Source organism: Candidatus Alcyoniella australis (genome assembly GCA_030765605.1).
Taxonomy (GTDB): Bacteria; Lernaellota; Lernaellaia; order JAVCCG01; family Alcyoniellaceae; genus Alcyoniella; species Alcyoniella australis.
Genome location: JAVCCG010000093.1, coordinates 1 through 57,671, shown reverse-complemented (window position 1 = coordinate 57,671; position 57,671 = coordinate 1). Strand labels below are relative to the sequence as shown.

The window sequence follows — 57,671 nt, the reverse complement described above, 5'->3', positions numbered from 1 at the left end:
CGGCACACTGCGAGCCGAGTACGTCTACAACCTGGCGCAGTACGGCGAGGGGAACATCGAGGTCCGCATGGATTACGTGCCGATCTCAGCCCTGTTCCACGTGGGGATCCACTTCTAGTAGCCGCGAATCACTACGGCTTAAATACAGCGTGCCTTGCTGCGACGGCACCTTTGAGGTGCCCCCTGCCGCGTCTACTGCGCCGGGGGCGGGTCGAGCTCGCGGAAGCTCAGGACCCAGCCCAACTTGTCCAGCAGGGCCGCGGGATCGATTCGCTCGTACCCCAGTTCGCGCGCCAGCTCCTCGCCGCTCATGCGGTTGCCTGACGACCACAGCGATTGCAGATAGGCCCCGGCCTCGGGGCTGCGATACCACTTGTCGCCGAAGCGCTCGCGCAGCCGCTGGCCCAGCATCGCCTCAAGCCACCAGGCGCGCAGATAGTCCGCGGAGTAGAAGTAGTCGTCCAGGTCGATCATGTAGCGCTCGCCGTCGCCCGCGTCGAGCTCGATGCCGTAGGCGCGGCCTAACAGCTCGCGGTAGCGCAGCTGCGGATTGTCAACGCCGCGGTGCAGCTCGACCTCGTAGATCACCTTGGCCGCATAGCGCCGGGCCATCATCAGCTTTTCGAACGCCGCGAATTGCAGGTAGTGCGCCAGGTCGGCGCCGGTAATCCCCAGCTCATCGCGCACGAAGTACGGGTATTCGAACAGCGAGTCGAACAAGAAGGCGTAGGTCTCGGTCACGGTGTAGGGGCCCAGCTGCTGAAATTCGAAACGCTTTGCAGTGGTCCAGGCGTAGTGCTGGGTGTGCCCCATCTCGTGGAACAGCGTCTTGTAATCCGAGTCGCCGCCCGCGGGCTTGATGGTCAGCCGTACATCTTGGGGTACGCGCATCGGGTAGCACGCGGCGCGCGGATTCTTCTTTTCGCGCGCCTCGTCGTCCACCGTGACGTTGGACATCGCAAGCAGGTCGATGCCCATCCCCAGCAGGGTGCGCCGCATCAGCGGCATCATCTGCTCGACCGGGAAGTAGTGCTCGTACTTGGCGTTCTGCAGCAGCCGACCGATGTCGCAACGCCGCAGATGCTCGGCCGGAAATCCCATCTGCTTGGGACTCACGCGACGCAGCAGGTCGATGTAGAGATAGTCGGTCTCGGTGAGGAAACTCTCGCAACGCACGGCGAGCAGCTCGAGGTCCGCATCGCGCAGATCGCCCGAGAGTTCGACGTAGCCCGCGTATCCCAGGCGTTGCGCCAGCTCGCGCGCCACGCGCTCCTTTTCGAGCAGCAGCGGCTCGAGCTGCGCGTAGACCGGCAGCACCGCGTTGGAGATCCGGCCGCGCCGGTCGTAGTCAACCTCGTTGCGCAGCAGTCGCGAATACTCAAAGTAGGCGAACTGTTCGCCGTCGACCGTGATTACGGCCTCGATCTGACCGTTGGTCACGTGATCGTCGATCTGCACCGTGCGCTTGGAGATGATCTCGGAGAGCAGGTAGACGCGGAAGTACTCCAGGGCCCGCGCCGTCTCGGGGTCGGTCTCGGTGGCAATGGCGCGGCGCGCCAGCTCCACCGTGGCTTCGGAGAACAGCGCGTCGTGCCCCGCGTAGGTCGAGGCGAAGTCCACCGGCTCGCCAAAGACCCGCGCGCGCCAGCCCATCTGCATCTGCTCGTAGATCAGCTCCTCAGCCTCGGCGCGAAACGCGTCGAGCATTGCTCTCTCCTCTGCACTCAGCGGTGTGTATTGCGCGGCCGACTGCTCGACCGCAATGTTCGCCGCGATTGCCGCGTCGTCCGCAGACTGCTGCGCCGCGCTTTTGCCCGCGCAACCCGCGCAGCACAGCAGCAGCGCCAGCAGCGCGACCAGCGCGGTTCTCAAGCGGTGCTCCCGCCGTCGACCACCATCACCTGGCCGGTGACGAACGACGCGGCGTCCGAAGCCAGGTACACGGCCATGCCCGCGATCTCGTCGGGCTCGCCGATGCGTTTGATCGGCTGCATCTCCAGCACCTTGTCCAGAATCTCGTCGCTGCCCCACAGCGCGGCGGAGAACTTGGTCTTGATCAGCCCCGGCGCAATGGCATTGACGCGCACGCCGTCGCCGCCCCACTCCCAGGCCAGCACGCGGGTCATCTGCATCAGCCCGGCTTTGCTCATGCCGTAGACCCCCAGGCCCGGCGCGTTGCGGAACGCCGCGGTGCTCACCACGTTGACGATCGAGCCGTTGCCGCGCTGGCGCATGCCCTCGGCCAGCAGCTTGCTCAGGAAGAACGGCCCCTTGAAGTTGACGGCCATGATCTTGTCCCAGGCCGACTCCTCCACGAACTGCGAGGGCCCGAATACCGGGTTGGTCCCCGCGTTGTTGACCAGCACGTCGACCTGGCCCATCTCGCTGATTGCGGTGTCGGCCAAGCGCTGCACGTCCTCGAGCTTGCCCACGTGGGCCGGCACCACCAGCGCCTTGCGGCCGAGCTGCTCGACCTTGACCTTGACCTGTTCCAGAGCCTCGGCCTTGCGCGAGGAGAGCACTACATCGGCCCCGGCCTCGGCCAGCGCCAAAGCGATCGCCTCGCCGATTCCACGGCTGGCGCCGGTCACCAATGCGACTTTGCCCTCGATTTTGAATCTATCGATCATCGGATCCTCCTTGAAACATAATGTCGTTGTCTGCGGCCGGATCAGAAGCGCAGGGCCAGCTCCATCTTGAAGCCCTCGAAGCTCGGCACCTCGCGGCACATCCCGGCCGAGCAGGCCACGCCGCCCTTCTGCCTGCCGTAGAACAGCTTGACGCTGGCCTGGCTCAGCGGCTGCACCAACGCCTCGATTGACCAGAAGTTCTCGTCCGGCTCCTCCGAGCCGATCTGCTGCGCGCCGCCTGATCCGGCCGAGGCCTGGGGCTCGTCCGAGCGCTCGTAGCTGCCGGTGAGCGAGACGTAGGGGCTGAAGGCGTAGCCCAGTTGGTAGAGTTCCGAGCCGTACTCGGTGTCGCTTTGCAGTCCCCAGCCGTAAAAGGTCTTGACGTGGAACGCGGCAGTGAACGAGTGCGGGCCGTAAATCGGCGCGCCGCCGTCGAGCTCGCCGTGAACCCAGCGGCCATCGGGCTTCTCGCGGTACCCGCCGTGGGCAAAGACGAACGCGGCGTTGTCGAAAGTCTTGTCCAGGCCGCCCCAGACGTGCTTGGTCTCGTGCTCGATCACGCGCTTCGACAAGTCGTAGTGCGCCTGAAGGTCGGCGGGCAGCTCCTCGTGGCTGAACACGTGCAGATAGCTCAGGCTGCCGTTCACGTCGATCAGCGGGATGTCGTACTGCGCGCCGAGGCGGCCGCCGATCTCGTCGTCGTAATGCGGAGTCTCGCCAAAGGCGACCTTGGGGTTCTCCAGGCTCGGCGGCTCGGAGTACGGGTGCTCGAACAGGAAGTAGTCCTTGTACTCAAAGGTCATGGTCAGCGGACCGGCGTAGCCCACGGCCGAGGCGTAGCCGCCGCGCCCCTCGCTCAGCTCGTCGGGAATCGGCCGTTTACGGTCGCGCAGCTCGAGCCAGGCGTACTCGGCGTAGAACGCGCCGTGCCGCAATATGTTCGGCATGTCCAGGCTCAACGAAAGGGTCTGCCAGGTGTCGTCGGCCTCGAAGTCGACCGGATCGACCTCGGGGTCAATCCGCTCGTAGACAGCGGCGTAGTGCCCCGCGGCAGTGAACCAGCCGGGCAGGCTCAATCCGGTGTGGCCGCCCCAGGCCAGGTCGCGGTCGGGCCAGTCCGGCGGCGAGTCCTCGAGATCACCGAGCTTGGGCGGCTCGCCCACGCCCTGGAATTCGAAGTTGGGCCGCACCTCGTCCTCGTCCAGCGGGTTGATACTGCCGGCGAAAGATCCGTAGTTGAACCAGTCGTTGTTCACCTCGAGCAACGCGCCTTGCAACGTGGTGTCCTCGCCGAACTCGTCGACCTTTTTCAGCGCGAACGCCAGCCCCCGCCCCTCCTGCACGAACGAGTCGCCCAGTCGCACGCGCACCGGCCGTTTGTTGGCCTCGATGAAAAACTTGCGCACGGTGTAGCGCCCCTGGAACTCGGTCTCCTCGCCGACCAGGAACGTCTCCACGTCGTAGCGCAGGCCCACCAACAGCGCGCCCTTCTTCACTTGCAAGTTCAGCCGGTTGATCAGCGCCCAGAAGTGCTGGTCAAGGTCTGCGGTTGTCTGGTCGTGCACCAGCTTGAGGTTGTTGTTGATGTTGACCGCGTCGGTCACCGGGGTCTTGAACTTGAATGCCTGGGCCGGGGCCGCGGCCAACAGCAACGCCAGGACCGCAATCAGCGCCGCGCTGCGCAGGCGCATTATTGGGCCTCCAGCAACTGCTTGATTTTAGTCTCCAGCGCCTGCTCGTCTCCGGGTGAGAATCCCTCGTGCACATACTGGATCGTCTTGTCCTTGGCGATAATCAGGGTGTAGGGAAACTTGCTGTTGGGATTGTATTGAGCCAGCACCTGGTTGTCCTGGTCCAGCAGCACCGGGTAGCTCACCTTGGAGCGCCGCATGGTCGGTCCGACCTGGGCCACGGAGCTTGAGTTGTCGGCCGAGATCCCGAGCACCACCAAGCCCTGGTCCTTATATTGCTGGTAGAGCTTCTCGAGCTGAGGATACTCGCGCTCGCAGGGCTTGCACCAGGTGACGAAAAAGCTGACCAGGATCACCTTCTCGCCCAGAAAGTCGGAGAGGTAGACGGTGCGCCCCTCGAGGCTCTTCAGGCCGAAGTCCACGGCCTCCTCGCCCAACCCTTGGGCAGCGACGGGAACGAACAACAGGGCGCAGATCAGCGCAACGGGCAGGGCCTTGGCAATCGGTGTCATCTTCACTCCGTGTCGTATCTACCGTGGCCGCAGCAGCAGCGTACGGCCGGGTGGTCGTCAGTAGGCGACGACGTTGCTCAGGCCCGAAACATTGTCCGGGTCCGGCCCGCCCACCAGGGTCAACGCGCTGCCGGTCCAGGCGTAGACCAGCGGCTGGCGTAGCGCGGAGTCGAGCCCCTCGCCCACCACGTAGCCCGTGGTCAAACCGGCCAGGGAGCAGCCCAGGTAGTTCTCGTCGTCGAGGGTTGTAGTCGGTGTAGCATCGGTCAGCCCGGCCCCGCCCTTGTACCAGACGAAGCCGTCCTCCGCATCGTTGTCAAAGCCCGCGACCAGCAGCAGCCCGGAGATCGCGTCCACGCAGTTGACCTGGCCGTGGGCGATCTTGGCCGGGATTGTCAACGCCGACCAGGTCGAACCGTCGTAGCTCAGCACAAACGGGGCGCCCCCGGCGCCGGCCGCGCTCTCGCCGCCGCCTACGTAAATCTCGGTGGCCGAAACCACGGACACGCTGCGCAGCCAGGCGTCGTAGCCGATCGCCGGCAAAGTTTCGGCGGACCAGGTTCCCTTGGTCGGGCCGTAGCTCAATACCACCGGCGCACCACTGACCAGATTCTGGCCCACGGCCCAGGCCTCGCCCGAGGCCAGCGCGTCAACGTCGAGTAAGGTCACGTCCTGCGCCGCAACGGGCGAAACGTCGGTCCAAGTGCCCGAGTCGAGCTGCAATATCAGGCCGTCGGTATCCCCGCCGTCAGCCGCTGCGCCCACGGCCCAGCCCGCGCCTGCGCCGCTGAACGCCATGCCCTGCATGCTCCAGTCCTCGGCCTGGGAGGGCAGTGTCTGCTCGGTCCAGGTCGTGCCCTCGTACTTGTAGATCGAGCCTTCCAGGGTATCGCTGGCCGCGACCATGCCGCTGATGTAGATCTCGTCCGCGGCCATGCGCACCAGGTCGGTGGGAGTCATCGCGAAGCTCTCCAGCCCACTCCACGAGTCGGCGCTGCCCGAGTAGAGCTTGGTCAACACCAGGTTCTTGTCCCCGGCGATCAGCGCGTTGGCGTAATCGTCGTCATCATCATCATCGTCGTCGTCGTCGTCGTCGAGATCATCGTCGTCGTCGTCGTCGAGATCATCATCGTCGTCGTCGACCAAATCATCGTCATCGTCGTCGCCGATGGAGGCGCTCCCCGGGTCGTCCTCCTCCTCGCACGAGAGGACCGCAAAGCACAGGCAAAAGGCCAGCAACAGGGTAAACAGGCTCACAAAGTAACGGTTTTTCAGCATCGCAATCTCCTCCGGGATATCGACACAGAAGTATATATCGACGTTGATTACAAGACCAGCCGCAACTTGCCCGTACGCTTTACGCAGATTTGGGATTTGCCACGCGCCGTGTTGACACCCGTTAAAGCCGCTGCTAGCCTAAAAAGGAGCTATCTGCGCGTTTTTGTCTGCGCTTTTACCGTAACGAGCAAGGCGCACAGTATGAAGAAGAATACCGTTTCCAGGGGTCCACAGCAGACCTGGGGGATTGCCAGATGGGAAAAGTGATCGCCGTCGCCAGCCAGAAGGGAGGCGTTGGCAAGACCACGTCGACCATCAACCTGGCCGCCTCGTTGGCCTCAATGAAATGCCGCACCGTGGTGATCGACCTGGACGAGCAGAACGCCGTGGGGCTCGGCCTGGGGCTCTCGCGCTCGCAAATGGAGCGCGGGATCTACGACGTGTTCATGGGCAAGCGCAAGCTGGCCGAGATCATCCAGCCTACGGGACTTAAATGGCTCAAGGCGATTCCCTACGGCCGCGGCACCATGGCCGAGGAGTTCGAGAAGTTCGTCAAGCAGCGCGGCAGCGCGCCGCTGCTTAAGAAGTACATCGAGGCCATCCGCCGCTCGTGCGACTTCATCCTCATCGACTGCCCGCCGGGCATGGGCGAGATGACGATCTACGCGCTGTCAGCCTCGGACTCGGTGCTGGTGCCGATGCAGTGCGAGCCGCTGAGCCTCAAGACCCTGACGCAGATCCTCAAGATCATCCGCAAGATCCGCCACAACGTGAATCCCGAGCTGGTGATCGAGGGGCTGCTGCTGACGATGTACGACGAGAACTACCGCATCGCGCGCGAGGTGGTGCAGCAGGTCTGGGCCACTTTCCCCGAGGAGGTGGTATTCAAGACCGTGATCCCGCGGATGGAGGAGTACTCGACGATCTTCGCCATCGGCAAGCCGCTGATCCTTCAGGACCCCAAGAGCGAGGTCTCCCGCGCCTATCTGCAGCTGGCCTCGGAGGTCTACAAGAAGTACCAGGACCAGATCAAGGTCGATAAAGCCGGTGGAGGCGCCGCCTAGCAACGGCACCTTTAAGCTGCCACAAAACTCGCGCAGAACGCCGGTTGTAATCCAACGGCCCACCCCGCCACGTGGGGGGTGGGGTAATTACCCACCAGCCCCTACTTGCGTTTGACGTGCGAGAGGTAGCCGTGCCGTGCCGTGCTGATCTCGGAGGCGGTGACAAAGGCGTCGGGCTCCAGCTTGTTGATGATGTCCAGGGCGTGGGGCAGAAAGCGGCGTTTGACCACCGCGCGGACCATGGTCACGGCCCCGTCCTTGCCCCAGCCGTCGAACTCGGTCACGCCGAACCCCGCGTCGCGCAGCTCGCCCGCGATCAGGTTCCAGGTCTTGGGCGCGAAAACCGTCAACACCTGGTTGCCCATCGCCAGCCGCTGATCGATGTGTCCGCCGAGGATCGTACCCGCGGTGAACCCGCCGCAGTAACCCAGGAACTTCCAAACGCTGTCCATGTTGTTCACCACCTGGCTGATGGCGAACAGAAACACGGCCACCTCGAAAAAACCGATCACCCCGGCAATCACCTTGCGTCCGCGGATCATCAGCAGTATCCGCATCGTGCCCATAGTCACGTCTGTCAAGCGACACAAGAAAATCAACAGTCCGCCCAGAATCGCCGCCATCTCGGACCTCCGCAGTCCCGGTCCGGCCCGTGAAGTGCGCCGGACTCATCGGGATAATGCTTCGGGCGTCTGCCGAACACAATAGAACGCACGACACAACCGGGTGCACATTGGTAATCCATGCCGGTTGACACGGCAGTACCGCTCGGATAATGCTGAAAGGCGAAAGACTTATGGAGGCGGGCTGATGAAGCGTAAAGGGTTCACGCTGATTGAGCTGCTGATTGTAATCAGCATCATCGGCATCCTGGCGATGATCGCCATTCCCTCGTTCTTGAGCCTCAGAGCCCGTGCGCGCGATGCCGCGGCCGAGAACCTGGGGCGCACCGCCGCCCTGGCCGAGGAGATCTATTTCCAGAGCGCCGGCGGCGTGCTCTCCGGCTCCTACACAAGCTCGATCTCCAATCTGATCTCGCTCAACGAGGAGCTCGACGACGACCCGGACATCAGCTGGGACTTCGGCGCAAGCAACAAGTTCGGCTTCACCTTCACCGTCTGGCACGACTTGGGAACTGAGCGCTACGTGATCACCGACCACTCATACTAAACATGGCCCGGCCAATTAATCCGGCGCGCCCTTTTCGATAAACTACAATGTCTCCCATGGTCGGCCCGCGGTCCGCAACGTGGTTGATCCTACTTGTGCTGTTCCTCGGCCCGACGGCGCAGGCCAGCCAACCGGGCTTCGCAACGCTGAAAAACAGCCTGCCTCCGGGTGCGGCCATCGAGCGGGTCGAGCAGCTCGACGGCGACTATCACATTTACCTCAGCCTGCCGCAGCCGACCATCGACCAGCTTGCGGCCGAGCTGCTGGCCCAGGCCCTGGCAACGAGCATGGTCGATACCCCGGCGGGCACGGCCTGCCTGGTGTTCGGCCGCGGCCCCGGAGTCGAGGACTTTCGGCCCTTGGGCAAGTTGATCGACCCCGGCGAGCCTGTGCCGCAAAAGCCGTTCGAGGCGCATGGGTCCAAGTCATTGCCCCATCCCGGCCAGCCGCAGCCCGCGGGCTTTCTCAGCGGCCGCTCGATCTTTCTTAGCGCGGGGCACGGCTGGTACTTGCACGAGACCTACGGCTGGATTACCCAGCGCGGCAACACCAACGGCCTGGTCGAGGATTTCCTCACGGCCGAGACCGTGGACCAATACCTAGCGCGCTACCTGTACAACGCCGGTGCCGGGGTCTACACCACGCGCGAGCGCGACATGCAGACCCGGGAACTGGTGATCGACAACAACGACGAGGCCTGCACGCTCAGCGGCCCGTGGCAATGCTCCACAACCACCCCGGGCTATTACGGCGCGGACTATTGCTACACCCCGGTGTCGCTGGTCGAGACCGCGCTGGCGCAATTTACGGCCGAGCTGCCCGCGGACGGCTATTACCACGTGGGCCTGTGGTACAACGGCGGCGCCAACCGCTCCACGGACGCGCGGGTGGTGGTGGGCCACAGCGGCGGCCAGACCGTGCACACCATCGACCAGCAGCGCGACGGGTTCACGTTTAACAACCTGGGCCGTTACTACTTCATTGCCGACGATCCGCCCGAGCGCCGCTCGGTGGTGGTGAGCAACATGGGTACGGATGCCGGCCGCTACGTGATCGCCGACGCGGTGCGCTTTGGCGGCGGCATGGGTTCGGAATCGCAGAAGCCGCGTTGGGAGGAATCCGGCCTGTACTACGCGCCGCTGATGGGCTGCCCCGAGTGCGCCTCGAACACCGTGACCAGCATGCCGCGCTATGCCAAGTGGGAGAACGAGGCCTGGGAAGATTCGATCTACGTCTCGTTTCACACCAACGCCCCGGACCCGGGGCGCGGCACCAGCGTCTTCGCCTACTCCTCGGCAGGCTGGGACGGACCGTTCGACGGCGTAGCCGGATCGCTGGAGCTACGCGCGGCGATTCACGACGAGCTGATCGCCGACCTGCGCGCGGGCTGGGATGCGGACTGGACCGATCGCGGCGAGCACACCAATTGGTACGGCGAGATCAACCCGAACTACAACGACGAGATGCCCGGCGCACTGCTCGAGCTGGCGTTCCACGACACTCCGGCCGACGCCGCGGCGCTCAAGGAACCGGCGTTCCGCGAGCTGGCCGCGCGCTCGATCTATCAGGCGATCGTGCGCTACTTTGCAGTGCGCGACGGGATCGAGCCGCACTTCCTGCCCCAGCCGCCCACGGACCTGAGCGTTACCTACGAAGGGAACCAGGATGTTTATATCCACTGGCAGGAGCCCTCTTCTGACAACGGCGGGATCTACGGCGATCCGGCCGAGTTCTACACGGTTTACGTCAGCGAAAACGGCCGCGGCTTCAGCGTTGCCGCACAGGTGCCGGACGAATACACGTCGATTGAGCCAACCGTCGACGGTCCGCTGTACTTGCGGGTCAGCGCCACCAACGCCGGCGGCGAGAGCTTCCCCAGCGAGACCCTGGCCGTCTACCCGGGCGACGACCATCGACAAGTGCTGCTGGTCTCGGGATTCGACCGACTCGACAGCGGGCAGAACGTGATCGAGCCCTACTACGGCGGCGGCGAGATCGAGCGCATGTACCTGGAACATATGAACAGCTTTGACTACACCATCGCCTACGCCCAGGCCCTGGCCCAGGCCGGGGTCGGTTTCGACTGCGCATCCCACAACGCCCTGATCGATGGTCGGGTCGACCTCAATCACTATGACGCGCTGTTCTGGATTTTGGGCGAGGAGTCAACCCAGGACGAGACCCTCTCACTGGTCGAGCAACAGTTGTTTTCGCGCTATGGACCATCATTGTTCATCTCGGGCAGCGAGATCGGTTGGGACTTGGCGGCCAACGGCTCGCAGGCGGACCAGACGTTCTACGCCGATTACCTGGGTGCGAGCTACCAGGCCGACGACGCGGGAACCGGCAGCGTGATCGATCCGAGCTTTGGGATTTTCGCCGGAATCGGGCCCTTCGAGTTCGACTACGACCAGGCCGCAATCTACGCCGCCGACTGGCCCGACGCCATCGATCCGTTGCCAGGGTCGGACGTGGCGCTGCTCTACCGCGACGGCGACCACGCGGCCGCGATTACCCATGAGGCGGACACGTACCGCGTGGTCTATCTGGCCTTTCCCTTGGAGACCGTGCTCTCCGCGGACGTGCGCGCCGAGCTGATCGCCGCGGCCGTCGATTATCTGGTGCCCGATCTGGACGACGACGACGATGCGAGCGACGATGACGACGACGATATGATTGACGATGACGACGACACGGGCGAGGACGACGATGACGACAACGAATGTTGTGGATGACACCGTGCAACAATTGAGGATTGATCAATGAGACGCATCTTCAGACGGACGGTTGTTACGCTGGCCCTGGCGATTATTTTTACCGCGTCCGCAGCAGCACAGATCGAACAGTTGCCCGGTTTTCCCCAGACCGTGGCGCTCAACAGCATGTTCTGGGGCCAGCACGGCCTGACGGTCGCGGACATCGACGGTGATCCGCAACTCGAGCTGATCGCCGCCACCATGGGTCAGCGGCTGATCGCCTGGGATCCGGACGGAACCGAGCTGTTCAACGTGGCGCTCAGCGGCCTGGCCGCGACCCCCGCGGCCGTGGGCGACGTGCTGGGCGACTCGTCCCCGGAGATCGTAGTCAACACCCGCGACCTCACCGGGGGCAATCCTCAGCCCAAGCTGCACGTGTTCTCCGGCAGCGGCGCATTGCTGAACTCCACGGCCCTGCCGCACTCGGGCGCAATGTACAACGAGCCGACCCTGGCCGACCTGGACGGTGACGGCAAACTCGAGATCATCGTCGGTGAACACGGCAGCGGCGTGGGTTACCTCTACGCCTATAACGGCGACCTGAGCGCGGCGGCCGGTCCCTGGCCCGTGGCCCTGGATCACGTGCCCGCCACCTCCGCGGCAGTGGGCGATGTGGACAACGACGGCCAACCCGAAATCGCGATCTGCTCCTTTCGCAGCCTGTACTTGTTCGAGCGCGACGGCGCGCTGATGGACGGTTTTCCGCGGACCATCGCCGATGAGACCTACAGCTACGGCAGCCCGGCGCTGGTCGACCTGGACGGCGACGGCACGCTGGAGATCCTCAGCGTGACCCACGGCGATCTCAACCGCGTGCACGCCACGGACATCGACGGCGCGGAGCTTGAGGGCTGGCCTTTTGATCTGGGCGACGCCTGGAGCTACTGTCCGCCGGCAGTGGGCGACATTGACCAGGACGGCAATCCGGAGGTTGTCGTGGGCCGCGCGGGAGGACTGTACGAGGCCGACAACCTTTTCGTGATCGAGCACGACGGTTCGGCATTCCCCGGCTTCCCGCTGTTGATCACCGGCGGGGTCGAGGGCAACATTGTGCTGGCAGACATCAGCGGCGACTCGCGGCTGGAGATTATCTTCACCAACAATCTGCGCGACGGCGACTACGGCTTTGTGTTCGGCGTGGACGCCCAGGGCGCGGCCCTGCCCGGCTTCCCCCTGCGGCCCTACGGCATCGTCTACCTCAACGGCCCGACCCTGGCCGACCTGGACCGCGACGGCAGCCCCGAGCTTGTGGTGCTCGGATCGTATCTTGAGCAAAGCCAGGGCTCGGTCAACGTCTACACCTGCGCGGACTGGAGTTTTGGCCCGGGCATGGTCCACTGGGCCACGTCCCAGGCCGACAATCGCCGCAGCGGGATGTATAATCCATATCTGCCCGACGATGACGACGACGACACGGGCGATGACGACGATGCGGACGACGATGACGCGGGTGGAGGTGACGACGATGATTGCCCGGGCGACGACGACACAGGCGACGATGCGGTTTGCTGCGGCTAGTCTGCTCGCCGTGCTGCTGATAGTCGCGCCGAGCTTGAGCGCGTGGGCCGACGACCAGGTTGCGCAGACAGACGGCGTTCAAGAGCTCGGGCTCTCGCCGGTCTACCTGGGATACCTTGATTACCGCACTCTCGCCCCGGCCTATGCGGGCCCGCGTCCGCCGATCGAGGCGTTCGACCTCAATTCAATGGGCCTTGAGGCCTCATTGACGCCGCGCTATACGCCCCCCGAGCAGCCGATTGCCGGACCGTTGCTGCTCGATTTCGACTCGCGCGGTCGGCTGATCTACCGCGATGGGTTCGACGACCCGTTTGAGCCCGAGTTTCTGCGCACACACGCCTACCAACGCGCAGGCGGCATGCTGGTCGAAACAGCGCTGTATCTGCTGATCGACTCGATCACCGGCAATTGATGCATGGGCAACCCGTGCTGGTATTGCTAAGATGCTCGTTGTGAAACCTTTTACACACACTGCTGTCATAGAAAGCTGATGGATGTCCGATAGGCCCCGGAAACCGGACCCAGACGTTGAGCTGATCAAACGGGTCAAAACAGGGGATAAATCGGCATTCAATACCCTGGTGGTGAAGTATCAGGGCCGGGTCTACAGCCTGACCCTGAGAATGGTGTCCAACCATCACCTTGCAGAGGAGTTGACGCAGGAGATCTTCTTGAAAGTTTATCAGAAGATCGGAAGTTTTCGCGGCGAGGCAATGTTCTCGACCTGGCTGTACCAGGTATCGGCGAACCACACTCGCAACAAGCTTAAATACCTCAAGCGCCGCGCCTACTTCCGGACTCAATCGTTGGATCAGCCGCTGGAAACCCAGGACGGTGAAATGCCGCGCCAGGTGGCGGACGATACCTTCGATCCTGAGAAAATGGCGGGCAGCGCGGAGATTCGCGGGATAGTACAGTCCAAAATCGCTGATCTTCCCGAGGATTATCGATTGGTGATCCTGCTGCGCGACATCCAGGGACTGAGCTACGAGGAGATCGCCAAGGTCACCGGAGCGGTGGAGGGCACCATTAAAAGCAGATTGCACCGGGCGCGCAACATGCTCAAGGAGAGCCTGCGCACGGTGCTCAGCGAGGGGATATAGACCGGGAGCCATGAGTAAAATCACGCACGAACAGGTCCTCGCGCAACTCTCCGAGTATTTCGAGGGCGAGCTGGACAACGCACGATCCGCGGCGTTTGACGAGCATCTCGCGGGCTGCGCCGATTGCCGGCGCGAGCTCGAGCTGATGTCGCGAACCGTCAAGCTGCTCGGCGCTTTGGGCGAAGAGCCGGTCCCGGCCGCGTTGCGCGCCAGGGTGATGGAGCGCATCGAGCACGATCCATGGTGGCGCAAGGTCAGCCGGGCGCTGCTGGGCGAGGGGCGCTACGTTCCTGCGCGCGCCCTGGCCTACGTGTTCCTGGCGGTCTTCCTCGGAGTGGTGCTGGTCCAATTCCCCTTTGGCTCGTTCCAAGACAACTACATACAAAGCGGCCGGGTGATGGTCGACGCCAACAAGTCCCAGCCCGCGCCTGCGGTGCCGCCGGTCGACGCGCCAATCGAACTTGCCGAGCTCGAGGCTGCGCACGATGAACTCGAGACCGTCGCGCTGGTAGCCGAAGGCGAGACGTCTGCCGGGATGCTCGACGACGCTGTGGACCGCCTGGCCCAGGTCGAAGAATCGGATGCAACAGCGGGGCTGGACGCCGTGGCCCTGGGCGGGCATCCGTCGCGAACCGAAGAGCGGGCCCGATCGATCGAGTCCTCGGGCCTAGGCAACATGGTTGACGAATCACGCGCGATGCAACCAGTAGAAGCGCGCGAATCCAGCGTTGTAACCGGGACCGCGGGCGGTGCGCTGGCCCCGGCGCCGCCTGCCCAAGAGCACAAGAGTGTGGCCCTCTCGCCCGACGAGCCCGATGACAAGGAACTTGCCGCAACATCGACAATCGAACAGCCCGCCATGCCCTGGGGCGCGCTGGAGGCCTCACCGACTCCGGTGGGCGGCGTGGAGTACACCAGCTCGCGCACGCCCCGCTCCGACTCCGAGCCGGTCTGGCCCTCGCGGCTGTTCGGCGAACGGCTGCGCGAAAGGATGGCGCCCAAGCCCGAGGCGCAGCAGCCCTCACCGCCGCTGTTCGGCGCAGTCCCGTCCGAGCGCGGTGAATCAGAGGAAGAAGCTCTGGACGTCGACAAGCCGCTCGCGGGCGTCGAACTGCCGTTCATCGAGCAGTACTCGGGGGTCTACAGCGGCGTGACGACCCGCAGCCAGCTGGTGCTGCACGACGCAGGCAGCTTCGCAGCGCTGTGGAATAAAATCTTCGGCATCACCGTACCTCTACCCGATGTGCCGCCGGTGGACTTCGAGCACAACTTCGCCGTGGCTGCGTTCCTGGGCGAACGCGCGTCCGGCGGATTCAAGGTGCGAATCGAAAACGTGCTTTGGAGCACCGACCGGCTGGTGGTTTACGTCAATCAATCGCTGCCCGACCCGAACAGCGCCGTGACCCTGGCTTTAACCCAGCCGTACCACGTTGTGATCCTGCCCAGACAGGTGCCGGGAACCGACGTCACTATCGGCCGCGACGTGGTAGTCGAGTTCGTCCTGCACTAAGCGGCGGCTTGGAGCCGCTGCAAAACTCGCATACTCCCATAGTCGTTCACCGATAAATCCTCTCCGCGTAGGGGCAAACTTCGTTGACGAACCCTCTTAAATAATCCAGGCGGCTTGGAGGCGGCCTAGAGCCGCTGCAAAACTCGCGAACAACCATAGTCGTAATCCAACGATCCTCCCCGCGGCGGCGGCTTAGAGCCGCTGCAAACACGCGAACAACCATAGTCGTAATCCAACGGCGAGCGTTTACCGCAATATTGTCTTCCCCATATCCACTCCTCCCCTGAGGGTAAGTGGTAGCGTTAGGTTAATTTCGTATTTAACCCGTGCTTGATATATGTTAGTTTCTGCTCGGCTTATCGAGCGTCCGACCTCGCCCACATAAAAGATTTAAAAATCTACGGAGCGGATTTTGGCGGAAGAGCCCAGGTGGAAAAAGTACCTCAGGGTGCTGTTCTTCCTTTTCGTATTGTACCTATTCTTCATCAGCATCGAATCGATGGGCGGGGCGCTCAAGCTCTTCGGCCGCGGGTTCGCCGAAAGCCTGATGCAGGCCACGACCAACCCGTTCGTTGGCCTGCTGATGGGCCTGTTGGCCACGAGCATCATCCAGAGTTCGTCGTCCACGACCTCGATTATCGTCGGTATGGTCGCCTGCGGCTCGCTGACCCTCGAGGGCGCGATCCCGATGGTAATGGGCGCCAACATCGGCACCAGCGTAACCGCGGTGCTGGTCTCGTTGGGGCACATCACGCGCAAGGCCGAGTTCAGGCGCGCGTTTATCGGCGCAACGATGCACGACATGTTCAACATCATGGCCGTGATCATCGTCCTGCCGCTTGAGATCTCGACCCACTTTCTGGCGCGCAGCTCGATGTTCATCGCCCTGACCCTCGAGGGGGCCGGTGGACTAAAGTTCGTCAGCCCGTTGAAGCTGATCGTCTCGCCGGTGGTAAAGCTGGCCAGGGAGCTGTTCGTCTGGATCGGCGGCGAATCGACGACCACGGCGGCGGTACTGATGCTGATCTTCGCCCTGCTCCTGCTGTTCCTCAGCCTCAAGCTGATGGTCGGCACGATGAAGAAACTGATCTTCGGCCGGGTCGAGTCGATCATGCACGACTACCTGTTCAAGAGCACCTTGCGCGCATTGGTGATCGGAGCGGCGATCACCGCGCTGATCCAATCCAGCTCGATCACCACCTCGCTGGTTGTTCCGCTGATGGGCGCCGGGATTCTCTCGCTTGAGGCGGTCTTCCCCTTTACCGTGGGCGCGAACATCGGCACGACCGTCACCGCCCTGCTGGCCTCGTTGGTCACCGGCCAGGCAACTCCGCTGGCCGTGGCGTTGTCCCACCTGTTGTTCAACATCTGTGGAGCTGTGGTGTTCGTACCACTGCGCAGGATTCCCATCGGTGTGGCCAAGCTGCTTGGGCGACTGGTCGACAAGGGCAGGATCTTCGCCTTCCTTTACGTTTTGCTAGTATTTTTTGTAATACCCATAGCGTGCATCCTCATCTTTGATTAGCCTGTCGGGTTTGAGAAAGGGAGAGAAAGTATGTTCACGAGATTCTTCAGGGCTCTGAGCACGGGCGATTTATTGCAAAGCGCCCTGAAGCAGGCCAACTCCATGCTGCAAATCTCAGAGGAGATGTTCATCGCGGTCACCGACCTGCTGCTCTACCGCAAGCCGCTGCTGTACGACATCTACCGCCAGGACCAAGAGATCAACCGGATGGAGATGGAGGTACGCAAGAAAGTACTTGAGCACCTCTCGCTGTACCCCAAGCAGGACATTGTCGCCTCGCTGACCCTGACCACGATGATCGTCTCGGTCGAACGCCTGGGCGATTACTCCAAAAACATCTACGAGCTGGCCTCTCTCTACCCTGAATCGTTCGATGGCGCGCCGTGCGCCACCGACCTGGTCGAGCAGACCAAGAAGGTGCTCAGCGAGTTCGGGCTGACCACCAGGGCGATCAAGCACGAGCTGCGGGATGACGCCCAGACCGTGCTGGTCATGCACCGCTCGATCTCCCAGGCCTGCGACCAGATCGTCGGCAACTATGCCAAGAGCGGCGTGGGGAACGCCAAGGAAGCCGTGATGTGCGTGCTGTACTCGCGCTACCTCAAGCGCACCAGCGCCCACCTGATGAACATCGCCTCGATCGCCCTCAATCCGTTCGACCGCATCGGCTTCTACCCGCTCAAGGCGACCAAGGCCGAGGAACTCGAGTCGATCTTCGGCTATGCCTCGGGGCCCGAAAACGAGGACGACGAATAGGCACCGTACAACTCGCGAGCGGACCAGGCGCGTAGTTCAACGGAACTCTCCGCGACGCGGAGTGGGTGCTTCTACTACAAACAGGGAACTGCGCGAGCCGGGCGGTTGCCGGTCAGTGTTCCAACACGATCTTGATCGCGCCTGAGCGGCCCTTGTCCAGAAACAGCTTGACCGCGTCGCTCCAGCGCTTCATCGGCAGGCGGTGGGTGATAAGTCCCTCGGCCGGGAAGCGCGGGTCGGCCAACAGCTCGGCCGCGCGCTCAAAGGTGTTGCGGCCGTCGGCCTCCACCGCGTGGCTGTTGATCCCGTGCAGCGTGATCTCCTGGTTCCAGATCGGCGTGTAGTCGAACTTGCCCGGTGTCATGTTGATTCCCACCAGCACCACGTCGCCGCCCGCGCGCGCCAGTCGCAGCGAGCTTTGCAATGTGTGGTCGTTGCCCACCGAATCGTAGACCGCGTCGAATCCGCCGAGCAAAATCTGGTTGCCGAACATCCCGCGATGGTGCGCGCCGTCGGTAAGTCCGGCTGCCTTGCGCAGCAGGCCGTTGTCGTCGCTCAGCACTGCGGTCGCTCCCATGCGCCGGGCTGCCTCGCGCTGGAACTTGTGGCGCGCCAGCACGTAGACCTCGGCCTCGGGCTCCAGGGCGCGGGCGCAGGCTAGGCACAGCAGGCCGATGGTTCCCGCGCCGATCACCAGCAGTTTTTCGCCCGGCCGCGGCGGCCGTCGCAGTACGCCGTGCAGCGCGCTGGCCGTAGGCTCGATCAACTGCGCGCGCTCGTCGGACAGCTCGTCGGGGACCTTGAACGGCTGGGAGCGGTGCATCACCATCCGTGGTGAAAATCCGCCGCCAACGTTGACGATCGGCATCGGCCGCTTGCCCAGGTTCTCGCACAGCATGTAGCTGCCCTCGGCGCAACGCGCACAGGGCGGATCGATCTCGAGCTGAAAGCACGAGGGCCAGTCGATGCGCTGCACCACGCGCTGGCCCGGCGCGAAATCGCCGACATCGTCGCCAACCTCAAGCACCTCGCCCAGCAGCTCGTGGCCCAAGAACTTGCGCTGCAATCCCGGCAGCGCCGCGGGGAAGCTCAGCGGATCGAGATCCATCAGGATCAGGTGGATGTCCGTGCCGCACAGGCCGCAGCTTTTATTGCGCACTTTCAGCCAGCGCCCATTGGGCAACTCGGGCTCCGGGACCACGGCGTAGCGCACCGGGGCAAAGCGGCGCAACGCGGCCAGTTTGTCGACCTTGGACAGCGCCTTGACCGCCAGGATGCGCCGGATGTCGTTGTCGAAAAACAGCGCGCGCATCTACAGTGTTTCCAGGGCCGCGGCGACCGCGCTCTGGATATCGTCGGCATCGAGGGTGCTCAGCAGCAGGCTGGGCCGCAACAGCACGCAACGCCGGTCGACCTCGGCGGGCAGAGACAGCACGCCGTGGACCGCTAAAAGTTTGCATAGTTTACGCGCGCGGGCCTTGCTGCTTAGGCACAGGCTGATCAACAGGCCGCTTCCCTGCACCTTGTGCAGCTTGTTGCCGTGTTTGGCAGCGAGCTCCTCGCACGCCGTGCGCAGACGATCGCCCATTGCGCGCGCGTTGTGCCAGGGCTGCTGGGCCTGATAGATCTCCAGCGCCCGGCGCGCGACCAGACAGCCCAGGTCCGATCCGCCGAAGGTCGAAAGGTGGATCAACGGGTGGTCGTTCATAAAGCTGTTGACGCGCTGTGTAAACAGCGTGGCCGCGATGGGGAACAGGCCGCCGCCCAACGCCTCGCCCACGATCAGCACGTCGGGCTCCAGCCCCGCCTCCTCGAATGCGAAACGCGCGCCGCAGCGGCCGAACCCGCTCTGGGTTTCGTCGATCACAAACAACGCGCCGCGGCTGCGGCAGATCCGTTGCAGCTCGCGCAGCTGCTCGGCGTCAGCCTCGCGGCAGCCGTTCTCGACCTGGATCGGCTCGATCAACAGCGCGGCCGTGCGCTCGTCAATCGCCCTTTTCGCGGCCTCGAGATCGCCCCAAGTAAAGGTCGCGCACTGGGGCATGGCAGGCGCGAAGTCATCGGCGTCCTCGCGAGCCGATAGCGCCAAGGCGAACCCGGTCTGGCCAAAGCACGAGCCCTGGGGCGCGACCAGTCCTGGCCGCCCGGTAAATCCGCGGGCCAGCTTGCAGGCGAAGTCGAACGCCTCGCCGCGCATGACGCTGAACATCGAGCACTCCAGATCGCCCGGCGCGAACTGCGCCAGGGCCTGGGCCAGCTTGCCCTTCTCCTCGGAGATCATCGGGAAGTTGCCCTGATCGGTCTGTGCCATGGCTTCACGCACCGCGGCGACCAGCGCCGGATGGCGTCGGCCCAGGTTGTACGCGCCGGCTCCGCTCACGCAGTCGATGTAGCGCGCGCCGTGGCTTGACGCGACGTGCGATCCGCCGCGCGCCCCCTCGAACAGATCGTGTCCCAGCGCCTTGAGGCTCTCGACCTGCGCCGGTCCGAAGACCTCGGCCCAGCCTTTGAGCAGCCGTTGCCTATCAGTGCGGGCGCTCATCGCTCACCCCCTTTAAACGCGGACGATGCAGCCGCAGCCGCGTCCTCGACGCGTCGGATCAGGCCAAAGAGCACGATCTGCGCCTGCTCGTTGTTGAGCATTCGCAGCAACGCGGGCACGCGCGCTGCGGGCAGCGCCAGCGGCAGCAGCTTCTTCATCGAGTCAATCGAGTTGCGAATCGCAACGATCAAGCGTTCGAGCTGCTCATCGTTGATCACGATCGGCGCCATAAAGCGCATCACCTGGGGCGCGTTGCCCGAGTAGGCCGCGAACACGCCGTTCTGCGCCAGGGCGTCGGACATCATCGGCCCGAGGAACTCGTGGATGTACTCGATGCCGATCATCAGCCCCTTGCCGCGCACCTGTTTGATGATCTTCGGATTCTCGGCCATCAGTTGTTCCAAAACCTCGCGCAGCTTAGCTCCCTGGCGCTCGGCGTTCTCCCACAGCCGCTCGCGCACGATGAAGTCGATCACGGCCAGCGATACGCGGCAGCCCAGGTCGGTGCCGCCGGAGTAGCTGATGTGGAACTGCGGGTTGCCCTCGACGTAGGCCGCAAGATTTTCGCGCGGGCGATAGAGCACCGCCGCGTTGGGGTAAAGCCCCGCGCCGATCGACTTGGCCAGGGTCATCACGTCGGGAATCACGCCGGAGTGCTCGCAGGCCCAGAGCTTGCCCGTGCGGCCGAACCCGGTCTGGATCTCGTCGAAGATCAGCAGGCAGCCGTGCTCGTCGCACAGCCTGCGCAGGCCGCGCAAATATTGATCGTCGCCCACGAAGATCCCGGCCTCGCCCTGAATCGGCTCGACGATGATCGCCGCGGTCTGCTTGCCGACCAGGGCCTTGATTGCGGCCAGGTTGTTGAACGGCGCAAACTTGAAGCCCGGAATCAGCGGCTCGCAGTAGTCGCGATAGTGCTCTTTGCCGTTGGCCGAAAGGGCGAACCCGGTGTGCCCGTGATAGCCCTTGATCGTCGAAATCACCTCGGGGCGGCCCGTGGCCCCGCGCGCGAGCTTGATCGCGCAGTCCACCGCGTCGCCGCCGCCCGCGGCGAACAGTACGCGGCTCAGATCACCCGGCGCCAGCTCGACCAGCCGCCTGGCCAACTCCAGCTTGGCCTCGCTGGGCAGGTAGAACGAGCCCATGTCCAGCTCGTCCAACGCCGCGTCCAACGCGCGCATCACCTCTTCGTTGTGGCGACCGACGTTAAAGCAGCCGGCCGAGGTAAAGCAGTCGATGAACTCGCGACCGGTCAGCGGGTCGGTGAAGTTGACCCCCTTGCGCTGGGTCTCCAACACGTCGAGGTGCCCGGCCTTGAGGTACTTGACCTGGCCGAGGTTGACGTGCCTGCCGAATACCTTCTCAATCTGCTTCTTGCGCTGGGCGTCGATCCGAGGCTGGGATTCCGGCATCCGCTTACTCCTGTACGTTGAAAGTGGGGAACAGTCTAACCCAGGCTGGGACCGCTCAGAAAGTGGGCAGCTCGAACTGGCAGAGCACGCCCGCGTGGTCCGAGACCCATAGGCTCTCGATCGGTTCGTCGAACACGATCTCGCAGCTCACCACCGTGGTCGGCGCTTCCGCCGAGGGCACCAGGTAGATGTAGTCGATGCGGCGGTCCGGGTCTTCGGCCGGGAAGCTGTAGCCCGGATCGTCGGGGTTGATCTGGGACCAGGAGTCGAGCAGATCGCCGCTCTGCCCCTCATACTGGGCCTCGCCGCGCAAAAAGCGCATGGCCAGGGTCTCGGGCTCGGCGTTGAGGTCTCCGGCGAACCAGCCGGGCAGCCCGTTGCGCTGGCTATCGACGAACTCGTAGGCGGCCAACGCCTGGTCGGCCTTTTTATCCTCGTCGTCCGCGGTGGTCATGTGCGAGCAGGAGCAGGCCAGCTCGCCTTGGGGCGTGTCGGCGATCACGCCGAGCACCGCGCGGGTGAAAATTCCGCCCAGCTCGGGATGCGGCAGCTCGACCGAGTCGCTGGAGACGATCGGCCAACGGCTGAGCACGGCCACGCCTTCCTCAAAAATCAGCGGCACGTTGTGCGTGCGCAGCCAGACGTACTCATAGCCCGCAAGCCCGGCGATGTATTGCGCGCGGTTCTGCACGTCGCCGAACTGCACCACCTCCTGCAGCGTCACGAAGTCGACCTCACGTTCGAGCATCAGTTCGGCCACGAACCCGGCGCGACGGTCGATCTCGCGCGGGTTGAACCAGGCGTTCTGCAGGTTGATCGTCAGCACGCTGATCGTGCGATCGGGAGGCTCGATGTCGTCGTCATCGTCGAGGTCGTCGTCGTCCGCTGCATCGTCGCCATCCGCGTCGTCGTCGATCGGATCGTCACCGCCATCGTCGTTGTCTTCAACTGCGCAGGCGATGATCAGCGCCGGAATCAGCAGCGCGACCAGCAGCAACCAAACGAGTCCGCGGCGCTTCATCGCACCCTCCTCCGAGTTAGGGCGTCTTGGGGCTGAACTCGCAGAACGCCGGGTAGTCGGCGGGCAGTCCCGCGGCGTAGGGCGAGCTGTAGGTTCCTAATGGATGGTCGGCGAAAAACTCGATGATTGTGCTCGACGACATCTTGCTCGGGCCCATGTTGTGAAGGCTGCCGTGGTTGCAGATGATCACGTCGTGGCCGCGCGCGTTGAGGTATTGCCGGTCGTTCTCCGCGTACTTGCCAAACGGCAGCACGTTGATATCCATTATGCCACCGTGGATCCGCAGCTCGGCATACTGGTTGGTCGTGGTCAGCTCCGGCCAGTTGGACATCGCGTACATTATGGTGTTGGCCGAATTCGAGGCGTAGACGCCTGAGTAGCCGCCGGTCGAGGCGATCACGTCGCCGCGGGTGACCATCAGCATGCACGAGACGGCGTCGCCGAACGAGAAGCCCATGGTGTGCACGTGGTCGTAGTCCACGCCCCAGCACTTGTCGATCTGGGCCAGCAGATCGTCGAACAGCCGCACCTCGCGGTTGGCGGGATTTGAGGCGTCGAACAGATCCCAGTCAAAGATCATGCCCTTGCTGTTTTCGGGGGTCACGGCGATAAACGGCATGGCAACGTTGTTCACCTGGCCGCTGACCAGACGCCGCATGTTGGTCGCCGTATCGCCATAGCCGTGCCAGTTGAAGACCACGGGCCACGGCCAGCTCTCTTCCACGCCGTTGGGCAGGTCGATGTAAAACGAACGCTCAATGCCGTCGACCATGAAGCCGGTGTTCCAGCCGGCCTGCAGCGTGTCGCACCCCGGTGGCGGGTCCGCGTCGTCGTCGCTGTCGTCATCTCCGGCCGCGTCGTCGTCGTCAGCCGTATCGTCATCCGCGACATCGTCATCTGTATCGTCGTCGTCATCGCCGGAATCGCAGGCTGCGGCCAGCGCGATGATCAGCATCACGGCAGCCAGGACTGCGATCCAACACAGCTTGCGCGTGATCTTCATCGAAAACCTCTCTTTTAAGTACAGCTCAGGGTATCCGGTTTTCTTATCCGGGTGAAGCGCTACGGCTCCCGCGCAGTTTAATCTTGCAGTCGACCGAACATTTGGGTATTAAGACAAGTAGGCGTGAACCTGCGGTACTTGCGGATAATTGGTAATGAAAAAACGCGTCCTGATCGTGGACAACGATCCGGCGGTACGCCGTATCGCCGCTGAGTTCATCAAGCTCTACCTGAGCAAGACCGATGTCGAGCACGAGGTGCATACCGCGGCCGACATCGGAGATGCGCTGGCCAACCTGCGCTTCGTCGCCCGTCAGGACAACGGCCGCATACCCTACGACCTGCTGATCCTCGACGTCACGCTCCAGGGCGAATCGGGCATCGACCTGTACAAGCAGATCTGCGACAAGTACCCCGAGTTGCAGGGCAAGGTGATCTTCATCACCGGCTTTGCCCGCGGCAGGCTCGAGGTGCTCGAGATGGAGGACGTGGACTGCCTGTTCAAGCCCTTTGACTTCGAGCTGTTCAAAGCCAAGCTCGACAAGCACCTGCTATAGGCCGTCGCAAGCTCTTATGAATTAGATACTGGGCTCGACTTCGGGATAGATCCGGCGGTCGACGAACTCCACTGCCGCGCCCCAGTCAGAACTCAGCTCGGCGATGCGCTCGCCGTGCGGCGTTTTCAGCTCGAGATCGATGCGCGCCACCTTGCTGTTGTTGCACCACAGGTTCGAGCCGTCGGGGTCCATGTAGGTCACGCAGATCAGGTCCTCGAAGCGCGAGGTAATCTCACCGCGGGCTACGGCCTCGGGGCCGCGGGCCTCGAAGCTCCACTTGCCCAGCTCCCAGCGGCTGTCGTTGCTCACCAGTTGCCGCAGACTGTTGAACTTGTAGTCGCGGCCGTTGCAGCGCACGTAGAACAGCTTCATCGGCGGGCTGGTCAGCGTCCCGAGCTTAACCTGGGCGTGCAGTCCCTCCCAGATTGCATCGGGATCCTGGTCGAACATGTTGCAGTGCCCCCAAGCCCAGCGCAGGCCGTGTTGGCTGCCCCAGATGTGGGTCTGCTGGCCCGGGACCCCGTCGAGCTCGATCCGGCGGCCGCAAACCTCGATCCAGCCGCGGAACAGCGCATGCTCGTGAGGCGCGATCACCTTGGTCTTGGGCAGTTTGGCGCGGTACATCAGCTCCGTGGGAAAATGCCGAAACGCGGGCAGCGCCGAGTCGAAGCGCAGGTTCCAGCGCAGCGAGAGCCCCTGCTCCGCGCGGACCAGTTCGCCGCTGCACGAATTGCCCGTGAGCTGGGCATCGGCCATCCGCAGATCGAGGCGGTCACGCTCCCAGCGCAGCCGGTCGATGGCGAAGCGATCCTTGAGCGCGAAGTTGTTGGAAGGGTCGGCGGCGTTGAAGAAGATCCCCCACAGCTCGCAGTACGGCTCGCCCACAGCGGTCAGCGGGCTGGTCAGCGTATAGCGCAGCCAATAGGCCGTGCGGCTCTGCGGATGATTGAACTTCAGGTAGTAGACCTCGTACGCGCCACGGGACTCTCCGTCCCAACGCAGCAGATTGGCTCGTTCCTTTTCTCCGGCGATCATGATCACGCTCCTGGGAAACGGGTTGCAGCCCGCACGCTGGTCGACCGGCCTCCGTTGTCGATCCGGGCAAAAGTCGATCTTGATTAAATCAGAAACAACCCGAACTTTGCCAGGTCGATCTGCTCCGTTTTCTGTTGACACGCGAGGATCGGTTAAAATAGTGTTTAGAGAACAATGAAATATACATTCAGCCGGCGGCACCGGAGACTTACTCTTCATGACTAACGACGAATTTAAGCCTGATAGCCGGGTTGTCGACGAACGCTCGCTGATCACCGTCGAGTCGCAGCCCGAGCCCACAATCCCCCAGGCGCAAGATCCGTTGCAAACATCGGTCGGCATTCGCACACAACTGCACGGCCGAGCGGAGCTCGACGACATCTTCCGCATGTTTAACGTGATCCACCGCGAGGAGCGCACCGGCGTACTGCGCCTGCGCTGCGGTGATCGGGGGCGCGACCTATACCTGGTCCAAGGCAGGCTGGTCGACGTGCGCTCCGACCCCTTCGACCCCTCAGAGTGCCTGGGGCGCGTGTTACAGCGGGCCGGGTTCGTCGAACAAAAGGACGTGATCAATTCGTTGAAAAAGGCCTCGGGCAGCAAGCTGCGCCAGGGCGAGGCGCTGATCACGCTCGGGCTGCTGAACAAGGAGCTGCTCAACCGTACGCTTAAGGCGCAGATCGAAACCAAGCTCTATCCGTTGTTCGAGTGGAACCGTATCGACTTCGAGTTCCAGGATCGCGAGCGGCTGCCCGGCGGGCTGGCGATGTCCAACGTCAAGCTCCCTTGGCTGATAATGCAGCTGGCCTGGAAGCGTTACCCGATGAAGGAACTGCGCAAGCGCTTTGAGCCGATCTCATCCAAATACATTGGCCGCGCCGAGAAACGGCTGTACAAAAGCTCCGACTACGGCTTCGGGACGGGGATGCAAAAGTTCTGGGATGAGATCCTCAATCGCGACCAGGAATGGCAGCGGCTGCTGATTATCTCCAACCTCAAGGAGTCCCAAACCTACAGCGCGGTCTGGGCCCTATTGCTTACCGGCTCGCTGATAGTGTTGGACAAACCACGGCAGGACACCGACGCGATCCGCATGGAGAAGCTTCGGGAGCATCTCAAGGACATCGAGAAATTCAACCGATTTGAACGGCTGCGCATCCACTGGTCGGCCGACTCGCAGATGGTGGAAAAGGCCTGGGCCAAGCTCAAACCCCAGCGCGAGCAAAACGCGAAAACCACCGAGGGGATCGAGCAGCATCTGCATAAACAGATCTACAAACTGTCCAAGCAGGCCTACCAGACCTTGCGCGATACGGAAAAGCGCAAAGAGTACCGAACCAAGGTGTTCGACGAGTTCTTCCTCGAAGTCAACTCCGACATCTTCCGCCAAAAGGGCGAGGGCCTGCTGTTTACAAAGTCTGAGTACGACAAGGCGATCGAAGAACTACACAGCGCGATCGAGGTCTTCGACAGCGAGGGCGAGTATTACGCGACCCTGGGTCTGGCAATATTCCTGAAGCACCAGCGCCGCGATAGCGAAAAGATGAAGCACGGCCGCGATCTGATCAAGAAGGGCATCATCATGCGCCCGCGCTCTGAGTCGAGTTACATCTGCCTGGGACTAATGTACAAGGCCGGTGGTAAAAAGGGACAGGCGCTCGAGGCGCTAAACAAGGCGCTGGAGTTCAATCCCAAGAGCCTCTTCGCCAAGTCGGAGATCAGGACGATCGAGACCGGGGAATCCGACGAGGATCGCAACAAGGCGCTGGCTGAGTTCCTCGATCGTCGATCCGACCGCGATAAAGAGTGGGACGAACGTGTCGATACGCTGGGTAAAAAGAAAAAGAACTGACGCGACACCGATTCGACGTTAGAGCATGATTGTTTGAAAATGTTGCCGCCGGATGCGGGAATAAGGGGCGTCGCCATGATCGAACCAAAGCTCAAGCCTGCTCCGAAAAGGGCCGTGGAGCAAGGGGGCCAGGTCAACTACGGCTATTACCTCGGCGAGTTCGCCGAACTCAACCTGCTCGACGCCCCGCTCGATGGCCGCGGCAGCCGCGAACCGCGGCTGATACGCAAGCTGCGGCTCAAGGAATGGCAGCACGTGGCGCTGATCAGCCCCACGCACTGGGTCAGCCTCTCGATGGTCAACGCCCAGTACCTCAACGTCAGCTGGTGCTACGTGTTCGACCGCGAATCAGGTGAGCTGATCGAGCACAAGCACAACGCCCGGCCCGGCGCCGTACGTGTGCCGCGCGAACTGTGGAACGACACCTGCTCGTTCGTACTGCCCGGCTATGGGGTGCGCATCCACAATCAACTCGCCCAGGGGCGGCACGTGATCGAGATCGACATCGCCGCCACAAAAAAGCTGCCCGCGTTCGCCGGCCGAGTGATCGCCTACGAGGATCCGGACGAGGTCCAGCCGCTGATCCCACTGTTGCCGATGTCCTCGGGCCGCACGTTCTATACCCACAAGGTGCCCACGCCGATCGAGGGCGAGCTGACCGTGGGTGAGCGCAAGCTGACCTTCGAGCGTGGGCGCGACGTGGCGCTGTTCGACGTGCACAAGGCGTTCTACCCGTTCCGCACCTACTGGAACTGGGCGACCTTCGCCGGCCGTGATGAAAAGGGCGGGCTGATCGGCGCCTCGTTCACCCAGGGCACGGCCTTTGACGGCCGGGAGCACACCGAGAACTGCCTGTGGAGCGGCAACACCATCGCGCTGCTGCCCCAAGTGCGCTTTGAGGTGCCAAAGGACACCCTCGATCGCTGGAAGCTCTCCACCTTGGACGGCCGTTGCGAGCTCGAGTTCGAACCCCAAGGGCAGCGCTCCGAGTCGATCCGGGTCGGACCGATCATCTCGGAGTATTTCCAGCCCTTCGGCCTGTTCAACGGGTTCATCGTCGACGAGCAAGGCGTGCGCCGCGAGATCAAAAACCAGTTCGGCTGCACCGAGAAACACGCCTCGACCTGGTAGCAGCTCGGAGCTGCTGCAAAACCCGCGAGCGAACCAAACACTTGACTCAGCGACGCTTGCCGCGCCGCGGGATTGGTATGTGGATCAATGGCTAACCCACATGATTCAGACGATGGCGGAGGGAGTGGGATTCGAACCCACGGAACCTTGCGGTTCTCCGGTTTTCAAGACCGGCGCCTTCGGCCGCTCGGCCATCCCTCCTTTAGCAATGCAGACCAGCCCGGATTATTCATCCGGACGCGGCGAATTATTGCACGTGGCCTCAGAGGGCGGCAACTCCGCCCACCCGATCCCGTGGCCAGAGAAGTGCGTAATATTGTGAACGCAATACTTGGACAGCGTTCGCCGGGTGGCTCGTGGCATTTCGACCGAGGTTTGTTCGCGTGCCTTGCTCGACCCTTCAGCGCCGCAGCTCCATCGGTGCTTTGGCGCCCAGGGGCAGCGAGTCCGGGCCGGCAACTTCGCCCTGGTCGGGCACGATCAGCGCCTGGCTAAAACCAACGTTGATCGGGTCGCCGGTCGAATCGATCGTGACCTGGGCCGAGCCGCGCGTCACCCAGATCTCGACACCGGCGCCGGTGTGCTCGACCTTGACCGTTCCCTGGCAGCGGACCAACGCGCGTCCGGCCGCGATCAACATCCCGCCGTTGCTGCAGTCGGTCCAGACCGCGATCATCTTGTCCGGCGAAAGCAGCAGGCAACTCTCGCGCATGCCCACCGTTGCCTGGGCAGCGGTCTTGATCGGCGCCTGAAACATCACTCGACCCAGCCCTTTTACCTCGAGCATCATTCCCGGCCTGACCTTGCTCATCCCCAGCTTGCAGCGATCCTGGTCCGCAGGGATGCGCAGCACGTCGCCCTGCTCCAGGTAGCGCGGGTAGTTCAGGTCCGTGGGCATCAGCTCGGTCTCGCCGCGCACGATGACCACGTTGCAGGCCCATTCGACGAACGTCTCGGGGAACTTGTCGGCGGCAAAACCGAACGCGGGCAGCGCTACAGTCAGGATCACGACCGCCAAGAGCACCGGATACGAATTTCTCGTCATGGCAGACTCCATTCGCTATCGACTGTGCTCGACTCTGGTTCTATCATTTAATTATAGGACCATCGCATTGCGCCGGGCAAACCAATGTGGGCCGGCCTGCGCTGCATGCTATAGTCGCTCGAACCAAATGTCGGAAGTCCCAAATGAATACCCCATCCTCGATTGTTATCAAAAAATAGGCCGTAGCCGTTGACTGGGCAAAAATAGCATTGAAGGCTTTGGCTGCTATTTCGTATTTACTGCGACTGTGCGCCGCGTTAGCAGGGACGTTTGTGTTGACCAAATGGTGGCTGTCCACCACCGACGCCCCGCAAATGGATATTTTTCTACATTACATAGGGCAGCTCGATGTGGTTATTGCAAAGCCTCCCCTTTGCGACCAGGTCGAATCGTTTCACCTATGATCTGCGGGACCTGGCCGCGATAATCGTCAGCCTGAACATCGCGCTGATGGTCTGGTTTCATTTCGGCGATCGCTGGTCGCCCACCTCGCGTCTGTGTGCAATTTTTTCGCTGGGGATTGCCGACCTGTTTTTCGCCCCGTTGCTGTGGTCGGCACATCAAAATCGGTTTCCCCGACTCCTCGCGCCGCTGCGCATCCCGGCGGTGGGATTGATGTGTCTGATCCCGATCGCGCCGCTGATCGCGGTCAGGCCTCAAGGGATTTATCACACGATCGAACCTGACTCTGCTTTTAACAAACTGTTCGATTCGGCGTACTATCAAGCGCTGCTCGACCCGTCCGATCAAGCGCTTTATTTAACCTCAGAGGTCGACTCGATCAGCCGTTTCAATCCGGTTGACGGCGAATTGCTGGTCAGCCAATCCGAGCGCTTTTACGAGGTGCAGGGCTTGGCGTTGGATGCGCCCTCGCGCCGGTTGATCGGCGCCACCACCGATTTTAAGACGCTCGTGCTCGATGCCGATAGTCTGGAGATACTGGATTTATTGCCGCACAGTTATCTCCCGCCCAGAGACCTCAACAACTGGACGTTCAACAAATTTCGCATGATCTGGGATGCGCCGCGCCGGATCCTGATCGCCTCGAGCGACATTTTCCAGGTCCGGCTCTGTCCCGACGCCCGGACCGTGATCGCCGTTTACTACATGGGCACCCGGCGCGCAGCCCAGCTCGATCCGGCCCGCGACGAGCTGCACATGATCCTCACTTCCGAGCTGGTCTCCCTGAACACCGACACCCTGGAGGTTGTGCGCCGCCTAAACCTGGGGATGATTCCCGCTCGGTTGGCACTGGACGCTGTTGCTGATTGCATCTACGTCACACAACCGATCAGCGGATCGCTGATAAAGGTCGATTTGAATACATACAAGGTGATCCAGGAGATCCGCTCGTTTCCAGGGGTCAGGGTCGCGGCTGTGGATCACAAGCGTCGTTGGCTGATCGCGGCCGGTTTCTCGCCGCTGCTCGAGGTCTACTCGCTGGACGATTATTCTTTGATCGCGCGCATCACCGCGCCCACCTGGGCCCGCTGGATCGCCGTGGACGAGCAACGGGGCAAGGCCTATATCACGTTTCTGCCCAGCGGCCTGTGGGAGCTGGACTTGAACGCGCTCGAGGCCCGCTCAAAGCGTCTAAGCTGGCAGCGGATCGACCCGTTCTATACCCTGCTGAGTTTGCTGGATCACGAGTTGATCGTGCCGCGGATCATTACGACCACCCAATCGGATGTCGTCGAGGATCATCAGCCCTTGACCAGGCTGATCGATCCCGGGCAATGTCCGCAGGGCGATTGGACCATCGACGCGGATTAACGCGGACGCTTCGATCCCATACCTCATGCATGGCGAAGTCTGCGTGCAACGACTGCCGTGCATGATATAGTCGCATCAACTGTATAACCGGAGTCCACAATGGAGACCCTGCCGATTCTGATGGTCGTGTCCCTGCCCTCGGTGATCGACGGCTTCCTGACCCATTCAAAGGAGCTGATCGACAACGGCCAGTTCTTTCAGTTCCTGTTGCAATGGCCGGTGCTGGCGCTGTTCGCAGCATGGCTGATCGTCGGATTTCTGCGCAAGAGCAAGGCGCCGGTCGTACTCACCCTCGCGGTCTACGCCATCGGGCTGCTGATGCATATGACCAAGGTCGGCCAGCTCTCGCCGGGAGGTGATCCCGACGCCATGGTCTCCTCCGCCGGGCAAATCGCCCTGTCGACCGGCGGCGTATTCGTGGTGGTGATCGTTGTGATCTACATGCTGATCATCAAGGACTGACCGTACTCCGAAGACGATGAGTGAAGACCGCAGAATCGGCCTGACGGCCACGATTCCGGTAGAAGTCGTGCTCGCCGCGGGCTTAAAGCCGGTGGATCTCAACAACCTGTTCGTGGCCCACCCACACAGCGCACGACTGCTCCAGCTCGCCGAGGTCCAGGGCTTGCCGCGCCAGGTCTGCGCCTGGATCCGCGGGATCTACGCTGCGGCGGACGACGCCGGAATCCAGCGGCTGGCAGCAGTAGTGCGCGGCGATTGCACCAACGCCGAGGCGCTGGCCGAGCTGTGGCGTCATCGGGGCAAGGATGTCGTACGCTTCGCCTATCCGCTGCAGCCCGATCGCGCGCAGGTCGCCGAGGCGATCCAAGAGCTGTGCCGCGAGCTGCAAACCGATTTGCCAAGCGCCGAGCGCTGGCGCGAGCGCCTGATGCCGATCCGGCGCGACCTGGCGACCCTCGACGAGCTGTGCTGGCGCGAGGGCCGGGTCAGCGGCGGCGAATGCTTCAACTGGCAGGTGGCTTCCAGCGACTTTCGTTCCGACCCCGAGAGCTTCGGACGCGAGCTGGCGAGCTTTATCGAGCAGGCCGCCGCGCGCAAACCGCGAGCACCGCGAATCAGACTCGGAATCAGCGGCGTGCCGCCGGCGATCACCGACCTCTGCGATGTGCTCGAAACCTTGGGCGCCGATGTGCTGTTCCACGAGTCGCCGCGCCAGTTCAGCATGCCCTACCAAGTCCAAAATCTGGCCGAGCAGTACGCGCGCTACACCTACCCCTACCCCCTGCCGCTACGGCTGCGCGACGTACTCGAGCAGGTCCAGCTGCGCGGGCTGCACGGTGTGGTGCACTACGTCCAGGCGTTCTGTTTCCACGGAATCGAGCACGCTGTGCTGCGCGAGCGTTCGCCCGTGCCCGTGCTGCTGCTCGAGGGCGACGAGCCGGGCCCCACGGACGAGCGCACCCGCACGCGGCTGCAAGCGTTCATCGAACGCATCAGCCAGGAGCGCCAACTATGAACATACGCATCGTCACCCTGGGCTGCGCCAAGAACCGCGTGGACAGCGAACAGCTCGCCGCACTGCTTGCCGACGAGGGATTCGAGGTCTGGCACGGCGAGCCCGAGCCCGACGACCCGCCGGCGCAGATCGTGATCGTCAACACCTGCGGATTCATTGCCGAGGCTCAACTCGAGGCGCTGCAGACCCTCGAACATTACGCCCGGCTCAAAGGAACGGACCACGGGCCGCAACGGCTGGTGGCCGCCGGCTGCCTGTCCCAGGGCTACGCCGGGTTGATCCAAAGCAAGGTGCCGCAGGTCGATCTGCTGATCGGCACCTCGGACGTGGCCCGCGCACCGCAACTGATCCGCGAAATGCTCGAGGGTAAGGCACGACCCGCGCGACTGATTGCAGCGCTGGGCTCACATTCCCTCGACGAGCAGCTGCCGCGAATGATCGACCACAACGCGATCCAGGCCTACCTGCGGCTGTCCGAGGGCTGCTCCAATCGCTGCGCCTACTGCGTGATCCCAAACCTGCGCGGCGCGTTCCGCTCGCGTCCGGCCGAGCTGATCGAGGACGAGGCGCACGCGCTGGCCCAGGCCGGAGTGGTCGAGCTGACGCTGATCGGCCAAGACAGCGCGGCCTACGGCATGGACCTCGAGGCCGGAGTGGACCTGGCCGACCTGCTGCCGCGCCTGGCCCGCGCCGCGCCCGGCTGCTGGCTGCGGCTGATGTACGCCCATCCCGCATCGTTGCTCGAGCGCGCGCAGCGGCTGCTGCCGGCCCTGGCCGAGCACGCCCTGTCCTACATCGACCTGCCGCTGCAACACGGCTCCGACGAAATCCTCGCGGCCATGGGACGGCGCATCAACGCCGAACAATCGTTGGATCTGATCCAGCGGCTGCGCGCCGCAATCCCCGGGCTGACCTTGCGCACCACGATGATCATCGGCTTCCCCGGTGAAACCGACCGGCATTTTGAGGAGCTGCTGACGTTCGTGCAGCAGGCGCGTTTCGACCTGCTCGGCGCGTTCAGCTACTCGCCGATGAGCGGCACCCGGGCCTTTGATCTACCCGGCCGCGTACCTGACGAGCTGGTCCAAGCGCGCTTGGCCGAACTACTGGCCGTGGCCGAAGAGGCGGCCGAGCCCGCACGGATTGAACGCGTGGGCAGCCAAGTCGAGGTGCTGATCGAGGGGCCCAGCGGCCTTGAGGACTACCCGCTGATCGGACGCTCCCAATCCCAAGCGCCCGAGGTCGACGGCGTAACCTACCTTCGCGGCGCGGCGCTCGAGCCCGGCACGCTCGTATTAGCAAAGCTTGAGGGCTTCAGCGGATCCGACGACTTCGGGTGCCTTTGAGGCACTGCAAAACTCGCGCAGACCGCTGATCGTATGGCAACGACCCTCCCCGCGACGGCACCTTGGAGGTGCCAGCAACACTCGCATAGGACCGCCCGCCCGTCATCAGCGTCGCAGGCTCCATGCCGCGCACAGCCCCCAGACCAGGGCCGCGGGCAACACTTTGAAAGCGTAATAGCAAAGCTCCAGCGGCTGCTGATTGACGATCGCCGGCTCGAGCAGCGCGTAGGGGGTAGGCAGGGCCAGCCAGATCCAGCTCAGCCACAGCAGCTTGGAGGGCCGCTGCAGCGCCAACAGCGCCAGCACCGGCAGCAGCATCACGTACTGGTGCTCCCAGACGTGCTTGTAGACCAGGAAGTAGCTCGCCATCCACAGGCAGCACAGCTCGACGATCCGTTCGGGCCGCGAGCGTAGGGTGATCAGCAGCGTGAGCGCAGCCACGGCAGCGGCCAACGCGCTCAGGGTCCGGCCGCGATGTTCGGGGCTGACATAGTGGCCAACGCCGATCTCTTGCTGCGCGTGGTTTTGCTCGTCGAGCACCGGCGTGCCGAACTGGTCCAGGGCGCGGTCGGCCAGGCGCTGCATTCCCAGGTTGCCGCGGGTGAATCCGGCGGGATAATCAGAGGCGAAGTTGCGTCCGAATTCTGCTAGGGTTTGGGGGTGCATAGCGAAGTACGGAGCGCAGAACAAAACAACCGCCGCCAGACACAGCAGCGCCAGTCTGGTGCGGCGTCCGCGCCACAGCGCGGGCAGCAGCAGCAGGGTGTTGCCTTTCCACGCCAAGCTCGCCGCAAAGGCCAGTCCCGCGCTCAGGGTCTTGCGCTGGGCCAACCCGATGCAGGTCGCGAAGAACAACACTGCCTGCAGCCAGCTATATTGGCCGATGTACAGCTCGAGGTAGTACGGATAGAAGGCCAGGGTCAGGGCGATCGCCGGGTAGACCGCGCGACGTCCTCTTCCGCGCCGCCACAGCGCTACCACAAACCAGGCCAGCAGCGCCTCGAGAAACCCGACCCACAGCGCATAGGCTGCCAGCGGGCGCAGCAGGCTCAGCGGCATGCCGATCAGCAGCGCGGCCAACGGCGAATAGCGAAAGGCGTAGCGGTACGGGATCTGCGGATCCTCAGGCGGGCTGTAGATCGAGACGCCGCCCCGCAGGTTGGACCCGGCGGAGTAGACCGCGAACAGGTCGGCTCCGTGCTGCCGGACGTGGCGCGGATCGTGGGCCAGATCGTCGAGCCAGCCCAGGCTGAGGCTGGCCAGGAACAGCAGGTGCACTGCCAAGCCCAGCGCGATCAGCGCGCGGCCGAGGGTTGATCCGTGGCGCGGCGCCGGGGCGCTCACCTGATTTTGGCGGCCGCGGCGGCCCTACTGTTGCTGCAACTGCTGCTGTCCATACCCTTTGAGTATAACCGCGTGGACGGCTTTGACACCCGCTTTTCCGCGGTGACCCTCGACGACTCCTGGATCCATTTTATCTACGCGCGCAGCTTATCGCGCCTCCAACCGTTCTGGTACAACCCCGGCCAGCCCGAGACCGGCACCACCAGTCCGCTGTGGTGCGCGCTGATTGCGCCGTTCCTCTGGTTCGGCATCGCCCCGACTTTTGCCTCCAAGGTGCTGGGAATTATCGCAGCCGCGGCACTGGCCCTGCTCGCCGCGCGCATCGCCGGCCGCTTGATGTCGCTGCCGTTTGCAGTGGCCGCCGCAACGTTGCTGCTGCTCGATCCGCTGTTCGGCTTTGCCAAGCTCTCGGGCATGGAGGTGCTGATAGCCTCGGCGCTGATGGTCGGCACGATCGCGATGTTGCTCGAGCGGCGCTGGGCCGCGGCCTCGCTGCTGGGCGCCCTGGCCGTCTGGGCGAGGCCCGATACGTTGATCGTGGCCCTGATCGCCGTGCCGCTGCTGGCCCTGGCCGCGCTCGAGGGCAAACGCTCGCAGCGGGCAATCCCCTGGCGCGCGGTATTGATCTTCGCCGTGGGCCCGGCCCTGGCCGCCCTGGCCTGGGGCGGGTTCTGTTATTGGGCCACAGGCCGTTGGCTGCCCGCGACCTATTACATCCGCGGCCAGGGCATGGCCGCGCAGCTGCTGAGCCTGGACTCGGCGCGGATCGTACTCGCAGAGATGACCGACGGCTCGCCGCTGTTCTCCGGCCCGCTCAAACTGGCCTGGGCCGGGATCGGCGCGCTGGCGCTTTGCATCTGGGCCCTGGCGCCGCGCCGCCGCGATTGGGTCCGGCTGCTGTTGGTTCTGGTGCCGCTGTGCTATTTGGCGCTGCTCGGCGGCCGGGTGATCAACCTGATAGGCGGCAGCTTCACCGGCAACCGCTATGTGATCCCGGTTTTCGCGCTGATGGTGATCTGGGCGCTCTATCCTGCGCACCTGATCTCCGAGGCGTTGGCCCAACGGCTGAAGCTCAAGCGCTCGGCAATCGCGGCCTGGATTGCGGCCCTGGTCGTGGTCTGCGGCCTGTTCGCGCCGCCGGGGCATACCATCCAGCGTTGGCGCGAGCTGACCCGCGAATTCACACTCTCGGCGCAGAACCTCGAACTCATGCACCTGCGCATCGGTCGCTGGATCAACGAGCATTACCCGAACGAGCCGACCCTGGCGCTGTACGACGCGGGCGCCATCGCCTATTTGGTCGACTCCACGGCAATCGACATCGGCGGGCTGAACAACTCGCGCTACGAGGTGTTCGACGAGGCCCACGCCGCGGCCGACCTGCAGTGGTTCGAAAGCTACTGCCATCGCCTCGAAGGGCTGGCCGACCTGCTGATCATCTACCCGCAGCACTACCCGAGCCTGGCCCGGCGCTACTCCGAGCGCGAGGTCTTCCGCGTCCAACTCGACGATCCGCTGATCACCCTGGGCGACACAATGGTGGTCTATCGGCTGAACAACTGATGGGCGAACAGCACAAGCGCCCAAACCACTTAAACGGCTTGGTCTATTCAGCGCGTTGGGCGCTGGGCGCGGCGGCGTTCCTGTGGCTGGCCTGGAAGCTGGTGGCGCGGCAGCTGGGCAATGCGCCCCACGACGCGTTGGCAATACGGCTGACCCAGCTCGACCTTTACGCGGCGCTGGTCCCGTGGCTGCTCTGGGCCGGGCTGCTGCTATGCGTGGTTCCGCTGGCCAGGCTGACCAAACAGCGGGGCACCGGCTATCGCGCCGGGCTTGGATTGCTGCTCGCCATACTCAGTACAGCACCCGCGGTTGTGGCGCTGTGTTTGGCTCGAGACGATTACATCCCCTTGGCTGCTCTGGCCGCCCTGACGCCGCTGGCGCTGGGCGCGCTGCTCACGCCGCTGGAGGCCAAGGCGCTACGTTACCTGCCGCTGCTAAGCGACCTGCTGCTGCCCCTGCCGCTGTGGCGCAGCTACGCTGGGCGCAGCCGCGTGCTTGCGGCGTTCAAGCCGTTGAGCCTGTTGATCCCCCTGGCGTTGCCCGTGCTCGCGCTGTTTTTATGCCCCGCGCCGCGCCAGAGCCTGCCGCGGGTCAGCCCCCAGGCGCAACAGCTGATCGCCGAGGTCGGCCTCTACCAGTGCGCCCTGGACCCGCTGGAGCGCAGGCTGTGGATCACCGACGACAAGCACACGCTGTACTTGTTGCCCCTGGACGATCCCGCGGCATACGCAGTCCAACCTATCGACTCATCGCAATTTCAGTACGTGGGGTTCGACCCGGCGCGGCGCATCGCCTATCACCTCCCGCCGGGACTACGCGAGCTGCTGCTGATCCAGATGGACGACCCCTCGCGCGTCGAGCGCCTGCCGCTGTTGGTCAAGCTCGACAAGACCCAGGTCTTTCCGATCTGGATCGACGGTTTCGCGCGACTGTTGATCAGCTCCGAGACCCAGGGCGCGCTGCTAATAAAGCCCGAGGGCGAGGTGTTGCAGCGCAATGCGGATTTGGGAACCACGGCCTTTGCCGCGTGGGACGCGCAACGCGATCGGCTCTACATCGCGCCGCATTCGCGCTCCGAGCTGCTGGCCCTGGGCGGCGCGACTCTGAAGATCGCGGCTCGCCTGGCCTGCCCGCCTCAGGCCGGGCACATGGCGCTGGACGAGCAGGGCTCGACCCTTTGGACCTGTTATCCCAGGCTGGGCGAAGTGCGGCCGGTGGACCTGACGCGTTTCGAGTTCGCGGGCCGCGGCAAGGTCGCGCCGGGCGTGCGCGTGCTGGCATTGGACGAGCAACGCGGCCTACTGTTCTGCGGTGGGTTCTCGCCCTACCTCGACGTGCTTGAGCTGCCGAGCCTTGCGCGCGTGGCGCGTCTGAGCGTTCCAGGGTGGCAGCGCGGGATGTTCGCGGATCAAGAGCACGAGCGGCTGTACATCACCACCCGCGATCACGGTTTGTGGAGCGTGGATTATTCGCGCATCAAAGGCGAGCACAACGGCTCGATGCTCACCGACCTGACATTGGAACTGCTGCGCCTGGCCGCGCGCGTCAGCGGCGGCTGACGCTACTCCTTATCCCACTTGCCCTTGGAGCGTAGCTGCTCGACCTCTTTTTCCGCCTGGGCCTTGATCAGCAGGTAGTCGGTCTTGGCCACGCGGTTGAGCGGGAACTGGCCGTGCTCAACGATCACGTAGTGCAGCGGCCGCATGTACGAGGCCATGCCCCTGGCGTGCTCGTGCAGGTCGGCCTCGGTCAGCTCGACGTCGGGCTGCTTCTCAACAAAGCAGACGATCCCCTCGGAGAACACCTCGTGCTCCACGCCCACGGCGCCCGCTGCCGCCACCTTCTCGCGCAGTTCGCAGAAGTGATCCTCGATCTGGGCCGGGAATACCTGATAGCCCTTGGGCTTGATTACGTGCTTGGCGCGTCCGGCGAAGTGCAGGCCCTTATCGTCGACAAATCCCAGGTCGCCGGTGTAGAGAAAGCCGTCGTTGGAGATGGTCTTGGCCGTGGCCTCGGGATTGTTGACGTACGTCAGGAAGGTCTGCGGGCCGGTAAAACAGATGTTGCCCACCTCGCCCTGGGGCAGTTCGTCCCCGGCCGAGCCGTCGGAGCGCATCTCTTTGCGGATCGACAACGGGTAGACCGGCATGTCGAAGCCCACGCCGGCGAGGATGTCGTCCACCGTACCGTCCAGCGGCGAGTACGTGCAGAAGCCCGCGGTCTCGGTCAGGCCCAAGCCGGTGCCGAACCCCGGGGCCATCTGCGAGAGCCGTTCGAGGAACTGCCGCGAGACCTGCTGTCCGCCGTAGAGCGCGAAGCTCAGGCTCGAGAGGTCGAATTGATCGTAGTCCGGCAGCCGCCACTGCAGGGCGAACAGCGCCGGGATCTGGCCGAAGCTGTTGATCTTGTAATCCTGGATCGCCTTCAGCGATTTGGCCGGGTCGAAGATGTGCAGAATCACCGCTGTGCCGCCGCCGAACATTACGGTCATCAGCTGCTCGGTCTGGCAGCCGACGTGGGACGGCGGCAGGTTGACCAGCATCCGCGCATTGTCCTCGTCGATACCGAACGCCGCGCCGAGACACATGTTCTGGCAGGTGATGCTGCGGTGGCTTAAAAGCGCGGGCTTGGGATAGCCGGTGGAGCCGGTGGTAAAGATCACCAGGCAGCCGTCGTCCTCGCTCACGGCGTTGGTCATCTGCATGTAATCGGCCAGCAGCTTGGAGGACGAGGGATCGGCCAGCGCCTCCATGCCCAGCCGCTTGGCGTCCGCGCCCAGGTCGTGGATGCTCAGCACGCCCTCGATAGTTTCGGAGGGGTCGGCGAACTGCACCAGGTGTTTGACGAACGGGCAGTTGGCCTGCACCGCCTTGCCCAGCTCGCTGAAGTCGGCGTGGGGCGTCTTGCCTAAAAAGGCGTAGCCCTTGGCCTTGACCAGGCCCAGGCTGCGGATCACCTCGGGGCCTTTAAGCCGCAGGTCCAGCGGCACGAAAACCACGCCGATCTTAAAGCAGGCGTACTCGAGGAAAATGTGCTCGGTGAGCAGCGGCAGGCTGGTGGCGAAGAAGTCGCCCTTTTTAAAGCCCATCTGGATCAGCTTCAACGCCAGGGCCGTGGCGCTTTGATCGAGGCGCTGCCAACTGACCTCGACGCGGGTGTCGGCGTTGATGATCGCCAGGGCCTCGGGTTTTTCCGCGGCCCACTTGGCCACCACTCCGTGCAGCAAATGGCGGTCGGCGTACTCGGTCTCAAAATCCTTCAGCGTAAGCTGCGGCACTCCATGACGCTTGGGATACTCCCCCATTGGTCCCTCCTGGCTGTACTGATCAATACAAACGGACCTCGATTATGAAGTGCGGCCTACGGCTCCGCAAGTCCTGCGCAAAGCGGCTATAATCAGCCGATGAGACCTAACGAAACAATTCGACTGACCGACCCGACCTTCGGCCCGGCGGCCATCGGACGGCTGGCCTCGGGCAAGGCGGCGTTCGTTCTCGATGGGCTTCCCGGCGAGCTGGTCGAAATGCGCATTGATGAGGATCGGCACTCGTTCGTGCGCGGAACGGCCACGCGGATCATCGAGCCCGCGCCCGAGCGGATCGAGCCGGCCTGCGCCGTGGCCGGCGAGTGCGGCGGCTGCTCGTGGCAACACGCGACGCACCAGGCGCAGCTGGGTTGGAAAAAGCTGCTCATCCAGCGCGAGCTGCATCGAGCGGTGAAAGGCCTCGAGCCCGACGTGCTCGCGCCGATGCTCCACGGCAAAGCACTAGGGTTTCGCACGCGTACCCGGCTGCACCGCCGCGGCGCGGATTTCGGCACGATGCAACGCCAGAGCAAACGGGTGATCCCGTTACGCGCCTGCCCGATTCTCGAGTGCGAGCTCGAGCGCTTCGCCCTGGAGCTGACCGAGGTCTTGAAGACCGCGCCCCAAGGCGACGCGGAGATCGAGCTCTACGTGGACGCCCGCGGTGCGCGCGGCGCGTTTGTGCTGCGGCGCGACGCGAATAAGCTCGACTGGGCCGGGCTGCTCAGCGGACTTAATATCGCCTCGCTGCGCGTGGGTCGCTCCGGCGAGCTTCACGGCGAACCGCTGGTCGAGCGCAGCCTGGATCTCGACGTGCTGTTTGAGCCGGGTTGCTTCGTGCAGACCAACCGCGAGGCCAACCAACTGCTGCTCGAGGCGGTGTCGCAGATGGCGGGCCAAGGTAAGAGCTTTTTCGAGATCTACGCCGGGACCGGCAACTTCAGCGTACACCTGGCAAAGCGCTTCGCAGCGGGCAGCGCGGCCGAGGCCGACGCCCTGGCCGTACGGATGCTCGAGCGCAACCTCGCGGGCAGCGAAGTCGAGGTGCTGGTCGAGGCCGATCGGCTCAGTGCGCGGCGCTTGCTCGAAGGTGAGAAGCAGGACCTGTTGCTGGCCGACCCGCCGCGCGCCGGCATCCGCCCACTGCTGACCGCGATTCTGCGGCGCAGACCGCGACGGATCGTACTCATCTCATGCCATCCGATGGCCGCACTGCGCGACATCGGCTGGATCGTGGGCGAGGGGCGCTACGTATTAAAGCGCTTGCAGCCGGTGGAGATGTTTCCCCAGAGCCACCACCTGGAGCTGGCCGCCCTATTGGAACTGTAATCAAGCCACGGGCTAAAGCATGGACAGGCGGTCGAGTAGTTGGGCGTCGTTCAGGCTGTCGCCGAAGTGCTCGCCGTAGTGCGCCAGGGCCAAGCTGCCGTCTTGGCGCACGATGAAGTCCGCGGGAAGCTGGTACGGGTTGCCCTCGGGCATACCCTGCATCCGTCCCTTGATCACGGCCTTGGACGCGCTGACGATCGTTCCCAAACTCAGGAAGTGGCGCAGTTGCCCGGGGCCGACCTGGAACAGGTCGTACAGCTCCCGCCGCGGATCGACCAAAAAGACATTGGGCAGTTTGCGCGAATGCATGAACTCAGCAGTGCGCGCCGGTGCGCCGCCGACCACGGCGTAGACCTGGGCCCCCAGCCGCTTGTAGCGGTCGTAGTGCTCGCCGAGATCGGCAAAGCGTTGGCGGCAAATCGGGCAGCCCACGTAGCGACGGAAGATCAGCACCAGCGGGCCGCTTTGCAGCAGCGTTTCCAGTCCCAGCTCGTTGCCCAAAGCGTCGTGGGCAGTGAACGCGGGGGCCTTGTCGCCGACCTTGAGCATCTCTTCACCTCCTGCGTGATATCCATCCAACGGTTGCACCGATCGGCCGTGATGTAAATACTGAAGGCTCCAACTACGGAGAGGACCATGCCCGAGAACGCCTGCCGCTATTGCGGCGAGTGCCTCAGCCGCTGCATCTACCTGCGCCTGGACCCGCAGCGGGCCGCAGATGAGATGCGCCGCCTGGATTGCGGCGAGCCCACGCCTTTGATCGACAAGAGCTGCGTCTCGTGCTTCGCCTGCAACGCGTTCTGCCCCAACGACGCCGACCCCTACGGTCGGATCCTGAAGCGCTTTGAGCAGAAGTATGAGCAGCGCGGTCTGCCCGAGCGCGCGCGCTATCTGATGCCCACCCAGTCGCGTTCGTTCCGCACCGACACCGTGGCCGCGCTACCCGCTGACGAACGCGCCCTGGCGCAGCAGTGGGCCGCGGCCGAACCCGCGGGCGACGTGCTCTACCCGGGCTGCAACCTGATCACCGCGCCGTACCTCACTCAATCAGGCCTGCTCGACGGACTGTGCATCGCCGGCAGTCTCGACCTGTGCTGCGGCGAGATGTACTTCCGCATGGGCCTGCTCAAGCAGACTGCGGCAATCGCGCGCAAGCTCACCGACTACTACGCGCGGCGGCCCATCGAGCGCATGGTGTTCGTCTGCCCGGCTGGCTACAACATGTTCAGTAACGTGCTGCCCCAGCGTTTCGGCGCGCGCTTTGACTTTGAAAAGGTATTCATCACCGACTACCTGCTGGAACAAATCGAGTCCGGCGCACTGCACTTCGACCATCCGCTGAATTCCACGGTCACGGTGCACGACTCGTGTCACGCGCGGGTGCTCGGCGTAGGATTTATGGAACGCGTGCGCGAGCTGTTGGCGCTGATGGGCGCGCAGGTGCGCGAGGCGCGTCACTCCCACGAGGAGGGCTGGTGCTGCGGCATCGCCGCCGGGGCCGCGCGGCAATCGCCGCTGGACATTGCCTCGGTAGCGGCCCGCGCGCACCTGGACTACCGCCGTAGCGGGGCCGATCAGACCTTGACCTACTGCACCGGCTGCTATTTGACCCTGGGCATGCTCGGGCCGTTCGTGCCCGGCCCGCCGGTCAAACATCTGCTCGAGCTGGCGGCCCAGGCCGCGGGTCGGCCGGTGGAGGATCGGCTGGGCGCGCGCGGCCGCGCCATGCTGCGCAACGTGGCGCTCAACGCCCTGCCCAAATTACTGTCGACCAAACGCTTCCGCGTTGAAGAGGGATGATCAATTAATCTTGTTTAAAAGATAATTTTCCCACCCCTATAGCGACAGTCGCAGACGGATTAGTTCCCAGGCCATCTTGGCCAGCTCGCGCCAATTAAACGTGGAGCGGGCGGTGCGCACCTGTTGTGCGAAGCGTTCGCTGATCTCGAATCCTTGGCGTCGCAGGCGGTAGAGCAGCTCAACGTCAAAGGCGAATCCGGAGCAGACGAACGGCCCGTCGATGGCCTGCCACGCGTTACGCCTCAAAATCTTGGCCCCGCCCTGGGTGTCGGCGAACGGCAGACCGAACAGCAGGCGGGTGACCAGATTCAACCCGCGGCTGAGTAGTTTCTTGGTGGACAGGGTATAGCCGGTCACGTTGGAGTAGCGGCGGCCGCGCCATTTGGAAGCAATCACGCAGTCCGCCTCGCCCTGCTCGATCTTGCGGATCATCGCCTCCAGGTCCGCGGGCATAAAGGGCGAGTCCGCGTCATAGAACCCAACGATCGCACTGTCGCAGTTGCGCAGCCCCTGAACGATCGCGCGCCCCTTGCCCAATCGCTGTTGATGGATCTCGACGCTGACCTGCCCGTGACTCGCGGCCAGCTCGCTAGCGATTTGCGGGGTGTTGTTGTTGCTGCCGTTGACCACGATCCGCACGCTCAGGACCGGACCGAGGGCGTCGAGCAGCTCGGGTACGCCGCGCGCGAGCAGCGGACCTTCGTCCACAGCCGGAATCACCAGGCAGACGCTATGGGTGTGCATGACGGATTGTTGCTCGTTCAACCGGGTTCTCGACGATGTTGGTGTTCTCAGCGGCTTATAAAACGGCGCAGGCCGTAATGCAAATACTTGATGTAGTAGCGCCGCCTGATCGGGTCGAGCCGATCGCGGGTGAAGACCGTCCACAGTCCCTCGATCAGGCTGGGATTGATCGGCGGCAGCAGGCGATAGAGCTGTTTGTGCAGCATCAGGCGCGACCACGATCGCGGCAGCCACTGGATCAGTACCAGGAACAGATGCAGTTTGGTCAGCCGCCGCGAGAGGCTACCCGAGCGCACCATGGTGTTGGCCCGGCGCGGCGGATCGCGCTGGAGTTGCGCAAGCTGCTCATCGCTCAGCTCGCCGCGCTGGTGCGCAGCCTCGGTGATCGCGGTGCCCGCATAGTAGATCAACCAGAACACGGTGAAGCGGCCATAGACCGGGTTGTCCAAATAGAACTGCGCCACGTCCTGGATCTGCTGCTCTGTCTGACCGGGAAAGCCCAGGATGTTATCCACCGTGGCGCGCAGCCGCTGTTTGCGCAGACAGGCCAACGAGCGCACCAGCGCCGCTTGCGGCGTGCGGCGGTCGAAGACCTCGGCGCGCACCTGCTCGTGCACGTCCTGCACTCCCACGCAGACCTGAAAGCAGCCCGCGTTCTTGAGTGCGGCCACGGACTCGGCGTCGAGATCCAGTGGCGAACAGAAGCACATGAACGGCACGCCCACCTCATGCGGGTAACGCTTGCAAAACTCGAGCAGCCATTCCCGATTGTAGGAGAACAGGTCGTCGTTGATCCGCAGCCGATTAAATCCGTAGCGCGCCTTGGCCGCGGTCAGCTCCTGGAACACGTTGTCCACGCTGCGCAGCCTGATCAGCGGCTGGTCGGGGTAGAGCCTGCGCCAGATTGTGTTGTGGCAATACGAGCAGCGGTTAATGCAGCCGCGCCGCGTGAGCAGGGTGTAATGCCGCGCGTAGCCCGGGACTTGATCGTAGAACAGTTGCTTGTCCGCAAACGGCAGCGCGTCCAGATCTTGGATCAGCGGGCCCAGCGGATTGCAGCGGACCGCACCGTCGGCGCGAAAGCACAGGTTGTCCACGCCGGTCGGATCGCTCCCCTGGTGTAGCGCGCGGGTCAGCTCGAGCAGTGCGCGCTCGCCCTCGCCCACAATGCAGTAATCGACCTGTTCGTTTTCAAGCAGCGCCTCGGGCGCGCTTGTGGCGTGGATTCCGCCGAAGACCACGGGCGCCGAGCAGCGGCGCTTGATGCGCGCGGCCATGTCCAGTGCCCAGCGATAGTCCGCGGCCAGCACGGAGAACGCCACCAGGTCCGGCTCGCGTTGCGCCACCTGATCTGCCAGGCGCTCGCGGATATCGAACAGCTTTGCCAGAAAGCGCACGTCGACAAACGAGTCGTCGAACATCCGCGGGTCGAACGCCAGGCTGGTCTCGACGTCGTGCTGTTTGAGGTATGCCGAAAGCAGCTCCACGCCCAGATGCTCGAACGCGGCGTGGACGAACACCACATTGGGTCGGCTCATTGCAGGTCGCTCTTGGCCAGCAACAGCCCCAGTCCGCCGCGGGCGTAGCGCGCGAACTCGTCCAGCGAGCGGATCCCCAGCAGCTTGCGCATCACGAACGAGGGGCGCACGTAAAATCGGCGGTAGGCGCGAAAGGTCTCGTGTTCGATCTGCTCCTGACTAAGCTCGGTCCACGGCGAGGGCAGACGGCGCTCGGGCTGATTGCCCAGGGTGTACTCGCGCCAGTAATCAAAGCCCAATTGCTCGGTGACGATCTCGTGCAGCACAGTGCGCGGCTTGGGCATGGTGCGGTGAAACTGGGCGTAGTCCAGTCCCAGGCTGCGGGCGAAGCGCACGGTCTGTGCGACCTCGTCCAACGTCTCGTCCTGGGAGCCGATCAGGAAAAATCCCAGCGCTTCGATCCCCGCGTCGCGCGTGGCGCTCACCGTGTCGCGCACCTGCTTGAGGCTGATCCCCTTTTGCACCCGCGCCAACTGTTGCTCGGAGCCGGACTCGATGCCGTAGAGCAAGCGTTGGCAGCCGGCAGCGGCCATCTTGGCCAACAGCCCGGGATCGACCTGGTCGACCCGCGCGCGCACCGCAAAATCCAGGTCCAGGCCGCGACGCACGATCTCGTCGCAGATCTGCACGATCCGTTCGCGGTTAATGGTGAACGAAGGGTCGAAGATCTCGAACTCACGGATTGAGTGGCGCTCGATGCACTGCTCGATCTCGTCGCAAACCCCCTGCGGATCGCGGTAGGAGTAAGGCGTGCGATGGATGTGGCAGAACGTGCAGCCGCCGGGACAGCCCTTGGCCGTGATCATCGCCGTGACGTTGTGCCGCCGGGTCATCACCGAGTGGTAGAGCTCGTGGGGCAGTCCGTCGCGTTTGGGAAACGGTAGCGTGGCAAAATCCTCGCACAGCGTCGCGGGCTGATTAACGATCAGCTCGCCGTTGCGGCGCAGGCATAATCCGGGCAGCTCGGGCACCGGCCCTCCGCGCTCCAGAGCGTCGAGCAGCGCGGGCAGCACCGGCTGGGCCGAGCCGATAATTCCGTAGTCGATCTCGGGGTAGCTCATGGTCTCGTGCGGGTAGAGCTCAAGCTGTACATTGCCCACCACCACCGGCAGGCCGGTCTCGGCCTTGAGAAAGCGGATGTAGCTCAGGTTGTCGTGGATCATGTAGGTGGTGAGCAGAAACCCGAGAATCTGCGGATCGAACGGTCGGATGCGCTCGAGCACCTGCTGCGGCGTAAGCCGTTGGGCGTGGGCGTCGACGACCAGCGTCTCGTGCCCCGCTTTCTCGGCGATGGCCGCTGCGTAGCACAGGCCCAGGGGCGGAAACGTGCCGAACTGCTCGCTGACCACGCCCACGTCCTCCTCAAAGCTCTTGTGGGTATAATCGGAGTAGATCAGCGCCAGTCGCATCAGCCGCTCTCTTTCATCGCCTCGATATTGTAGCGGCTGGACACGTAATCGATCATGGTGCCCGGTACGAAACCGGCCTTTTTAAAGCGCTCGACGGTCTGAGACAGCCGCTGGACGAAGCTGTGCCCCGTGCGACGCACGATGTAGCTCGGCAGCTGCGGGGCCTGGGCCGCCAGGTCGACCAGCTCCCAATTGTGGAAGTAGAGCACCACCGCGTCGCGTCCCAGAGGGAGCGAGCGGCGCACGATCTCGAGCAGCGCCCCGGGGTAGTTGCGAAACCAGACCCACGAGGCGGGCAATCTAAGCAGCGGCGTCACAGAGACCGGCACGCGCACGATGCCGTTCTCAATCCGCGGCCGTGTGCCCTTGATCAGGTGGTTGTAGCGACCCGGAACCCAGGTCGGATGGATCGAGCTGTCGTAGCTAAACCCCGCATCCCGTAGCGCCTCGAGCGGCACCTGCTCAAAGCGCGGACTGCGAAAGCCCGCTACGGGACGGCCGCTGAGTTTTTCCAGAACCGCACGCGCCTCGGTCAGTTGCGCGGTCAGCTCGTCGGTTGATTGCTCGGCCGGGCGCCGGGAGTGCAGCGCGCCGTGGCAGGCGATCTCGCAACCCAGGCCCGAGAGCAGTTTGATCACCCTGCCGTGCTGCTTGGCGAACGAGCCGCTGACAAAGCAGGTCGGCGCGACCCCGGTGCGGCGGATCAGCCCGGCCAGCATCTCGGCCCCGCCACGGGCGATCTGTTGCGCCTTGAGCTCGTCGAGCTCCAGGCCGAGGTCCTGCGGCAGGTCGAACTCCTCGACGTCAAAGGTTATCAGCAGCCGTTTGGTCTTCATCCGCGCCCCGCCGCTTTCAGTGTGCAGATCATTCTAACTATCTTGAAAACTTAGGCCAGCCCGCACTTGGATCAGCGGGAACGATCAGCGGGCACGTTGATCACGCCGTAGAAGCGGTTGGTGTATGCGTGGGCTTGCGGCCCGAGCTTGAACGGCAGCCAGCAGACGTTCATCAGCCAGTTCAGCGACAGGCCTACTCCCAGGTAGACCAGCTGCAAAACGCGCGAGCGCGGGGCCGGCGCGGGCACCATGTAGCGCCGCACGTCGCCCGAAAAACGCCAGTCGATTTGCACGCCGGGCAGCAGCCGCTCGACCTGCGCGGGATCGGGCAGGCCGTACTTCAGATGCTCTCGCACGAACTCCAGCGAGCCCGGGTCGAGGGTTTCGGCGGCAAGTAGTCGGCGCTGAAACTCGTTTTGCATTTCAGTGCCCAGGGGCGCGCAGAACACCACCCGCTGCCGCGCCAGGCGCAACAGCAGCTCGAGGTGCTCACGTCGCGAGTCCTGCGGGACGTGCTCGAGAGTATCGATGCTCACCGCGTAGTCAAACGAGCCGTCGGGCAGTTGCGAGGGGTCCGTTGTCTCGGTGATTTTGGGATTGTATTCGACCACCTTCAGCCCGGGCAGGAAGCGCGCCAGGCCCTTTTCGCCGCCCACGTCGAGCACGGTCTGCCCCGGCCGCACCGGGCCGAGCAGTCGCGCGGTCCAAAAGTGCCGCTCGTATGCATCGTGATTGATGTACAGTCGCGGAAAACGGGTCTGCAAAGAGGTGCTGTAAAACATCTATATAAAGGTAGCATATCGCGCAGGTGGAAAATCGGCTCTTGGGCGTTTGACTTTCGTAGCACGATAATTTAATACATATTACTGGCATACGAAAAAGGAAATCGTGCTATTGATGATTCGATTCCTGCGCACTGTGATCTTGACCGCGATGCTGCTGCCGGCCCTGGCCAGCGCCCACGGCGGGCACGGCTTCGGCTTGGCCGCGGACCCGGACCTCGAGAATCCGAGCACGCTGGTGGTACGCGATGGAGCGGGCCGCCTGCTGCGGGTGGAGGTTGACACCAACGGCGACGAAGCCGTCGACGTCTGGAGCTTCTACAGCGCGGGTCAACTGGCGCGCCAGGAGCAGGACAGCAACTTCGATGGCGCGGTGGACGTCTGGCTCGATATCGACGAGCTGGGGCAGCCCTCCACGGGCCGCATGGACTCGGACCACGACGGCGCGGTGGACGTAATCGCCGAGTTCTCCGTAGGAGGGCCAACACTGCAGCGCCGCGACACGGACGCCGATGGCCTGTACGACGAGCTGCTGCGCTTTACCGACGGCCAACCGGTAAGCCTCGAGCGCGACACGGACGCCGACGGCCGGGCCGACCGCTGGGTGTTTTTCGACGCCCGGGGGCAAAGCGTGCTGATCCTGGCCGACTTGGACCGCGATGGCTTCCCTGACCAGCGCCGAGGCATGGACCAGCCTTCGGAACAGCCCGCGAAGCAGCCCGAGACCGAGCCGGTGGAGCCAGTCGCGCCCTCGGACGTGTTGCTTGAGGAGGTCGTGGTCAGCGAACGGCGGCCGCTGACGTCGTTTTCCGACCAGCAGGTGCGCGACCGCGACTTTTGCAGTTTCCCGCACCAGAACCCGAGCGACATCGTGCGGCTGATCCCCGGGGTGCACGTTTCTCAGCACACCGGCGGGGCCAAGGCCTACCAGTATTTCCTGCGCGGATTCGACGCGGAGCACGGCCAGGATCTGGCGGCGTACCTCGACGGCATCCCGCTCAACGAACCCAGCCAGGTTCACGGTCACGGTTACCTCGACCTGCACTTCCTGATTCCCGAGACCATCGCCGCTATCCACATTATCAAGGGGCCCTACGATCCGGAGTTCGGCAACTTCGCCACGGCCGGGGCCATCGACTTCAAACCGCGGCGCAGCGCGGACCACAGCTCCATCGGCTCCACCGCCGGGATGTACGGCACGGCTAAGGTGCTGGGCACGTTCGGCCTGTCGTATGATCCCTACCTGGCCTCGGCCGCAGTGCAGACCGAGCACACCGACGGCTTCACCGACCCGGGCTGGGCCGATGCGCTACGCGGCAACCAGTCGCACACCGCGCTGCTGGGCCCCTGGACCCTGAACCTGCAAAGTCACCACTACGGCCAGCGCAGCGCGGCCACCGATGTGATCCCCGACGAGCTGATCGAGTCCGGCGTAGTCGATCGCTACGGCAGCCTCGACGAGTCGGACCGCATCAGCTCCAACCGCCATCTGGTCGGCCTGACCGCCGACTATCAGCTAGGGCTGTCCGAGCTGCGCTTACAACCCTGGTACGACTACAAACGGACCACGATCTGGTCCAACTACACTTTCTACTTCTACAACCCCGAGCGCGGCGACCAGCAGGAGATGTACGACCAGCGCAACGTGGTCGGGCTCAACGCGCGCTACTCGCGCCTCGACCAGTGGGGCCCGACCCTCTGGCAGACCGGCGTGGGCGTGCAGTGGCGAATGGACATGGTGCGCAACGTGCTGGCCAACACCGTGGAACGCGAGCGCTTCAACGTGATCAACTCATTGGACTTTCGCGAGAACGCACTGGGCGTCTGGCTTCGCGAGGACCTGGCGCTCACCGATTGGCTGCGGATCGTGCCCGGCGCGCGTTTCGACTTGATCGGTTACAGCGGCGAGGGGACCCAGGACGAGCGCTACTTCAACATCTACACCAATATGGCCGACACCCGGCAGGACGTGGAGCGCGACTGGGACGAGTACTCCTACGCAATCAGCCCCAAGGCGTCGCTGATCGTCACACCGCTGCGCGACTGGTCGATCTTCGTCAACTACGGCGAAGGGTTCTTCTCCAACACCACCGGCCAGATGGCCAACGAGCCCCAACGCGAGATCCCCAAGGTGCGCGGCGGCGAGGTCGGCTCGCGGGTCGGGCTGTGGCAGAGGCGAATCAGCGTCGCGCTGGCCGCCTGGTTCGCCAACAAGGAGCAGGACCTGATCTTCGATCCGCTGACCGGGCTGTCGATGACCAAAAACGAGACCGAGCGCCGCGGCCTCGAGGCCGAGCTGCGCCTCAGCCCCCTGAACTGGCTCTACCTGGCCACGGACTTCGCCTGGGTCGATGCGCGGTACGCCGAAACCGGTGAGCGGATTACCAACGGTCCGATCACACTGATGACCAACGGCCTGGGTTGGAGCCACCCCTTGGGCCTGCGCGGCATGCTGCGCGGCCGCTACATGGGACCGCGCGAGCTCGATGGCGAGCACTGGGTCGACCCCTATTACGTGCTGGACTTGGTGGCCGGATACGACACGCCGCGCTGGGGTTTGGAACTGGCCGTGGACAACCTGCTCGACGCACAGTGGGAGGACGCGGTGTTTTACTACACCACCCGTCCCGAGCCCAACGGCGAGGATCTCACCGGCCTGCACTTCACGCCGGGCACCCCGCTGCTGGCGCGATTCACTGTAACCGCCAAATTTTAAATGACCGAAAAAGAATACTAAGGAGTAACCACGATGAAGACCGACCTGAAAAGAATCTCAATCCTGGTGGCATTGGCGCTGGTAGCGGCCCTGGCCGCCACCGTGCTGCTGGCCGGCTGCGGCGGCGACGACGACGATGACGACGACGTGGGCGTTGGCACGTTGGAGTTCTACGCCAACGGCGAGGAGTTCATCCGCAACGGCTTCGTGGGCAAGACCGGCTGGGACATCGCCTTCAGCAACTTCTGGGTCAACCTCGACGGAGTGACCGCCTTCCAGGTCGCTGAGGAGAAGAACGCGCCGTGCCACGCGGGCCACGATCACGGCGACATCCCCGAGGGCGCGGAGCATGCTTATCTCGAGGGCGGACCATTCTGGGTCGACCTGCACCAGGGGGACGACCGCGCGCTGCTGGGCACGGTGACCGACGCTGTGGCCGGCAACTATAATTACCTCAACTTCAATATGATCCAGACCGACACGGGCGATTACAGCGGCTACTCGATCGTGATGGTCGGCACGGCGACCAAGGACGAGGAAACGGTCGCCTTCACGATCAAGCTCGACGAGCAGATGAAGTTCAACGCCTGCCACCAGGAGACCGACGACGAGTACGCGGGCGTGGTCGCTGACGGCGACACGGGCAGCATGGAGCTGACCTTCCACTCCGACCACTTGTTCGGCGACATCGAGTCCATCGACGACCCGGACAGCGTCAACCCCGGCGCCACCGGATTCCAACCCTTCGCCGACCTGGCAGTTGATGGTCTGCTCGATATCGACCAGACCGAAATGTCGGAGCAGCTGAGCACCGACGACTACACCACGTTCATCGCCGCGCTGTTCACCCTGGGCCACTCGGGCGAGGGGCACTGCGGATACGAAGTTTACGAAGAGGACGCCAAATAGCGTCCCTTCTACTGATGTATTCCCCTTATGGCGCGTCGGAGGGCGCGCCCTTTTTTTTATCCCTTGGCGCGGGCACAATAGAACAATGAATAGAAGCCTGACTGTTTTGCTGTGTGCGATTCTAATCCTGACGACCGCGAGCGCGGCCTGGGCCGATACCTGCTCCGACCAGGCGCGGGCCGAGGCCGACCAGCTCTACGAGCAGGCGATGAGCACCTACCTGGTCGACCGCACCATGGCCGATATGAAACGCGCGATTCCCCAGCTGGAGCGGGCAACCAAGCTCTGCCCAAACCACGACCAGGCCTGGGCGCTGCTGTGCGAGCTGTACTGGCAGTACGGCGACGCCCTGCCGCGCAAAACCTCCGAGCAAAAGAAAGTGCGCATCGGCTGGTTCGAAAAGGGCATCGCAGCGGGCGAGCGCGGATACGCGGTCAATCCGCAAAACGTGCAGGCCTTTTTCTTCAAGGCGACCAACGAGTCAGCGGCCGCGGATATGCACGGCTGGTCCTCGAGCATGTGGATGCTGCCCAAGATGCGCGAGTACATGGAGCAGGTCGAGAAGATGGAGCCGAACTACCTCTACGGCGGCAAGGACCGCTTCTGGTGCGAGGTGTTGGTGCGCGTGCCGCTATGGCTCTCCAATCGCATGGGCTACCCGCCCGAGGAAGTGGCGGCCAAGATCGACGGGCAGATCGCGCGCGAACCGCGCTACCTGGTCAACTACAACTACGCCGGACGCGTGTTCTACAAACTCGATCAGCACGACCGCGCACTGAACTATCTAACTAAGGCGATCGAGGACGACCCCGACGCGTTGCCCAGCCAGGCCGGGGTCAACCGCATGGCCCAACGCAACGCGCGAGTCACCTGGCTCAACCTCACAGGCAAACCCTACCCCCAACGCTAGGCACTTTTGAGGTGCCGCAAAACTCGCGCAGTACAATCATCATTTAACGACGACCAACTCCGCGGCGCGGAGAAATACGTTGAACAATGATTAAGGTCCGGTCGTGAGATTTACCCCGGCTCCAGGCCGCACCCCTACTGCCGCGTGCAGCGCATCGGCGAGAAGGATGTCCAGCCCTCTGGTAGATCGACCATGCCCATACAGGTCAGTACGCCATCCTGGATCTGGTGTCCGGTAAAGCCGTAGATGATGTCGTCGGGAAACTCAGGAGGCGCGCTGTCGTCGTCACCGTCGCCCGACAACGAGCAGGCCAGAGCAAACAGCACGGGAATTGTCAGCAGCAGCACCAGCCACTTGCCTTGCATCGCAAGCTCCCTGAATGTGATTGCGATACATGACCGCACTGCCGCTGATTACTGTACAACGCGCGTGTGTAGCCGCAGGGGATGGTTGTCGATGTTCTACGGCGAGATGTTCTTGCCGCCAGCGGTGATGTAGATGAAGCCTTCCCTGTCGATCTCACCCACGTCGCCGGTGTGGAATCCAATTACCTCTACGGGGGCCAGGATAGTTGGGAAAGATCGTTATTCCCGCACCCCTTCGTCTACTGCTCCGGGGGCGGATCGGACTGCGGAATTTTTGCTGGCTGTTCCGGCTCGTCTATCAATACTTTAAACGAGCGCTCGTATTCTTTGACCTTGCGCATGCTGTCGATCACCAGGGCCGCGCCCTTGCCCGAGCGCACGCGGATCAGCATCTGTTCGGCGTGGTCGAAGGTCAGGGCCGCGTAGCGCACCCGGTGTTCGCCCGGCGTCAGGCTGCCCGGCGCGCTGTGAAACTTGTAAAGCACCTCGTCGCGGCCCGGCAATGCCTCGACGAAAATAAGTTCGAGCTGTTGGCCGTCCACCAACAGCCGCTGCATCTGGGCCAGCTCGCGGCCTCGGGCGTTGTAGTTCACCCGCAGCCGCGGGTTGCGCCTGCCCGCGATCAAATAATCCACGCTCACGTGGTCGCTTTGGATGCACAGCTTGATCTCGTGAATACCGCCGTGCTTGGTGTGGTCGCCGTGGCCCGCGGCCTGCGTAGCGATCAGCAGGCAACAGAGCAACGCTGATCCGAGAATTGCTCGCAACTTAGGCTGGGGTGACCGCACGGGCGTTGTTCGCTATTCGTCGGCGTAGAGGTTCTCGATCTCCTCGTCGTAGACGTTGTTGACGTTCTTGCGCTTGACCTTCATCGTCGGGGTCAGCATGCCGTTGTCCACGCTGAACTCCTCGGGCAGCAGGCTGAAGCGCTTGATCGTCTCGTACTTGGCGAGCTGCTTATTGGCCTTGGCCAAGCGTTTGTCGTACTCGACGAGCACGTCGGGGTGTTTGACCCACTCGGACTGGCCGCCCTCGATTTGTTTTTCCTCGACGTAATCCTTGAGCCATTCGAAGTCGGGCACGATCAAGGCGGTGAGGAACTTGCGGCGGTCGCCGATGATCGCCACCTGCTCGATCGACTCGTCGAGCTTGATCAGGTTTTCGATGTTCTGCGGCGAGATGTTTTTGCCGCCGGCAGTGATGATCAGGTCTTTCTTGCGATCGGTGATGGAGATGAAGCCGTCCTTGTCGATCTCGCCCACATCGCCGGTGTGGAACCAGCCGTCCTCCAACGCCTCGGCAGTGTCCTCGGGACGGTTCCAATAGCCGAGCATGATCTGCGGGCCGCGTGCCAAAATTTCGCCGTCGGGCGCGATCTTGACCTCGGTGTCGCGCCAGGGCTTGCCCACCGTACCCAGGCGGAAGCCCTCGGGATGGTTGCCGGTCAGTCCCGGAGAGGTCTCGGTTAGACCGTAGGCCTCCAGGGCGATGATCCCGGCCGAGGCAAAGAACCACTGGATCTCCACGGCCAGCGGAGCCGCGGCGTAGACCAGGATGCGGATCCGGCCGCCCAGAGCCTCCTTGATCTTGCTGAAGACCAGCTTGTCGGCAACAGCCGCCTGGAGCTTGATCGCCGGCGAAACCGACTTGTTGTCCATCTTGGCCTGCACCACCTGCTTGCCCACGCCCATCGCCCAGCCGAACAGCTTGCGCTTGAGCGGGCTGCCCGACTCGAGCCCGGCGTTGATCTTGGCGTAGACCTTCTCGAGCATCCGCGGCACGGTGACGAAGATCGTCGGACGCACTTCCTTGAAGTTGTTGGACAGCTCCTGGACCGACTCGGCAAAGGCCACGGTCCCCTGATACATCATCAGGCCGTAGACCTCCATCCGGCCGAAGGAGTGGCAGATCGGCAGGAACTGCAGGTCGATCTCGCCCGGCTGGATGTCCATGAAGTCGCCGATGCCGAAGATGTTGCTCACCAGATTGCGGTGGGAAAGCATCACGCCCTTGGGATTGCCCGTGGTGCCCGAGGTGTAGATCAGCGTGGCCGTGTCCTCGGGGTCGATCACCTTCCAGCGCTGTTCGATCAGCTCGCGGTCGAGCACTTCGGCCCCGCGCGCCATGAACGTCGCCAAATCGGTGACGAAATCGTCGCTGCTCTGAAACGACTCGATCATCACCGCCTTGCGCAGCTTGGGCAGCTTGTCGCGAACCTGGAGCACCTTCTCCAGCTGCGAGGTGTCCTCGACAAAGATCATCTCGGCGCCCGAGTCTTCAAGGATAAACTGCACCTGCTCGGCGGTGTTGGTCGGGTAGATCGGCACGTTGAGGATGTTGGCCGAGGTCGAACCGAAGTCCAGCGCGACCCACTCCGGCCGGTTGGTCGAGAGCAGCGAGATCACGCCGCGCGGCTCGATGCCGAAGTCGATCAACGCCGCGGCGATGTTCAGCACATCGCGCTCGAGCTCGCGCCAGGTGATCGAGACCCAGCGACCGTCGCGCTTGGCGCGCAAGGTCTCGTGGTCCGGGCACTTGGCCGCTTTTTCGTAGAATAGCTCGGGCAGGGTATGGGCATATTCGGGCCACTGTGTCTGCTTGCTCATCAGGCGCTCCTAAGCCGAACTATTTATTAAGTTCTTGCGGCGGCATTTAGCACGCCTCGCGGACGAACCCTTATGAATAATTCGGGCTAAATGAATAACATTTGTTAACAGCAGTTTCTTGTAGAACATCGTGCCGGGAAAAGTCAACGTCGGCCCGCGGTCGATCAGAGGCGGTGCGCGCTCAGGGCTTGTAGCGTTGGCCCAGGGACTCGACCGACGTCAGCGGTTTGCCGTTGTCCACGGCGGTCAGTTCTTGCGCAACCTCGGGCGGAATCTGGAACAGCAGCTCGCAGTTGCGGTCGTTGACCTCGCCCATGCCCATAAACGAGTTCGCCCCGCTATGACCACCGGTCAGCTCGTCGTCAAACGCCAGCTCGCGGCCCAGACGCGCCAGCACATCCGCGTCGTCGCCCTCGGTGGTCCAGTGGTCGAACAGCGTGACGAACAGCGAGCCGGTGCCGTCGCGGTTGTCCACGACCTCGAGAATCCGCGCCTGCTGCGGGAAACTGCAGGTCGAGGGGGTCTCGATCTCCCAATATCCGCGTAGCGGGTCGTTGTCCTCGGAGGGATGGGCGATGATCACGTTTTTGTGCCCATGCCCATCGAGGTGTGCGATCACGTTGGGGCAGTTGTTGAGCAACTGCTGCAGCTCCTCGATCCCGGTGCTGGTGCCCCCCTCGTAGTGGTGGGAGGCCACGATCACCAACACGCGGTCGGCCATCGCCAGCTTGAGCTGCTGATCGATCCAACCCAGTTGGGCGTCGCCGATCCCGCCGACCGCCATGCTCGGCACGTCCGCAGTATCAAGCACCAGCAGCCGCAGCGGCGCTTGGGAGCCAGGGACTATTTGGTCCCAGTCCATGCTGTACCAGCCGCCGTCAAGTTCGTTGACCAGGCCGTCGTTGTTGTTGTCGGCAAATCCGTGGCCCAGCTCGTTGATCACCGGCAGCAGGCCGTCGTGGGCCATAAATGCGCGGTTCACGTCGGGCGCAATCACCACGCCGTCGTCGGTCGGGTCGTCGAGCGTGTCGTGGAGCAGCACGAACAGGTCAAAGCGCGGGTCAATGTCGTCCACGTAGTCGTCGGGAATCATGCCCAACGGATCGAGCAACGCGAACAGGTCGGGCCAGTTCAGGTCGATGCCCAAAATCCCGGACGCGATGCGTAGCGGCTGATCGGGATGCATAATCCAAAAGCGGATCGTGTTCGCCAGGCCGGGGATCAGGCCGTACTTGGCAAGGTCAGAGGTGTAGTCCTCGGCGGTAAAGAAATTCAGCTCGCCGAACACGTCGAAGTTGCCGGTGTTGAGCACGTCGTGATTGCCCACGGCCATCATCCACGGCACGGACGTGCCGTCGGCGCGGCGTAGGCCTTCGACCGGCATGTCGGCGTTGGAGTTAGGGTAGCCCGGACGCGCGAAGGCGTTGATCACCTTGCCCTGGACGTCGTACTGCTGCGTGCCGAAGTTGCGCTCGCCGCGGTTCAGGCCGTCAGCGGGGTCAATATCCAGGTCGCCCGAATCGACCCGGGCGTAGCCCGCGATGCCGCTGGAGAAGCCGGTGCCGCTGAGCACGTCGACCTCGACCAGTAGCTCGTTGAACTGGCCGTTGTCGGATGTATCGCCGAGGTTGAGCAGTACGTCGAAGTCGCGATCATAGTCGACCTGGATGCGGTTGGCCGTGCGTACGATCGAGTTCAGTTGGTGCGGAGAAAGATCCTCCTGAGGACGGAACGCCGCCTCGAACATGCCCATAAAGACCGTGTCCGAATCGAAGAAGGTCAGGCGCGTGGGCGCCTCCTCGTCGGTCTG

At 63.5% G+C, this 57,671-nt stretch carries 49 protein-coding genes and 1 tRNA gene (1 of these 50 running past the window's edge); 24 read left to right on the top strand and 26 right to left on the bottom strand.

Translation table 11 applies throughout. The features are described 5' to 3' along the window. Positions 1 to 118, top strand: partial view of an outer membrane beta-barrel protein gene (locus P9M14_10535; GenBank protein MDP8256178.1) — the final stretch only. Its footprint begins 542 nt before the window's first position; 118 of the gene's 660 nt are visible here — the last part of the coding sequence; the start codon falls outside the window, past its left edge; it ends in the stop codon at positions 116 to 118. Positions 119 to 192: 74 nt separating this feature from the next. Here P9M14_10535 and P9M14_10530 read toward each other — a convergent pair whose 3' ends face one another. Genes P9M14_10530 through P9M14_10510 form a run of 5 tightly spaced genes read right to left on the bottom strand, consistent with a single transcriptional unit; the run spans position 193 to position 6,111 of the window. Continuing rightward, complete coding sequence (locus tag P9M14_10530; GenBank protein MDP8256177.1) at positions 193 to 1,872, bottom strand: hypothetical protein; 1,680 nt, start codon at positions 1,870 to 1,872, stop codon at positions 193 to 195. Continuing rightward, a complete protein-coding gene (locus P9M14_10525; GenBank protein ID MDP8256176.1) occupies positions 1,869 to 2,630 on the bottom strand; it encodes an SDR family oxidoreductase in 762 nt (253 codons plus the stop codon). The genes P9M14_10530 and P9M14_10525 overlap by 4 nt, the downstream gene beginning before the upstream one ends. A 41-nt stretch (positions 2,631 to 2,671) precedes the next feature. Beyond that, positions 2,672 to 4,321 (bottom strand): DUF6029 family protein, encoded by a 1,650-nt coding sequence (locus P9M14_10520; protein ID MDP8256175.1) that lies wholly within the window; start codon positions 4,319 to 4,321, stop codon positions 2,672 to 2,674. Next, positions 4,321 to 4,833 (bottom strand): TlpA disulfide reductase family protein, encoded by a 513-nt coding sequence (locus P9M14_10515; protein MDP8256174.1) that lies wholly within the window; start codon positions 4,831 to 4,833, stop codon positions 4,321 to 4,323. The genes P9M14_10520 and P9M14_10515 overlap by 1 nt, the downstream gene beginning before the upstream one ends. Before the next feature lie 57 nt (positions 4,834 to 4,890). Then, positions 4,891 to 6,111 (bottom strand): hypothetical protein, encoded by a 1,221-nt coding sequence (locus P9M14_10510; GenBank protein ID MDP8256173.1) that lies wholly within the window; start codon positions 6,109 to 6,111, stop codon positions 4,891 to 4,893. A gap of 254 nt (positions 6,112 to 6,365) precedes the next feature. Here P9M14_10510 and P9M14_10505 point away from each other — a divergent pair, with 254 nt between their 5' ends. Next, a complete protein-coding gene (locus tag P9M14_10505; GenBank protein ID MDP8256172.1) occupies positions 6,366 to 7,175 on the top strand; it encodes a ParA family protein in 810 nt (269 codons plus the stop codon). A 101-nt stretch (positions 7,176 to 7,276) separates the two neighbouring features. Here P9M14_10505 and P9M14_10500 read toward each other — a convergent pair whose 3' ends face one another. Continuing rightward, complete coding sequence (locus tag P9M14_10500; GenBank protein MDP8256171.1) at positions 7,277 to 7,798, bottom strand: DUF5698 domain-containing protein; 522 nt, start codon at positions 7,796 to 7,798, stop codon at positions 7,277 to 7,279. 187 nt (positions 7,799 to 7,985) lie between these two features. Between P9M14_10500 and P9M14_10495 the strand changes: the two genes are divergently transcribed. From P9M14_10495 to P9M14_10460, 8 genes are all read left to right on the top strand, one after another. Beyond that, a complete protein-coding gene (locus tag P9M14_10495) occupies positions 7,986 to 8,345 on the top strand; it encodes a prepilin-type N-terminal cleavage/methylation domain-containing protein (protein MDP8256170.1) in 360 nt (119 codons plus the stop codon). 47 nt (positions 8,346 to 8,392) lie between these two features. After that, positions 8,393 to 11,080 (top strand): N-acetylmuramoyl-L-alanine amidase, encoded by a 2,688-nt coding sequence (locus P9M14_10490; protein MDP8256169.1) that lies wholly within the window; start codon positions 8,393 to 8,395, stop codon positions 11,078 to 11,080. 27 nt (positions 11,081 to 11,107) lie between these two features. After that, positions 11,108 to 12,619: a VCBS repeat-containing protein gene (locus tag P9M14_10485; protein ID MDP8256168.1), complete on the top strand. Its 1,512-nt coding sequence runs from the start codon at positions 11,108 to 11,110 to the stop codon at positions 12,617 to 12,619. Next, entirely contained in the window at positions 12,600 to 13,031 is a 432-nt protein-coding gene (locus P9M14_10480) for a hypothetical protein (GenBank protein ID MDP8256167.1), read from the top strand. Before P9M14_10485 ends, P9M14_10480 begins: the two co-directional genes overlap by 20 nt. 82 nt (positions 13,032 to 13,113) lie before the next feature. Then, positions 13,114 to 13,722, top strand: coding sequence for a sigma-70 family RNA polymerase sigma factor (locus P9M14_10475; GenBank protein ID MDP8256166.1), 609 nt, complete (start codon positions 13,114 to 13,116; stop codon positions 13,720 to 13,722). A 10-nt stretch (positions 13,723 to 13,732) separates the two neighbouring features. After that, entirely contained in the window at positions 13,733 to 15,232 is a 1,500-nt protein-coding gene (locus P9M14_10470) for a zf-HC2 domain-containing protein (GenBank protein ID MDP8256165.1), read from the top strand. Between the two features lie 412 nt (positions 15,233 to 15,644). Continuing rightward, complete coding sequence (locus P9M14_10465; protein MDP8256164.1) at positions 15,645 to 16,757, top strand: Na/Pi symporter; 1,113 nt, start codon at positions 15,645 to 15,647, stop codon at positions 16,755 to 16,757. Positions 16,758 to 16,787: 30 nt separating this feature from the next. Then, positions 16,788 to 17,513: a PhoU domain-containing protein gene (locus P9M14_10460; protein MDP8256163.1), complete on the top strand. Its 726-nt coding sequence runs from the start codon at positions 16,788 to 16,790 to the stop codon at positions 17,511 to 17,513. A gap of 112 nt (positions 17,514 to 17,625) precedes the next feature. Here the strand turns inward: P9M14_10460 and P9M14_10455 are convergent, their stop codons facing one another. The 5 genes from P9M14_10455 to P9M14_10435 are packed head-to-tail and all read right to left on the bottom strand — an operon-like array spanning position 17,626 to position 23,491. Beyond that, complete coding sequence (locus P9M14_10455; protein MDP8256162.1) at positions 17,626 to 18,825, bottom strand: zinc-binding dehydrogenase; 1,200 nt, start codon at positions 18,823 to 18,825, stop codon at positions 17,626 to 17,628. Next, on the bottom strand, positions 18,826 to 20,055 hold the full coding sequence (locus tag P9M14_10450; GenBank protein MDP8256161.1) for an aminotransferase class III-fold pyridoxal phosphate-dependent enzyme: 1,230 nt from the start codon (positions 20,053 to 20,055) through the stop codon (positions 18,826 to 18,828). Then, positions 20,052 to 21,467, bottom strand: a complete 1,416-nt coding sequence (locus P9M14_10445; GenBank protein MDP8256160.1) for an aminotransferase class III-fold pyridoxal phosphate-dependent enzyme — start codon at positions 21,465 to 21,467, stop codon at positions 20,052 to 20,054. Before P9M14_10445 ends, P9M14_10450 begins: the two co-directional genes overlap by 4 nt. A 55-nt stretch (positions 21,468 to 21,522) precedes the next feature. Continuing rightward, positions 21,523 to 22,488 carry an endonuclease/exonuclease/phosphatase family protein gene (locus tag P9M14_10440; protein MDP8256159.1) on the bottom strand — a complete coding sequence of 322 codons (966 nt, stop codon included), beginning with the start codon at positions 22,486 to 22,488 and terminating at the stop codon, positions 21,523 to 21,525. A gap of 16 nt (positions 22,489 to 22,504) precedes the next feature. Then, complete coding sequence (locus P9M14_10435; GenBank protein ID MDP8256158.1) at positions 22,505 to 23,491, bottom strand: hypothetical protein; 987 nt, start codon at positions 23,489 to 23,491, stop codon at positions 22,505 to 22,507. 154 nt (positions 23,492 to 23,645) lie between these two features. Between P9M14_10435 and P9M14_10430 the strand changes: the two genes are divergently transcribed. Continuing rightward, positions 23,646 to 24,047: a response regulator gene (locus tag P9M14_10430; GenBank protein MDP8256157.1), complete on the top strand. Its 402-nt coding sequence runs from the start codon at positions 23,646 to 23,648 to the stop codon at positions 24,045 to 24,047. A 21-nt stretch (positions 24,048 to 24,068) separates the two neighbouring features. Here the strand turns inward: P9M14_10430 and P9M14_10425 are convergent, their stop codons facing one another. Further along, entirely contained in the window at positions 24,069 to 25,082 is a 1,014-nt protein-coding gene (locus P9M14_10425; GenBank protein ID MDP8256156.1) for a tocopherol cyclase family protein, read from the bottom strand. Between the two features lie 217 nt (positions 25,083 to 25,299). Between P9M14_10425 and P9M14_10420 the strand changes: the two genes are divergently transcribed. Continuing rightward, on the top strand, positions 25,300 to 26,934 hold the full coding sequence (locus P9M14_10420) for a DUF4388 domain-containing protein (GenBank protein ID MDP8256155.1): 1,635 nt from the start codon (positions 25,300 to 25,302) through the stop codon (positions 26,932 to 26,934). Positions 26,935 to 27,009: 75 nt separating this feature from the next. Then, entirely contained in the window at positions 27,010 to 28,065 is a 1,056-nt protein-coding gene (locus P9M14_10415) for a DUF2804 domain-containing protein (protein ID MDP8256154.1), read from the top strand. Positions 28,066 to 28,178: 113 nt separating this feature from the next. Here P9M14_10415 and P9M14_10410 read toward each other — a convergent pair. Together P9M14_10410 and P9M14_10405 are read right to left on the bottom strand one after the other, a co-directional pair. After that, positions 28,179 to 28,266 (bottom strand) — tRNA-Ser (locus P9M14_10410). 199 nt (positions 28,267 to 28,465) lie between these two features. Next, positions 28,466 to 29,110 (bottom strand): hypothetical protein, encoded by a 645-nt coding sequence (locus P9M14_10405; protein MDP8256153.1) that lies wholly within the window; start codon positions 29,108 to 29,110, stop codon positions 28,466 to 28,468. Positions 29,111 to 29,467: 357 nt separating this feature from the next. Here P9M14_10405 and P9M14_10400 point away from each other — a divergent pair, with 357 nt between their 5' ends. From P9M14_10400 to rimO, 4 genes are all read left to right on the top strand, one after another. Next, positions 29,468 to 30,883: a hypothetical protein gene (locus tag P9M14_10400; GenBank protein MDP8256152.1), complete on the top strand. Its 1,416-nt coding sequence runs from the start codon at positions 29,468 to 29,470 to the stop codon at positions 30,881 to 30,883. A gap of 99 nt (positions 30,884 to 30,982) precedes the next feature. After that, on the top strand, positions 30,983 to 31,345 hold the full coding sequence (locus P9M14_10395; GenBank protein MDP8256151.1) for a hypothetical protein: 363 nt from the start codon (positions 30,983 to 30,985) through the stop codon (positions 31,343 to 31,345). Positions 31,346 to 31,361: 16 nt separating this feature from the next. Further along, complete coding sequence (locus P9M14_10390) at positions 31,362 to 32,360, top strand: 2-hydroxyacyl-CoA dehydratase (GenBank protein MDP8256150.1); 999 nt, start codon at positions 31,362 to 31,364, stop codon at positions 32,358 to 32,360. After that, complete coding sequence (gene rimO / locus P9M14_10385; GenBank protein MDP8256149.1) at positions 32,357 to 33,706, top strand: 30S ribosomal protein S12 methylthiotransferase RimO; 1,350 nt, start codon at positions 32,357 to 32,359, stop codon at positions 33,704 to 33,706. The genes P9M14_10390 and rimO overlap by 4 nt, the downstream gene beginning before the upstream one ends. A gap of 105 nt (positions 33,707 to 33,811) precedes the next feature. On the opposite strand, the gene P9M14_10380 is transcribed toward rimO, so the two are convergent. Then, positions 33,812 to 35,050, bottom strand: a complete 1,239-nt coding sequence (locus P9M14_10380) for a glycosyltransferase family 87 protein (protein ID MDP8256148.1) — start codon at positions 35,048 to 35,050, stop codon at positions 33,812 to 33,814. Between P9M14_10380 and P9M14_10375 the strand changes: the two genes are divergently transcribed. After that, the gene (locus P9M14_10375) at positions 35,027 to 36,613 is read left to right on the top strand and encodes a hypothetical protein (protein ID MDP8256147.1); all 1,587 of its coding nucleotides are present in this window, start codon (positions 35,027 to 35,029) and stop codon (positions 36,611 to 36,613) included. The genes P9M14_10380 and P9M14_10375 overlap by 24 nt on opposite strands. Continuing rightward, positions 36,613 to 38,172 carry a hypothetical protein gene (locus P9M14_10370; GenBank protein MDP8256146.1) on the top strand — a complete coding sequence of 520 codons (1,560 nt, stop codon included), beginning with the start codon at positions 36,613 to 36,615 and terminating at the stop codon, positions 38,170 to 38,172. Before P9M14_10375 ends, P9M14_10370 begins: the two co-directional genes overlap by 1 nt. A gap of 2 nt (positions 38,173 to 38,174) precedes the next feature. Here the strand turns inward: P9M14_10370 and P9M14_10365 are convergent, their stop codons facing one another. Next, positions 38,175 to 39,917 carry a class I adenylate-forming enzyme family protein gene (locus P9M14_10365; protein MDP8256145.1) on the bottom strand — a complete coding sequence of 581 codons (1,743 nt, stop codon included), beginning with the start codon at positions 39,915 to 39,917 and terminating at the stop codon, positions 38,175 to 38,177. Between the two features lie 99 nt (positions 39,918 to 40,016). Here P9M14_10365 and P9M14_10360 point away from each other — a divergent pair, with 99 nt between their 5' ends. Beyond that, positions 40,017 to 41,246, top strand: a complete 1,230-nt coding sequence (locus P9M14_10360) for a hypothetical protein (GenBank protein ID MDP8256144.1) — start codon at positions 40,017 to 40,019, stop codon at positions 41,244 to 41,246. 12 nt (positions 41,247 to 41,258) lie between these two features. Here the strand turns inward: P9M14_10360 and P9M14_10355 are convergent, their stop codons facing one another. After that, positions 41,259 to 41,795 carry a peroxiredoxin-like family protein gene (locus P9M14_10355; protein MDP8256143.1) on the bottom strand — a complete coding sequence of 179 codons (537 nt, stop codon included), beginning with the start codon at positions 41,793 to 41,795 and terminating at the stop codon, positions 41,259 to 41,261. Positions 41,796 to 41,882: 87 nt separating this feature from the next. Between P9M14_10355 and P9M14_10350 the strand changes: the two genes are divergently transcribed. Next, positions 41,883 to 43,046 (top strand): (Fe-S)-binding protein, encoded by a 1,164-nt coding sequence (locus P9M14_10350; protein MDP8256142.1) that lies wholly within the window; start codon positions 41,883 to 41,885, stop codon positions 43,044 to 43,046. Between the two features lie 36 nt (positions 43,047 to 43,082). On the opposite strand, the gene P9M14_10345 is transcribed toward P9M14_10350, so the two are convergent. The 5 genes from P9M14_10345 to P9M14_10325 all read right to left on the bottom strand — a co-directional run bounded on the left by P9M14_10345 (position 43,083) and on the right by P9M14_10325 (position 48,337). Beyond that, positions 43,083 to 43,790: a glycosyltransferase family 2 protein gene (locus tag P9M14_10345; GenBank protein MDP8256141.1), complete on the bottom strand. Its 708-nt coding sequence runs from the start codon at positions 43,788 to 43,790 to the stop codon at positions 43,083 to 43,085. 47 nt (positions 43,791 to 43,837) lie between these two features. Continuing rightward, complete coding sequence (locus tag P9M14_10340; protein ID MDP8256140.1) at positions 43,838 to 45,328, bottom strand: radical SAM protein; 1,491 nt, start codon at positions 45,326 to 45,328, stop codon at positions 43,838 to 43,840. Then, a complete protein-coding gene (locus tag P9M14_10335; protein ID MDP8256139.1) occupies positions 45,325 to 46,737 on the bottom strand; it encodes a radical SAM protein in 1,413 nt (470 codons plus the stop codon). The genes P9M14_10340 and P9M14_10335 overlap by 4 nt, the downstream gene beginning before the upstream one ends. After that, a complete protein-coding gene (locus P9M14_10330; protein MDP8256138.1) occupies positions 46,737 to 47,573 on the bottom strand; it encodes a polysaccharide deacetylase family protein in 837 nt (278 codons plus the stop codon). Before P9M14_10330 ends, P9M14_10335 begins: the two co-directional genes overlap by 1 nt. Positions 47,574 to 47,644: 71 nt before the next feature. Next, positions 47,645 to 48,337 (bottom strand): class I SAM-dependent methyltransferase, encoded by a 693-nt coding sequence (locus tag P9M14_10325; protein MDP8256137.1) that lies wholly within the window; start codon positions 48,335 to 48,337, stop codon positions 47,645 to 47,647. 133 nt (positions 48,338 to 48,470) lie between these two features. Between P9M14_10325 and P9M14_10320 the strand changes: the two genes are divergently transcribed. The 3 genes from P9M14_10320 (at position 48,471) to P9M14_10310 (ending at position 52,890) form a co-directional block, all read left to right on the top strand. Continuing rightward, positions 48,471 to 51,071 (top strand): TonB-dependent receptor, encoded by a 2,601-nt coding sequence (locus P9M14_10320; GenBank protein MDP8256136.1) that lies wholly within the window; start codon positions 48,471 to 48,473, stop codon positions 51,069 to 51,071. Between the two features lie 33 nt (positions 51,072 to 51,104). Continuing rightward, positions 51,105 to 51,980 carry a hypothetical protein gene (locus P9M14_10315; protein MDP8256135.1) on the top strand — a complete coding sequence of 292 codons (876 nt, stop codon included), beginning with the start codon at positions 51,105 to 51,107 and terminating at the stop codon, positions 51,978 to 51,980. Between the two features lie 85 nt (positions 51,981 to 52,065). Then, positions 52,066 to 52,890, top strand: coding sequence for a hypothetical protein (locus P9M14_10310; protein MDP8256134.1), 825 nt, complete (start codon positions 52,066 to 52,068; stop codon positions 52,888 to 52,890). Between the two features lie 134 nt (positions 52,891 to 53,024). On the opposite strand, the gene P9M14_10305 is transcribed toward P9M14_10310, so the two are convergent. From P9M14_10305 to P9M14_10290, 4 genes are all read right to left on the bottom strand, one after another. Next, positions 53,025 to 53,255, bottom strand: a complete 231-nt coding sequence (locus P9M14_10305) for a hypothetical protein (protein ID MDP8256133.1) — start codon at positions 53,253 to 53,255, stop codon at positions 53,025 to 53,027. A 239-nt stretch (positions 53,256 to 53,494) separates the two neighbouring features. After that, entirely contained in the window at positions 53,495 to 53,998 is a 504-nt protein-coding gene (locus tag P9M14_10300) for a hypothetical protein (GenBank protein MDP8256132.1), read from the bottom strand. 57 nt (positions 53,999 to 54,055) lie between these two features. Further along, on the bottom strand, positions 54,056 to 55,861 hold the full coding sequence (locus P9M14_10295) for a long-chain fatty acid--CoA ligase (protein MDP8256131.1): 1,806 nt from the start codon (positions 55,859 to 55,861) through the stop codon (positions 54,056 to 54,058). A gap of 181 nt (positions 55,862 to 56,042) precedes the next feature. Further along, positions 56,043 to 57,671: hypothetical protein (locus tag P9M14_10290; GenBank protein ID MDP8256130.1), on the bottom strand; the 1,629-nt coding region annotated here is incomplete at its 5' end.

Excerpts from the sequence above, each read along its gene's own strand:
- P9M14_10320 (MDP8256136.1), top strand. The coding sequence starts at position 48,471 with ATGATTCGATTCCTGCGCACTGTGATCTTGACCGCGATGCTGCTGCCG.
- P9M14_10420 (MDP8256155.1), top strand. The coding sequence starts at position 25,300 with ATGACTAACGACGAATTTAAGCCTGATAGCCGGGTTGTCGACGAACGC.
- P9M14_10355 (MDP8256143.1), bottom strand. The coding sequence starts at position 41,795 with ATGCTCAAGGTCGGCGACAAGGCCCCCGCGTTCACTGCCCACGACGCT.
- P9M14_10510 (MDP8256173.1), bottom strand. The coding sequence starts at position 6,111 with ATGCTGAAAAACCGTTACTTTGTGAGCCTGTTTACCCTGTTGCTGGCC.
- P9M14_10335 (MDP8256139.1), bottom strand. The coding sequence starts at position 46,737 with ATGCGACTGGCGCTGATCTACTCCGATTATACCCACAAGAGCTTTGAG.
- P9M14_10305 (MDP8256133.1), bottom strand. The coding sequence starts at position 53,255 with ATGCAAGGCAAGTGGCTGGTGCTGCTGCTGACAATTCCCGTGCTGTTT.
- P9M14_10455 (MDP8256162.1), bottom strand. The coding sequence starts at position 18,825 with ATGCGCGCGCTGTTTTTCGACAACGACATCCGGCGCATCCTGGCGGTC.
- P9M14_10390 (MDP8256150.1), top strand. The coding sequence starts at position 31,362 with ATGAGTGAAGACCGCAGAATCGGCCTGACGGCCACGATTCCGGTAGAA.
- P9M14_10500 (MDP8256171.1), bottom strand. The coding sequence starts at position 7,798 with ATGGCGGCGATTCTGGGCGGACTGTTGATTTTCTTGTGTCGCTTGACA.
- P9M14_10520 (MDP8256175.1), bottom strand. The coding sequence starts at position 4,321 with ATGCGCCTGCGCAGCGCGGCGCTGATTGCGGTCCTGGCGTTGCTGTTG.
- P9M14_10505 (MDP8256172.1), top strand. The coding sequence starts at position 6,366 with ATGGGAAAAGTGATCGCCGTCGCCAGCCAGAAGGGAGGCGTTGGCAAG.
- P9M14_10365 (MDP8256145.1), bottom strand. The coding sequence starts at position 39,917 with ATGGGGGAGTATCCCAAGCGTCATGGAGTGCCGCAGCTTACGCTGAAG.
- P9M14_10425 (MDP8256156.1), bottom strand. The coding sequence starts at position 25,082 with ATGATCGCCGGAGAAAAGGAACGAGCCAATCTGCTGCGTTGGGACGGA.
- P9M14_10330 (MDP8256138.1), bottom strand. The coding sequence starts at position 47,573 with ATGAAGACCAAACGGCTGCTGATAACCTTTGACGTCGAGGAGTTCGAC.
- P9M14_10475 (MDP8256166.1), top strand. The coding sequence starts at position 13,114 with ATGTCCGATAGGCCCCGGAAACCGGACCCAGACGTTGAGCTGATCAAA.
- P9M14_10515 (MDP8256174.1), bottom strand. The coding sequence starts at position 4,833 with ATGACACCGATTGCCAAGGCCCTGCCCGTTGCGCTGATCTGCGCCCTG.
- P9M14_10345 (MDP8256141.1), bottom strand. The coding sequence starts at position 43,790 with ATGCACACCCATAGCGTCTGCCTGGTGATTCCGGCTGTGGACGAAGGT.
- P9M14_10310 (MDP8256134.1), top strand. The coding sequence starts at position 52,066 with ATGAATAGAAGCCTGACTGTTTTGCTGTGTGCGATTCTAATCCTGACG.
- P9M14_10460 (MDP8256163.1), top strand. The coding sequence starts at position 16,788 with ATGTTCACGAGATTCTTCAGGGCTCTGAGCACGGGCGATTTATTGCAA.
- P9M14_10435 (MDP8256158.1), bottom strand. The coding sequence starts at position 23,491 with ATGAAGATCACGCGCAAGCTGTGTTGGATCGCAGTCCTGGCTGCCGTG.
- P9M14_10350 (MDP8256142.1), top strand. The coding sequence starts at position 41,883 with ATGCCCGAGAACGCCTGCCGCTATTGCGGCGAGTGCCTCAGCCGCTGC.
- rimO (MDP8256149.1), top strand. The coding sequence starts at position 32,357 with ATGAACATACGCATCGTCACCCTGGGCTGCGCCAAGAACCGCGTGGAC.
- P9M14_10480 (MDP8256167.1), top strand. The coding sequence starts at position 12,600 with ATGCGGTTTGCTGCGGCTAGTCTGCTCGCCGTGCTGCTGATAGTCGCG.
- P9M14_10470 (MDP8256165.1), top strand. The coding sequence starts at position 13,733 with ATGAGTAAAATCACGCACGAACAGGTCCTCGCGCAACTCTCCGAGTAT.
- P9M14_10525 (MDP8256176.1), bottom strand. The coding sequence starts at position 2,630 with ATGATCGATAGATTCAAAATCGAGGGCAAAGTCGCATTGGTGACCGGC.
- P9M14_10395 (MDP8256151.1), top strand. The coding sequence starts at position 30,983 with ATGGAGACCCTGCCGATTCTGATGGTCGTGTCCCTGCCCTCGGTGATC.
- P9M14_10360 (MDP8256144.1), top strand. The coding sequence starts at position 40,017 with ATGAGACCTAACGAAACAATTCGACTGACCGACCCGACCTTCGGCCCG.
- P9M14_10495 (MDP8256170.1), top strand. The coding sequence starts at position 7,986 with ATGAAGCGTAAAGGGTTCACGCTGATTGAGCTGCTGATTGTAATCAGC.
- P9M14_10340 (MDP8256140.1), bottom strand. The coding sequence starts at position 45,328 with ATGAGCCGACCCAATGTGGTGTTCGTCCACGCCGCGTTCGAGCATCTG.
- P9M14_10450 (MDP8256161.1), bottom strand. The coding sequence starts at position 20,055 with ATGAGCGCCCGCACTGATAGGCAACGGCTGCTCAAAGGCTGGGCCGAG.
- P9M14_10295 (MDP8256131.1), bottom strand. The coding sequence starts at position 55,861 with ATGAGCAAGCAGACACAGTGGCCCGAATATGCCCATACCCTGCCCGAG.
- P9M14_10445 (MDP8256160.1), bottom strand. The coding sequence starts at position 21,467 with ATGCCGGAATCCCAGCCTCGGATCGACGCCCAGCGCAAGAAGCAGATT.
- P9M14_10405 (MDP8256153.1), bottom strand. The coding sequence starts at position 29,110 with ATGACGAGAAATTCGTATCCGGTGCTCTTGGCGGTCGTGATCCTGACT.
- P9M14_10490 (MDP8256169.1), top strand. The coding sequence starts at position 8,393 with ATGTCTCCCATGGTCGGCCCGCGGTCCGCAACGTGGTTGATCCTACTT.
- P9M14_10315 (MDP8256135.1), top strand. The coding sequence starts at position 51,105 with ATGAAGACCGACCTGAAAAGAATCTCAATCCTGGTGGCATTGGCGCTG.
- P9M14_10370 (MDP8256146.1), top strand. The coding sequence starts at position 36,613 with ATGGGCGAACAGCACAAGCGCCCAAACCACTTAAACGGCTTGGTCTAT.
- P9M14_10430 (MDP8256157.1), top strand. The coding sequence starts at position 23,646 with ATGAAAAAACGCGTCCTGATCGTGGACAACGATCCGGCGGTACGCCGT.
- P9M14_10415 (MDP8256154.1), top strand. The coding sequence starts at position 27,010 with ATGATCGAACCAAAGCTCAAGCCTGCTCCGAAAAGGGCCGTGGAGCAA.
- P9M14_10440 (MDP8256159.1), bottom strand. The coding sequence starts at position 22,488 with ATGAAGCGCCGCGGACTCGTTTGGTTGCTGCTGGTCGCGCTGCTGATT.
- P9M14_10485 (MDP8256168.1), top strand. The coding sequence starts at position 11,108 with ATGAGACGCATCTTCAGACGGACGGTTGTTACGCTGGCCCTGGCGATT.